This is a genomic window from Allopontixanthobacter confluentis (assembly GCF_009827615.1).
GTDB classification, from domain to species: domain Bacteria; phylum Pseudomonadota; class Alphaproteobacteria; order Sphingomonadales; family Sphingomonadaceae; genus Allopontixanthobacter; species Allopontixanthobacter confluentis.
In genome coordinates, this window is sequence record NZ_WTYU01000001.1 from 202,672 (window position 1) to 260,342 (window position 57,671).

Here is a 57,671-nt window from a genome sequence, read left to right on the forward strand (position 1 = left end):
ATGTCTCGTCCACTTCGACCACGCCGCCGCCTGTCCCGAACATCGTATCGCCACCAGACCGCATCGCCTCGCGAATGCGGTGAGACATGAACCAAGCGGTCTTGAGGGTGACGCCAAGGGTACGGTGAAGCTGGTTGCTCGAAATGCCCTTCTTGCTGCCAGCGATCAGATACATCGCCTGAAGCCAGACACGCATCGGAACCTTGCTGTCCTGAAAGATGGTGCCAATCTTGACGGTGAAGGGCTTGCGGCACTGGTAGCACTTATATGCGCCAACGCGGGTGCTCTTGCCCCGCATCTTGGAAATCCGCTCCACGCCGCCACAGTGCGGGCAGACCGGGCCTTCCGGCCAAATGCGCGCCTCAACGTAAGCGTAGGCTGCTTCTTCGTTGTGGAAATGAGGGGCGGAAAGGTTCGACATTGTAGGCTCCGTTTCGTTGGAACCACCCTAGCCGAACCCTTGGGTACGTCAAGTATAATAACGCCAAAAGAAAAGCCTCAAACCAAAGCGTGCGCTCGGAGAATAGTGCCTTTTGGGATAAACAAATGTCGACCCGACCCCAGAGCTAATTAAGACGCCGCGGAAGGGCTATAATCCCAGCAAAATTATCTGAAACAAATTATCTGAAAAGATGGTGGGCGCGGCACTTGGATCGCCAGAGCCTATGATTCAGATACTGGTCGCAACCGCCGCAAAGCTCTTAAAGACTATCCATCTTTCTCTGGGCACGAGATTTTTGTCCAAGCCAAGCAAGACGCTGAAGCCTTTGCAAAGACGGTCGAGAGCGGCGGTGTTACGACCCGTAAGCTTGATACCGTCCGAGACGCATGCCGAGCCTATGAAGAAACCAAGCAGAACGCTGCGGGAATTCTCAACCTAACCGTCTATTCAGATCCGATAGCGAAGATGAAGTTGGACAAGCTCCGGCGTAATCATCTCGTTAGCTGGCGCCGGCGATTGGAAGATACCCCTGCTTTGCTCACTCGGAACAAAAGGGGCGAAAAGAGAACCAAGCCTCGAGCTCCCTCAACGGTGAACCGCGATATGGTTCCACTCCGCGCGGCGCTTGCCCAATTGCTTTCTCCTGGCAAGCCAAACACAGAAGCCGCGTGGCAAGAAGCACTCAAGCCGCTTAAGGGAGCCGATAAGCGGCGCACGCTTTATCTCGATCGTGAGGAACGAAGGCGTTTGCTCGCCGCCTGTGATGATGAAGCAAAGCCGTTTGTTCACGCGCTTTGCCTCCTGCCTTTGCGGCCGGGGGCAGTAGCGGGGCTGACGGTAAAAGACTTTGAAACAAGGACGCGGTCATTGACTATCGGTAAAGACAAAAACGGCCGCCCACGCCATATAGGACTGCCTCCAGCGGCCGCTGAGTTCCTAGCTGCGCAAGCCAAGGGCAAATCACCTGATGATCCAATATTCAACCGGCTCAATGAAGGCCCGTGGAACAAAGATTCCTGGAAGATAACTGTAAAGCGAGCAGTGCTTGCAGCCGACCTACCAACGACCGCAACCGCATACACTCTCCGGCATTCTGTAATTACCGATTTGATTAGGGCGGGGCTGCCTATCCTTACAGTGGCTCAGCTTTCTGGAACGAGTGTGGTGATGATCGAGAACCATTACGGGCATCTGGTGGGGGATGATTCAGAAAGAGCGTTGGCCACGCTAGCCCTTTAGATATAACCCGCAAACTACGCGGCAGAGCGTACAACGAGAGTTTTCAGTTTTTACTGAAGCCAAATCCTAAAATCGTCGCCTTCAAAGGTAATGTGCTTTCCCACGCCGACCCCTTCAATTCTAGCCAAGCAAATTGGCATGCTCGGCTGGAAACACGCCATGAGACTTCCTGCCCAAGCAACTGACGCTCCCATTGAGTTTCTTGCACTCCAGCGCTCGCGCAACGCAATTCAGCCGACAAATTTCCTGACCCTTGTGTTTTCTCTAAGCGTCCATCCAGCTTATATATCCCAGGCGATAGCATGACCAATTTTCGGGCTAAGTCCCCTGAGCTGCCTTGGTCGACAAATACATCAAGCTGTCCTGATGGAGCGAGCCGGGCGTTCGCATCTCGGCCTTTGGCAAAATCCCAATCCAATGGCGGGAATTGACCAGCATCGACATGGCCTTTCGTTTGCGACGAAGTATGGCGAACCTTTCGATACACTTCAAATGCCTCGGAGAAGCGCTCCTTAGTAACCAGCACGCGAATAAGGTTTGTATCACTCTGCACATCGACGGCTGGAGCCAGCTCGCCTCGCAACTGCATGAAGTTAGCAAGCGCTGGGTCGCTGTCTGGGACATTTCGCCAAAAGGACGTCGCCCAAGGTGGATTACTTCGAAGTGCTTGCGCAAGTGGCAACATCGAGGATGGGTAATTGAGGCTTGTTGTGAATGCCTTGACAATTTCAGCTGCAATTTCAGGTTCTAGCCGCGACATCCGGTCAATGAGTGGGAAAATTCCAGGAAGATCGTCACGTTGAAGGGCATCCTGTAGCAGTACCATGCCTGCGAGCCGGTTACGCTGATCTATGGCCTGTGATGCTTCCAGGACTTTAATGCGGTTCTTTTCGGATTTCAGGCTGAGTAAGAAATGCGCATTGCTGGCAAAAGGTTCGAGCGCATATGCTTTTTGCGCTACCGCAAGCGCTGCTACATCCGGCTGTATCTTCAGCTGTCCCGCAACCACTTTAGGGTGAGCTTGGGAAAGAGCGATGTCGGCCATACGAAAACCATTCCATGCTTCCGCCCATCCAGGTGCCAAGCCACCTGCATTCACTTGCGCCTGAAGGGCAACGATCGGTGCAATTGCAAAAGCGGTGGCTGCCAAGAGGCCGCGCACGATTACGCTAGTTACTGTCACGCAGTTTCGTCTGCAGAATTCTTCTCGCCATAGGAATGACCGTAGCCGTAGCCATAGCCGTAGCCGTAAGACTCGTTCCGCTTGTCAAGTTTGGTCACTACAGCGCCAAAGACCTTGCCGCCGCCAGCTTCCAAGCGGTCGAGGGCTTGGGAAATCATCCTCATTTTGCCCCGATTGGCTTCGATTACCATAACGACGCCGTCCACACCCGAGGCAATAAGCGGTGCGTCCGCTAAACCAAGCACAGGAGGCCCATCAATTATAACGTGATCATAGGCATCACCGAGCTTCTCCAGGAATGCGGCAAAACGGTCCCCGGACAGGAGCTCGGCTGCATTTGGCGGCTGTCGACCAGCTGGAATGACATCAAACTTGAAGGGCGCTGCAACCTGTACCATTGACTGCCAGTCTTCCTCGCCTCTGAGCACATTGCTGAGCCCCTTGCCGCCAGTGACTTCCATATATTTGGATAAGCCAGATTTGCGCATATCTCCATCGAGGAGCAAAACGCGTTTCCCCCGCTCGTGGAGGATTTTCGTCAAAGCAACGCTGGAAAGGCTCTTGCCTTCGGCAGGCCGGGAGCTTCCCAGCATGATATATTTTGGCACGCCATCCTCGGAGAGAAATCCGAGGTTAGTAAACAGATTGAAATAGGCCTCGTAGAGCTCTGAATGGCGGCTATCGAGAGCGTCGTTGACGGTTCCATCGCTGACAAGAGGGATGCTACCAAGTAGAGGAACGCCCAGAAGTTCAGGGACTTCTGCAGGATCGCGCACACTCTGGTCGAGTTTTTCTCGGAGCAGGATAATCCCGCCTGCAGCTGCCACACCGAGCAGTAGCGACAGCAAGAGATTGCGCGGCAAGTTGGGCTCGCTCGGCACGTCTGGCACTTCGGCTGTGTCAACTACCGCGATGTTATTCTCGCCGACGCCCGCGACACCGATTTCACGATAGCGTTGCAGAAGCGCATTGTAGAGCGACTGAGTGGTATCCACTTCACGCTGAAGGATATTATATTGAACGCTGTCTCGACGCTGACCGACAAATTCGGTTCGCAGTTCGTTGACCCTGTTGCGCAGGCCCTGCTCGGTCTCAGCCGCTTGTCGATAGCGTGCGCGGACGGCACTACCAGATCGGCCTTCGGCTCTTGCGATTTCTCGCTCGAGTTGCCCTATCTGATTGGTAAGCGCTTTAACCGTAGGATATTCCTCTCCCGCAGTCGCCCGCAGGCGCGCACGCTCTGCTGAAAGCTCTGCCCTGCGCTCGCGCAACGGCCTAATTGTCGCTTCATCTTCTGCCGAAAGTGCAGTGCTGGCAGCCCCGAGCGCGCTTTGGGCAGCAATTCTCTCAGCAGTTGCTTGCGCGAGCGACGAGTTCAATGCCTGAAGATCGCTGGCAACGAGTGTCTGGGCCGCAGTGGTGTTACTGCTACCTTCCTCAGGCACTTGGATTGTGAACAGATTACGATCCGCTGCATAGGTTATGAGCTCACGCTCCGAATCTTCGAGCTTTTGGCGCAATTGTTCAAGGCGCCCTTCAAGAAATTGCCGTGCTTCTGTCGTCGCGCCAAACCGGCGGCTCAGATTGCTGGCAACATATTCCGTAGCCCAGGCATTTGCCAGGCGAGCGGCAAGCGCGCGATCAGTACTCTTAAATTTGACATCCACTAAGTTGGACATTCCAACAGGCACGATAGTGACGTTCGCAAGCAGCACAGATGCTAGAACCTTGTCTGGATTGGCTGGCAAGACGTCTATCTTATAGGCCTCGAGAAAGGCATCGTCTGATGCCAGATTCTGTTCGCGAACGACCTGCTCGGCAAGCGAGCGGGCCTTTAAAAGTTCATATTGAGTGTCGTAATATTGCGCGTCCAGTACTTGATCCTGCGTCTCAACGCCTTCTACAGCCGTAACGTTATTCTGTACTCGACTAATTTCGATACGAGCAGTTGCCTGATATTTGGGTGTAATAAGCAGCGTAGCGACCAGCCCGATGAGCAGGCTCGATATGACCAGTACCGCGATCAAAATTTTGTTGTTTTTGATCGTCTGCCAAACGCGTTCAGCAACTGGGACGCCTAGTTCACGCGCACCAGCATCTTCATACGCGTAGTCATCAGCCATCTCGTCACGAAAGCCGGTTTTCCTCGAACTTCTCTGCACAGCAACCATTACCTCAACAACCGTTCGAGTAGAATTATGGGGGTGGTAAGGAGCGGCGAAAGGGCCGTTAGCATCTGAATTCGCTTGAGGGTCGGTGAGTTGCCGACCTGGACAATATCGCCTGCAAAAACGACCGGGTCAGCGTAGTTACCGCGCTGGATGGCTCCAAGATTATAGACGCCGATATATCGCTCGCCTTCAGCTTTGCGAAAAATCAGGACATCATCCAATTGTGCCGTGTCGGTTGCGCCGCCGCCAGTTGCAACAACTTCAAGCAGGGTCATGGAACCAGTGACAGGATAGCGACCAGGCCGGCTTACCTCTCCACCGATCGTGATAACGCGGCCCGGCTGCTCCATCAAATCCACTGTAACTTCAGGATTCACTACAAAACGTCCATCAAGCCGCTGCGCTATTTCGCGACTGATGGCGATAGGCGTTCTGCCATCTGCCTGAATCAAACCGATGAGCGGAAACTGGAAAGCGCCGGTAGCATCAACTTTCAGTTCGCGGCTCAAATCGGCGAAGCCCAAAACGCTCACGCGCAAAGTGTCCTGAGACCTCACTATCGCGCCGCCATCCCCTTCAGGCGATGGCAAGGCATCCAGGTCGACCAACTGAATGCCTGGCGCTGTAGCGATAGGTTTTGGCGATGACGCGCAAGCAGCCAAGGAGATGCCAGCGATGGCAAGTATCGCAATTCTGAAGATTTGCATGAAGTAAGCCTGTCTGGATGGTAACGCCGCAAATGGCCTAAACCTTGCCGCAATTCTAATTCTATCGATTAATCCGAGGGTTCCACCAATTCGCTCCTTAGAGTAGGTCGAGCGAAAATTGCAAGACCAATGACTGAAACGGCCATTACCGAAGGCACGTGAAGCGGGTAATCGACTACACTTGCAGCTGCCAATATGATGAGGATACCTAGCCCCAGCCAGCTCTGGTCGATGGGGTTGCCGGGCTGGCTCTTATCTTTTGCGAGCTGAAGAGACCGATAAATCACAAAAGCGATGCCCAAGCCAATGATGACGAAAGCGAATGCGCCACCCTCGATAGGAAACTGCATCCAGTCATTATGCGCTTCATTCACATAGGATGGCGCCAGAAGCTCGGTCGGTTCCCTCATTCTGTATGCATATTCGAAGGTTCCCAGCCCAGATCCAAGCGGCTGAAAATCAGCAGTCAAATCGATCAGAATTGGCGCCATTTTGACGCGTAATTCTCTCAACTCGTCCGTTTCAATAAGCCGCGATAGTGCCGGCACTCTTTCAGCAACGACGAAGACAACGCCGAGCAAGAAGACTGCTGCCATAAGCGCCATCGAAAAAAGGCGCGGGCGCTGCCGTCTCGTTGAAGGGCTGTGCGCCTTAAATCGTTTGATGAGCAAGGCTAGGATAGCAAAGCTGATAGCTAATATGAGGGTGATTAATCCAGCTCGCGAAGCAGTAACAATCACTCCAAGCGCCATCAGAAGTGCAGCGCCGCCAAAATAAAGCGAATTCGGGTTTCTATCAGACGCCGGAGTGCGTTGAACAAGGTAGAGACTGATCATCACACAGCACGCCAAGAATACTCCCTGGTGATTTCGATTTGCGAAGAGCCCAACCGCGCTTCCCGAATTGGTAATGCGATACAGAAAAACACCGCTCTGTGGATCAGCAAATAGCTGAATTATCCCAAGCAAAGCGGAGACGCCACCTATCGCAACAAAAACCAACAGAACTCGGTCGGTTTTTCGAGCAATCGCAAACCAGAGAAGTGCGGCGAGGGGAGCGGTGAGCGAGGCAACCGCATTCATCGTCAGAACAGGAGACAAACTTACCGGACGCCACGCATCAAGCCCGATTAAGGCATCGATCTGCGCGATAGGCTCGCGGCCGGGCAAGCCAGTCCACAAGGCAGGCGGAATAGGAACCAGTTGGAATAATCCCAGAAGAACAAGGCTTAGCAGCAAGAAAAGAGGAATCTTCACCTGCGAAAGGTCACTTTTTGAAAGCAGAAGGATGGCGACGCCAATTGCGCACGCAGATAGAAATCTCAGGAAGGGCAGGCTTGCTATATCGCCTCGTGATCCCCCGCCCATCAGAAATGTCATTACCAGGATCACTGCCAAAATAGATGGAGCATGCCGCCTGCATCGCTGCGCAAAGGTATCAAAATAGGTAATAGTGAATTTTCCTATTGGTTACGACATGGCTCCGCGCATGCGCTGGATCACTCAATCGCAAAAATAATGAAAGCAAGCTTGGGACTGAAGATTGATCTAACAGAAAATCTCTATGCTTCAAATAGCTTACGCAGCCAAGAACGCTTTTGTGTTGGCAGGCTTTGGCCCGATACCTTGAATAGGTAATACCCAAGTTGCACGACCTGATTTTTGTCCAAAACAAATACTGACTGATCGACATCTTCAGGGACATGCGGAGGCGGTTTTCTGACCGATTCCATGCGCAGGATGATCCGATCATGCAAATCGTCAGCCTTTCAACCTACTAGGGCCCCGTACTGACCATCTGGCGCAGATTTAATAATCACCGCTCGAGCTAAGTGCGGATTTACTTCTTGCTTTTCCATTGAACCGTTCATGTCGTCCCCTGCAGAATTTCATTGCCGCATCTCCATGCGATTTGACGCCAAAATGCGAAGCGCACAAATGCGAGGCAGCCAAATTTTAAATTTTAGGCGTTTCAAAGCCAAAGTCATCTTTGAACTAGATAGGCCAGCCAGACGCCCTAAGAGGCACACGCCTGCGAAAATTTTTTCCTTGCTTATTAAATTCTTATTTGCTTAGGGCGCTGATGATTATTTCAGGCCTTGCCTAGGGATTTTCTGTCGAACTTTATAAAAGCGGGTCGCACCCTTTTAAACCTTTACCTTCGAGGCACCAGTGTTTCTGGCATCCGTTCCGCACGTCACAATTGGACGCAGTGTATTCCATACGCTGCGGTTTGAGCTTGTCTTCGTAATGCTCTGCGGCGTCATTTTGCCCGCCAGTTTGGCTGTCGGCGTCGGGCCAGTGAGATTGATTCCGCTACTGGGCCTCGATCAAAATGCTACCGAAAGCGTCACTACATACAACTCTTTTATTTGCGCGGCTCTTAGCGCGCTTGGAACAGCTGTCGTTCTGAGGCGTTTTCGGCTGTATCCAGGCACAGCTGTGGCTGGGTCGATTTTTCCGGTGTTAGCATCTTTTTATGGGGCTGCGTTGGCAATAATTCTTTTCCTTCGAGCTGAATATTCCAACCAGATCCTACTCTTTTGCTTTTTCGCAACACTCGCTGCGCGATATGCAATCGAGACATTGCACATCCGGGTAAGCGGTCTGTTTTACTGGATAGTTCCGGGCGGTAAGGTCGATGTCATTCGCCAGCTTGAACGCACCCCGACTGCAACTTTGAGTTCCACTTCTGTCGAAGATATCCCGGCAGGTGCCATTATTGCCGACTTACATGCCGATCTCGCCCCTGAATGGGAGCGCTTCATAGCGGAAGCTGCAATTTCTGGTCGGGGGATTTACCACTACAAGCAGGCTTGGGAAGCGGAGACCGGAAAGGTCCAGATAAATCATCTCTCGGAAAATGGCTTTGGCTCGCTGGTACCAAGCATCGCCTACCAGAAGATCAAGCGCCTGGTGGATTTGTGCTTTTGCGTGCTGGCATTCCCAATTGCCTTGCCGCTCTTGGCCATTTGCGCTGCGGCTATCAAGGTCGACGGCGGTGGCTCTGTCTTGTTTTTCCAACGACGGATGGGTTTTCGTGGCCAACCGTTCAAAGTTGTAAAGTTTCGCACAATGACCGAAACGCACAATGACGGCGATCGGCAGGAGTCGATCACTCAAAATGATGATGCACGTATTACTAGGGTTGGCAAATTTTTGCGAAAATCGCGTCTCGACGAATTGCCGCAGATCTATAATATACTGCTCGGCCAAATGAGTTGGATCGGCCCGCGTCCCGAAGCTGTGAGCCTTTCATCCTGGTATGAGGCGGAGATCCCCTTCTATCGCTACCGGCATATCGTCCGGCCAGGCATCACGGGATGGGCTCAGGTCAATCAGGGGCACGTCGCCTCTTTGGACGAAGTCACTGAAAAGCTTCAGTTTGATTTTTACTACATCAAGAATTTGTCGTACTGGCTGGACATCGTGATTGCGCTAAGAACGCTGCGCGTTGTCCTGTCCGGATTTGGCGCGAAGTAAGCAAATGGCGTTTACCCACGATCCGTCCATGCCCTTTGCACGTCTTTTGCTGGAGCCCTTCAGGTCGCACTGGAAAAACCATGCATCAATAAGGCGTGCCGCCAAAAATGGCGCCGCCGGACCTCTTTTGCCTGCAATTTGGTGCCGGCCATGAGCATAAAACAGCCGTCTCAGTCACTCACTCAGTGGTTTGCAGCGCAGGTCAAGCCGCGCCAGGAAGAGCTCGCGCTTATGCATTTGCAGCGCCAGGACTATTCGGTGCTGTGCCCGCGAGTGAAACGCTTCAGGCGCTTGAGGGGGCGTACTCTGACCGTGAAAGAGCCGCTTTTTCCAGGTTATGTCTTTGTCGGCATCGATCCTGCGATTCAGGGTTGGCACTCAATCAACGGTACCATCGGTGTGATCCGCTTAGTCACATTTGGCCACCAGCCCGCAGCGCTGCCTGAGGGTTTCATCGAGCAGCTCACGGCGCAAGCTAGCACCGACGAGCGTATTAGGGTCAATGATGGTTTGAAGGAAGGTGCCAACGTCCGGATCATTGGCGGACCCTTTGATGATCTTTGCGGCACCTTGACCGGCATTTCTGCCAATGACCGCGTAACTGTCCTTCTGCGCCTGCTCTCCGGCGAAACCAAGGTATCAATGTCCAGGGCATCGCTTCTTGCCGCGTGACCCAGCGTGAGCGCAGACGATCACGTTTGCGCCGGCAAGCGTTTGACTAGTTGAAACTATTACCCTAGTTGGCCGCCAGTTTCAGAGCGGCCAATTGGCGGTTTTGCTATTGGGTCTAATGGTCTTTCAAACTAACTGCGCGCGAACTTGGGTTTCGCACGTAGTGCGGTAGCTATCTGGCACAAATTTGTCGCCTTATCCGCATTACCCCGCGCCAATCGGGCTGGCTGCCAAGGATCGTAAGTGGAGGGCAGGGGCAAGAACCACTGACACCTTGATTTAGAGCATTTTAGTTTTGGCTTTTTAATAGCGGATATAAAGGCGACATCGCCGCATGAATCGTGGTTCATCGTATCGCGCTACCACTTCGCTACTTGAGCGACAGTCGCCGTTATCGCGCAAGGACGTCTACGCACACTTCGCTTGCAAGTCTGATCTTCCAATGAACATGACCACACACCTTGAGCGTCAGGCCGTGCAGGCCGGTGGGACCGCCGAGAGCACGCATATTCTCGTCACCGTCAACCAGGCGTGGAATATCTGGAACTTTCGCCGCGCAGTGATCCAGGCGCTGCTGGAAGACGGCCACCGCGTGACCGTCCTCGCGCCGCCCGATGCGACCGTTCCTAACCTTGAACGCATGGGCTGCGCCTTCATTCCGCTGGCGATGGACAGCAAGGGGCTCAACCCCTTGCGCGATCTCGCCCTGCTGCGCCGCATGCGCGCTATGTTTTCGGCTCACCGGCCCGACGTCATTTTGAGCTACACCATCAAGAACAACATCTATGGCGCGCTTGCAGCGCGGTCGTTGCGGATCCCCTTCCTGCCCAATGTGAGCGGGCTGGGCACGGCCTTCCTGTCGCAAGGATTGCTGCGGCGGGTGGCCGAAGGTCTCTACCGCGCCGCCTTTGCCTCGGTTCCGGCGGTGTTCTTCCAGAACGGCGAGGACCGCGCGCTGTTCATCGAGCGGCGCCTGGTGCGCGAAGACCAGGCGCGGCTGCTGCCAGGCTCGGGCATCGATCTGGAGCGCTTCGCTCCGGCCGATTACCCGCTCGCTGACGCGCCGCCGGTGTTCCTGCTGATTGCCCGCCTGCTGCGTGACAAGGGCGTCCATGAATTCGTCGAGGCGGCGGGCCTGGTGAAGCAAATACATCCCGGGGCCCGTTTTCAGCTGCTCGGCGCAGTCGACGCGCAGAACCGGACCGCGATCGACCGCGTAACCGTGACAGCCTGGGAGCAGTCAGGGGCGGTTGAATATCTCGGCACCTGCGATGACGTGCGCGAGCACATCGCGCCCGCGAATTGCGTTGTTCTGCCGTCCTACCGCGAAGGCGCGCCCCGGACGCTGATCGAGGCGGCCGCCATGGCTCGCCCGCTGATTGCCACCGATGTCCCCGGCTGCCGCTCGGTGGTCGAGGACGGGGTGAACGGTTTCCTGTGCGAGGTGCGCAGCGGCAAGAGCCTGGCGCAGGCATGCCTGCGCTTCCTGGCCCTGCCGCGCGAACAGCAGGCGGCGCTGGGCCGGGCGGGCCGCACCAAGATGGAGCGTGAATTTGGCGAAGCGCGGGTCATTGCCGCCTACCGCCAGCCGATCGCCGAAAGTCTCGGCCGTACTCGGTCACAACTCAAAGGAGCATTCGCGTGAAGCGCGTTCTTGTTACCGGCAGCGCCGGCTTTATCGGTTTTCATTTGTCGCAATTGCTGCTCGACGAGGGCTTCGAGGTGCACGGCTTTGACGGCATTACGGATTATTACGACATCAATCTCAAACGCCGCCGCCACCAGATGCTGCTTCAGAATGCTCGCTTCTCAGCTACCGAGGGCATGCTCGAGGATGAAGAAGCATTCTGGAACATGGCCGAGGCCTTCCAGCCGGAGATCATCGTCCACCTCGCCGCTCAGGCGGGGGTGCGCTACAGCCTCGAAAACCCGCGGGCCTATGTCGACAGCAACCTGATCGGCACGTTCAACGTGATGGAGGCCGCGCGCAAGCTCAAGGTCGAGCATCTGCTGATGGCTTCGACTTCCTCGGTCTACGGCGCTAACGAGGACATGCCCTTCAGCGAGACCGAGAAAGCCGACACCCAGCTGACCTTTTACGCAGCGACCAAGAAGGCCAACGAGAGCATGGGCCATTCCTATGCGCATTTGTGGGACCTGCCGGTCACCATGTTCCGCTTCTTCACCGTCTATGGGCCCTTTGGCCGGCCCGATCTGGCCTTGTACAAATTCGTCGACGCGATGCTCGCTGGCCGCCCGATCGACATCTACAACCACGGCGACATGTACCGCGACTTCACCTATGTCGCCGATCTGGTCCGCGCAATCCGCCTGCTGATCGACGCTGTGCCGGTGCGGCCAGCGAGCGCCAAGGAGATCGAGCCGGGCGACAGCCTCTCTCCCGCGGCGCCTTACCGCATCGTCAATATTGGCAATTCAGAGAAGGTGCGGTTGCTCGATTTCATCGAGGCGATCGAGACCGAGCTGGGGATCGAGGCGAAGCGCAATTACATGCCGATGCAGCTTGGCGATGTTCCCGCGACCTGGGCCGACGCCGACCTGCTCAAACGCCTTACCGGCTACCGGCCAGAGACGGACTACCGTGAGGGCATCGCGAAGTTCGTTGCCTGGTTCCGCGACTATTACGACAAATAGAGCGCACGGATCATCACGGAACATGTCATGGCAATAACCTTTGAAATCGTATCCTTCGGGACTGAGATTAAAGCCGCCTATGCCAATCTCTTTGGCGGCGAAAAATCGCCCGAAATGCTCAAGTGGCGCTTTGAGGACAACCCTCACGGCCGGGGTAAATTCGCGATCGCGCGCGAGGGCGATAATATAATTGGAATGATCGCGCTGATCTCCACCCGTTTCTCATTCGGCGGACGAACTTATACCGGCATCCAGGCAGTTGATACGATCGTTGCCCCCGAAGCGCGCGGCAAGGCGCTGTTTGTGCGAATGGGGAAGGCGATTTACGAGCATGCGGATGAGTTGAATGCGGATTTGCTTTGGGGTTTTCCAAATGCGCAAGCGGCTCGCGGGTGGTTTGGGCGGCTCGGCTGGACGCGGTTTGGGATGGTGCCATTCGTCGTTCGCCCCTTGCGTACGGGGTATGTTCTTCGCCGTGTTGCGCCAATACTTGCTAAAATTGATCTGCCGCTCGCCAAGAGCAAACCGAAAAATGAAGACAGCATTCGTGAAGTAATCCGCTTCGGGGGTGACAGTCTTGAAATGTGCGAGCGCTTCAATGCCGAAACGGCATGTGCGTTAGACTACAGCCCCGAGTTTCTGAATTGGCGGTTTATTGATTGCCCGCAGACAAATTATCGCTCGGTGGGAGAATATGGGCCTGATGGCAAAATGCGGGCGATGGTTTCCGGTATAATTCTCGAAAAGCATAACGCGCGCATCTTCTACTTGATGGAGGCAATGAGCAGCCGCGCACATGCACCCCAGTTGCGCAAGCTCGTGAAGCACGAGCTGTCATTCGCAGTCGGCAAAGGGGCGGAAATCGCATTGGCCTGGAACAGCAGGACTTCCCCGAATGGCAAGGCTCTAAAACACAACGGGTTTCTACCATTGCCGGAGCGCCTTCGCCCGGTTGAGATCCATTTCGGCGCAAAGCCCTTAAGGGAAAATGTGCCAGAAGAATTGTTGAACGGCGATAACTGGAATCTCAGCTACGCCACTTCGGACACGGTTTAGGCAATGACGGCTCGTTTTATTCTTAGTCTCGATTGTGAAGGTAAGTGGGGGGTCGCCGATCACCTGGGTGCGGACCTTCATCGGTCGCTCAACGATGCCGGCCTTCGTCTCGCATACCGCCAAATCATCGAATTGCTTGACGAGTATTCTCTACCCGCGACGTTCGCATTCGTGGGATGCTTTGCAGAGGAGACGCAATCGCTGCATCGGTTAATGCCTGAGCTTGCGCACCTTGGCAGCAAGGCGGCGGATTATCTCGGCCCTGCCATTCACGACATGACTGAAGGGTCGCGTGAGGGTTGGCACGGCGCCTGGGCAGTCGAGCAAGTGGCTCAAGCGCCCACGCTGCATGAAATAGCGTTGCACGGTGTCACTCACGTTCCGTGGACAGATTTAGACAGGAAAGGCGCTTACAGGGAAATGGCGCTTCTGGCGCAGATGGAAACCCCAGTTCGCCATGCGCGGACGTTTATCTATCCTCGCAATAAGATTGCTCACCAAGACGTGCTTGAGGCGTCTGGCATACTTGGTTACCGGTTAAGTCCGCCAGATCGGTCCCGGCTTTCATCGTTGACCTCGGAGTTTGATATATGGTCCAGGCCCGACGCAGACTCCCCAGCGAGTGATGTCATCGTCCCCATCCCGGCCGGGTTCTTCGTCAATTGGCAGTCGGGCCTCCGCAGATTGGTACCCAATAATATCAGTCTGTTGCGGGCACGGCGCCTTCTTGATGCTGCAGAACGAACCGGCGGGGTCGTTCACTATTGGTTGCATCCTGAGAACATCGCTACCGCCCCAGCAACGCTCGGTTTGCTTCGTAGCATACTGGAAGTGGTTGCGGAGCGACGCGATAAAGGTCGCTGTGATGTACTGACTCAACAGAGATACGTCGAACACCACACGGGCCATCAGAGTCTGACCCTAAAGATGGGGCGTAGTTGACCCTGCAACTTCAGGAGGCAGAACGATGTTTCGCGGCGCCTCCCCCTGGCGCCTAATCACTTTTTATTGCTCAGTTTGCGAACTTGCCGGAATTTTTCTGTAATAACTGGAGCAGACTTTAACGTCGGCAGCACGGTGATTTTCATTCGCTCCCTTGGTAATCCTTGTTTCGAAAAGAAATTTGGATCCAGACTTGAATTCCTTTGCCTGGAGCACTCGCCGCGGTAGATTTTTTGAAGGTATAATAATTGAACAAGTCTGACACGATTGCGGTTATAGGGTTGGGATATGTTGGTCTTCCGCTCGCTGTAGAGTTTGGCAAACTGCGACCAGTAGTTGGCTTCGACATCAACGAAGCGCGAGTGGATGCATTGCGCCATGGGCATGACAGGACGCTGGAAGTGCCGGAGGATGAACTGCGCAGCGCCGCTCATCTCTCCTTCACGACCGATCCTGCAGATTTATCGGCGGCAACAATTTACATCGTCACGGTCCCGACGCCGATCGATAATGCCAAGCGACCGGATCTGACTCCGCTTCTCAAGGCCTCCGAAACCCTGGGTAAGGTTCTGAAGCGTGGCGATATCGTGATCTACGAATCCACCGTCTACCCGGGCGCTACCGAAGAAGACTGTGTGCCGGTGCTGGAACGCATCTCGGGATTGACCTTCAACCAGGATTTCTTCGCCGGTTACTCTCCGGAACGAATCAACCCCGGCGACAAGACCCACCGTCTTCCCGATATCCGAAAGGTCACTTCCGGCTCGACCCCGGAAGTTGCCGAGAGGGTTGATCAGCTTTACGCCAGCATCATCACCGCCGGCACCTACAAGGCAGAAAGCATCCGGGTGGCGGAGGCGGCCAAGGTGATCGAAAACACCCAGCGCGATCTGAATATTGCGCTCATCAACGAATTGGCGATCATCTTCAACAAGATGGGCATTGACACCGACGCGGTCCTCAAGGCGGCCGGCACCAAATGGAACTTCCTACCCTTCCGCCCTGGCTTGGTCGGCGGCCACTGCATTGGTGTCGATCCTTACTATCTCACCTACAAGGCCGAAGCGATCGGCTATCATCCGCAGGTGATCCTTGCGGGCCGGCGGATCAACGATGGTATGAGTGCGTTCGTAGCAAGCCAACTTATTAAAGCTATGCTCAAGAGCCGTATACAAGTGGAAGGCGCGAGGGTTCTGATTCTGGGTCTTGCTTTTAAAGAAAACTGTCCTGATTTACGTAATACGAGAGTTATTGACCTGATAAAGGAAATCAAGGAGTACGGCGTCACTGTAGACGTTCACGATCCTTGGGTGGATGGCCAGGAGGCACAATCAGAGTATGGCTTGCAGCTCACGTCCTCACCCGATGAGGAAGTTTATGATGGAATCATTTTAGCCGTGGCCCACGATCAATATTGTAGTGACAGCATAGAAATTATTAGGGGATATGGCCGTCACCCTCATGTCTTTTTCGATTTAAAAAGCGTTTTTAAAAAAGAAGAAAGCGACATCAGACTTTAAGGAAAGAGGCAATACCGGCTCCGTCTGCAGAGGGTCTAAAAATTGAAATTGAATCGAATACTATCTTTCCTAAAGGGAGAGTTTTTTGTTCTCGTCGCACTGACAATTGTCGGAGGGCTAGCAAATCTCGGGACTCAGGCCGCCCTAGCTTTGTTCTTGACTCCAGAGCAACTCGGGCGGTTGGCAAGCATTCTGAGCATGGCATACATCTTTGTACCAATTGCGTCTTTTGGGATCTATGGTGTGTGGGTGCGTCTCTTTGCAGAGAATGATAGCGCCCTTGCTGATTTTGTTGGGGCCGGACTAAAGTGGTTATTCATTGCAAGTACGCTTTGTTATATCATATTTGCTATAATCGGATTTTTTCGTGAGGCTGCCTCGATATATGCCTTACTTGGATTGACTATAGTGGCCCGAGCTTTGCAGGAGGCCGCAGGGGGAGCGCATCAGGCAGAGCAGAACTATCGTTCATTTGCCCTCTTGCAGTGCTGGCCTTACATCCTGCGGATTTGCGTCGTCTTTTCAATTGGTCCCGCGCTACAGATCTTAGGAATGAGCCCTTTCTTTGCATTCTCCATTGGACAAGGAATATTCGCCGCCATTCTAATTTCCCTGTGCGTTATTGATCTTCGGCGTTTTAATAAGAGGTACAAGAGCCAAAGGATTGGACTCACAAGATTTGGGGACATATTTAGAAGATCTAACCCATTTATACTGAGTTCATTACTTTTTGTCGCCTACACGAACGCAGGAGTTATTATTACCTCACATTTCGCAGGCTTCGCTGATGCCGGACGTTACGCCTTGGCCTCAAGTGTTGCTATGGGCGGCTTCATGCTGTCGAGCGTAATTTATCAGCGCTACCTTCAGCCTCGCATGTTTCGCTGGAGGGTTGAGGATCGATTAAGATTCGTAAATACAGTAAAGAAAGGCACTCTCTTTAATATAATACTTTCCGGATCATTATTAATATTTTTCTTTCTTATTTCTAAATATCTAATTTATATCTTCTCCGATGAATACGCCGAAGCTGCGAATATAATAGCGGCATTTGGTGTGGTCGTGGCACTTCGATGTATCGCGAGCCATTTTTCGGTCGCGCTCGTCCGCCACGAAGACTTGAAATATCGATCCCGATTTCAACTCTATGGTTTTGCGTTTGTGATACCGGCTATGATCTTGGGGGCAGCTTCTATCGGCGCGCTCGGCGTAGTCTACGCTTCAATATTTTACGAGGGCTTCATGCTAATTTCGTACTCTATAAGGGCTTGGGCTCTTGTTTCAGTTATGGCTGAAGGCAGGGATACATGAAAGTTGGCTTTACCGGATACTACGGTATGTCAAACTTCGGCGACGATTTGTTCGGCCATGTCTGTTTGCAAGAAGTACATAGGTGGAGAGGGGTTGACTGCGCGAAGCTTATAGCCCCGCCTTTTGCTCCGGATGTTGCTGCCTTTATTCCTTCAAGGTTTGGTTTCATTTATTCCTCAGGGGGAATCCTGGGACAGTCCTTACGTCTTAGCGCGCAGGTGGCAGCACGGGCGAAATTTGACCTGTTGTTCGATGGAGGCGGCTCGGTCTTCAAAGACATTCGGGGGGTGTCAAAGCTGGCAGACAACTTAGTGGGGTCAGAAAAAGTTGCGCGCGCCGCGATCGGTGTCTCTATAGGTCCTTTTGTGAACGGAGCTGCTGAATGCCGTGTGCGGGAGCACCTAAAGCATTATGAATACATAAGCGTTAGAGATGAGCCCTCGCGACAATGGATGGAGAGTCAGAGCTTTTCGCTTCCTTGGCACAGCGCGGGAGATCTCGTGGGGGCGATGCCAATGCCCAAAGGGATCGGCCGCAGAGGTATCGGGCTAGCTCCAGTGAATTTTCGGGATGCCATCCCTGAAGATGGATCCCCGGTTGCTAATCTGTATAACGAGATTTTGTCTGCTATAATCGAAGCGGCGGGAGAAACAGGGGAACAGATTAAGATTTTTGCCCTTCAGGGAAGAATCGACGATATTTGGACCCACTGGTTTGAAAGTCGGCTCTCGGCAAGAGGCTTAAAGACCGAAGTATATAGTAGGGCTGCTATATCCTCCAGATCCCTCCTCCGAGAACTCGTCCGATGTCGGGCGGTTATTTCTGGACGTTTGCACGGCGCAATTATCGCTTACCTCTCTCAAGTTCCTTTTACATTAATTGAGTACGAAGAAAAGTGCACTGCATTTTTAGCTGACGTTGGCCAAGCAGATTCATTAAGGTTAGGTCGCGGCTTTGAAGATACTCAGCCAATTTTCCAGATTATAAATCGATTGCTCGAAAACCCACCGAGTCCAACCGTCAAAACGGAAGCGTATTCAAAGCGGTCGCAAGAGCATTTTGGTTCCGCCCCTTGGGCCCAAGGACCAGCTATATGACTTCCAATTCAAAGACGCATATTGCCGAGCGTGGCGGGCCAAAGATTGTTCCGGTCAGCGCAGTAATGCCTGTTTGGCGTGGTGGATTGCTGATGGAAGACGCCATTGCAAGTGTCTTTACCCAAACGTTTCGTCCACAAGAATTAATTGTTGTAGACGATGCTAGTGAAGATGATACTGTTTCTCGCATCCGCAAATTGCAGAAGGTGTACTCTCCAGGTTGGCTCAAATTGAAAGAACAGCAGTCAAATATGGGGCCGGCTAGCGCTAGGAACAGGGGGTGGAACTCGGCCAAAGGTGATTTTATTGCATTCATTGACGCTGACGACATCTGGCACCACAGGAAAATCGAATTCCAGTACTCGCGTTTTTTACGCGACCCAAAAATTCAGCTGCATGGAATGGGCTTCGATTATTACTCAACTGTGACGTCACAGAGGGATTATTCTGTGAATTCCTTTGAAACCCGAGCAATTCGACTGCGCGATCAGTTGGTGCGAAATCGCTTCGCGACGTCGGGCGTGATGTTGGATCATCGACTTAAAGAACGGTTCGAGGATGGGCGGTCGTTTTCGGAGGATGCGCTGTTGTGGACCATGATCGTCGCAAATGGGCACAGCGCCGAAGTTTGCGATCTGCCAATGGTGTTATATCGCAAAGCTTCTTTCGGCGAAGGCGGTTTGAGCTCAAACATGTTTGAGATGTATCGCGGGCAAATAGAAAATAACGTTTATCTTTATAAAAATGGTGTGATTTCACCGTGGCAGAAGTTGATGCTCGATTTCTGGTCTTTCGTAAAATATATAATCCGAAGGATTCGGGTTTTAATGCGTTAGATTCGGGGCTTTTAATTATAAATTTATTTGGGTTGCAAAATGCGTACTCGTAGTCACCACACTGCAAATGCCTTCGACAATTTAGAACGTGGGCTTCTGACCTTCGCAATCGCGACATTTCCGTTATATATTTTCCCGTCTGGCGGCCTGCAGCCTTCGCACTTTTTCTTTCTACTAGTCGCGGGTATTTCGATCTATCGACATGGACCTTTAAGACAAATTTGGGTTGAATTGATGGCCATATTGGCCGTTTACATCCTAATAGTAGAACTTGCATCTGGGGCATATCCGAACGAACTCCAGCATTTGGCTAACCCAGCTTTTTTCTTATTTAACTTCCTTTTAATGACAGGATCTTATCGGGTAATATCAAGGTATGGCGCATCAACTCTAAATACAGGAGTTGCGGTTGCAATATCCATTGCATTGGGGGGTGCCATACTGGGAGGATTCAGCCTTCAGGGAGGCGGTCAAATTGATCGTGGGGTAGGATTTTTTAACAATCCAAATCAGCTTGGTTATTTCTCTGTCTGTATAACGTCACTTTCGACCCTTATATATATTAACAATTCTGTTTCATTTTTCAGATTAATGATACTCCTCTCTTTATCTTTATTTTTGTCGGTAATTTCGCTTTCAAAGGCTGCTATGCTGGCGAACTTCCTTACGATTTTCTTTGCCGCTCGGCCTTTGGGTAGGTGGGGCACCAAGCAAACCATCTGGGCTGCGTCTCCGGCTTTGCTTCTGGGCTTGGGGCTATGGATATCTCAATCAGGGGCTTTCGATCATTACCATTTCGTAGAACGACTTGCTAACATGGGTAGTGAAAACGACAGTTCTGCCGCAGAACGGGGTTATTTTGCATTCCTTCAGGGCGGTATTATCAGTCAGATATTCGGTCTTGGCAGCGTAGAAACCTATAAGATTGTCGGACATGAAGTTCATTCGACGTTGGCTGTAATTTGGAACACTTACGGTCTAGTAGGTTTTTTGATTTTCGTTCCGATCTTGGTCATATGGGGACGAACTTCTTACAAGAGTTTTGGTCCAATCGCGACATTAGCATTGGTAGGCCCCCCACTATTGTACGGTTTGACTCACAACGGCACTCGTTTTTCTATATTATGGTTTTTGGTTTCTGCAACGATGGCTCTCGCCCATCGTGAGGCCCGGAGGCGCAAATCTAAAATGCCTGCGTTAGCTGTCGATGTTGAAAACGCACCTAATCGGCGTAGGATTTATCGGCGAAAGAGGTCGCCTATATAGTTACGCGAATGGCCGCGGATTTCACGCTCTGCCAACCCCGATCATGTTGGCAAACCCAGCCGGTGAAACCAGCCCACCGGATCCGGGAAAGGCGGAAAACTCCAGGCCTGCATGATCCAAGGTGGGTAGCAGTGCAACGGGCTGGAGGTGTCGGAGCCCTGGCGGCTGAAGGAGCTGGACAACCGCAACAACCATGGTTTCGGCGGGCATGATTGGCCGGATTGCCGCGATAGGCGCGAGAGTTACGCTTGAGCGACACCGATTGGCCGCTCTGCGGCGTTTTTCATCGGCATTTCGGTCTGTTCGGTGGATTTCAGGCGTACCTATCCGGTGGCTGCGCACCGTTCGTGGAAGATCAGGCGATCAAGGTTATAGGCCAAGTTGGCCAGCGTGAGTTTGGCCTGCGCGCGGGCTAGGCCGATGGTGCGGATGAACAGCCCGTAGCGGTTCTTCTGATATGCAAAGACATGTTCAACCCTGGCGCGGATTGCTGACTTTGCGGCATTGGCGCGCGCGATGTGCTCAGGCATCGGCTTGCCCTTGGGCTTCCGGCGATGGACGCGGCTTGTGAGCATGTTGCGCGATAGCTAGGCCTCGTTCTTCTGGCTGCGATAGGCACTAACGGCCCAGACATCGTCAGCAGTGTTGCTTGTGTCGATCACGCGGCGGCAGCTTACGCCCATCGCTGTCGGCCGCCGAGGTGACGCTGGCTTTGCGGATGAACCCATAGCGCCGATCGATGCTAATATGCGACTTGTATCCGAACACCACCGGCGTAGCGATCTGCGGCAGCGGTGTCCCATCGGGCCGATAGCGGACCTTGCCGCCGACCTTCAGCGTCCAGCGCGCACCAACATCCTTCTGGTGCGCTTTGTTCGGCCTGCCGCGCCAGATCTGCTTTGCCGACTTGCCCGCTTTGACGGCGGCCTTTTCTTCCTCGGTATTGCGTTGCTTGGGGGCAGGAACGAGCGTAGCATCGACGATCTGACCGCCCATGGCCAAGTATCCTGCCTCCCGCAGTTGCTGTTCGAAGGCCTGCATCAGCGCCTCGAGTGTGCCGCTCTCGGTGAGCCGGTTGCGGTAGTGGCGGATGGTGTTCTCATCGGGCATCGAACCGCCCAGATCGAAGCCAAAGAAGCGCATCCAGCTCAGGCAGTCGCGGATCATGAACTCCATGCGCGCATCGGACAGATTATGCTGCGTCTGGACCACGAGCACCTTGAACATCGCGACCGGATCGGAGGGCGGTCGGCCGCCCTTTGCGCCGTCGCTGTAGTCAAGCCCGCGGGTCAAAAGCGGCCGGAAGTATTCGAACTCTACCGTGCCCGCCAAAACCTCCAGTGGATCGCCGTCCTTGCTCAACCGGTCCAGGTGCTCCGCCAGCGAAAACAGACTGCGTGGGTGCATCGCAACTCTCCATCCAATGCACCAAATGAATCACAATCAGGCGGTCAAAGCGAGGGGTTTTTGCGGGTGTCCAGCTCGGCAGCGAGAACGCGAAGCTCAAGCGCTTGCTGGCCGATGCGATGCCGGACCAGTGACGTGACACCATTTGTAACATCGAGTGACTGGCGAGACATCGCCGTTACACGATTATAGCCTTTCACGAAGAGCTTCATAGGGTGTCTTCCCTTTGAAGGCGCCGTGCGGTCTATGGAAGTTATAGAAGTGCTCCCATTGATCGAGTTTGGCTTCCAGATCGAGGTCGCCTTTATAGCTGAGCAGCCGATAAAATTCCTGGCCGTCGGAGCGGTGTGATCGTTCCACTTTTCCGTTGAGTTGGGGCGTGCCACGTTTGATATCAGCATGACGGATGCCGAGGTCTTCGACGTGCCAATTGAACGTGGCTTGGAACTCATGACCGTTATCAGTGCGGATCTCGCGGATACGGAATGGGAACTTGTCGATGATGTGATCGACAAAGTCGATCGCGTTAGTCTGGGTATGCTTTTGGTAGACCTTGTGTGCACGCACGCGGGTAGCGTCATCGATCGCCGTGTATTGGAAACGGCGTATCTTCTCGCCTTTCTTTCCGAAGAAAGTCAGAAACTTGACGTCCATCTGGATATGATGGCTAGGGACCTGTTTGTTGTAGCACTTGGTGTGAATTTTGCGCAGACGCGTTCCGCGCGGGAGCCGGTTCAAGCCATTGCGTTTGAGTATCCCGTAGATGGTTGCGTCGGATAATTTGATGCTGCGATAGCGCGCCAGATACCACATGATCCGTTCTGCCTCGGCCTGGTTCCACGCCAGTTCTCCTCTGGTGGTAAAGAACGACTTGGCCGTACTTCTAAGGCTGGGCAAGCTGATCTCCGCAGACTGCTCATCATTGGCGCGATGTCACGTCTGAAATGGATGGCCGTAAATCAACACCAGAGGACTCGTGGCTGGCACCGATCTCATCCCGGAAGCCGCGAATGCTTGTAGCTATTGCTTTGGCCAACAAGATGGCGCGGACGATCTGGGCGCTAATAATTACAAATGAGGATTATCGAGTTCCGGCACAGGTGGTGGCAACATGAGCAACATGCCGCAAAATCTGCCTGACGTCGGATAAGGGAGGTGTGAGAAGGCGACGACCAGAATGGGCAAAATGATCGAAAAGATCTGGGTCAGAAAAACCAGTTAGGGACTCTGAGCATAGAAGCTCGCTAGCGAGATTTGGATCTGACCCGCAGATCACCATACCGGTCAGCGGCTTCTAATAGTGCCGCATTCATAGGCCTTACAGAAGACTGCACTCGATCACCAATCCATAGGATCAAAAACTTCTTGCACCATGGGCGGCAACCACAGAAGTCCCTACATGTCTACAGCCCCTCTATGCATCCGGCACCGACGCTCGCGCGATACTGCTGACGCCTGGCATTCCGGACCGGCCCAGGTCCTCGCGCCAGATTCCAGAATTGCCCAGCCGCTTGAGGCCGTCCCAGCGGCGCTCGTGCATAAGCCCGGCCGAGGCGTTTTCCACATATCGCGACAGCACCGCATGGCTTTTCCATCCCCCGGCGTGCATGATTCCGATGATGTCTGCTCCGGCAACCATCATGTCCTGCGCCGCCCCCACGCGCATCGAATGGCCCGATAGCGAGCGAACCATCGCTGGTTCGACCTGAGCCCTATGTGCGGAGGCCTTGATCAGCCGGCGAATGGATGACGTGTTCAGGTGCCGGGCCGACAGTTTCCGTGTGTGCAAGCCGCGAAAAAGTGGCCCCTCGTGAAGATCTGCCGCGCTCAGCCAGGCGCTAAGGCGCGTGGCCGTGACGGGGGACAGATAGGCGATCCGCCCATCGCCGAAGGGATCAGACTTGGCTATCGGGATCCGGATCCTCGAACAATCCTTATTTAGATGCTCAACCTGCATCGCGGCCAGTTCATAACTTCTGCCCAGCGTATCGTAGCCGACGCTCAGCAGCGCCGCGTCCCGCAGCCCGCTCAGGGTGCCGGGGCAAGCGGCGGCAATCTTTCCTAGAAGTCCCGCTGTCAGCCCGGTCGATTGTTTTGGCCGGCTGTGCCGCGCGCGCCGGGCACGCCGCAGGGACAGATAGACCGCGCTGTTGTCGGTGGGCGAGGGCAGATCCGCCAACCGGTGGGCAAACTTGATCGCGTCGACGCGGTGCTTGATGGTCGAGATGGCCTTGGTTTCCAGCTGCGCATCGACAAATTCGGCGATCGTTTACGGTGCGGCCGGAAGCCATCCCAGGTCGCGACGGGCGCACCAGGCCTGGAAGTGTTTCAGATCATTGCGATAGCCACGCAGCGTGTTATCTGAGTACGCGCCAGCGCAGCGGGCAAACATGCGGTCCATTTGAGATTGATCAGAGAAACTCATGTGTACTAATTTAGTACTTAAAGAGCGAGAGTCAATGATTTCTTCCCGTCAAATACGCGGCGCGCGAGGCCTCCTAAAAATTACCGCAAGCGAGCTTGCCGAGTTGGCGGGAGTGACATGGAAGACGGTGCAGCGTTTCGAAGCGGCCTCGGATATTCCGCCCTCCCGAAGCGGAACACTTGAGCGCGTAAAAGCCGCGCTCGAAGACGCCGGTATCGAGTTCATCGGCGATCCGGTAACCTCGCCCGGTGTCCGCCTGCGCCGCTAGGAAGATTTCCCACCATGATCGCCGCTCTCTCCGCTGCACCGTCTAGCGAGGCTGCTCTTCTGGAGCGCAGCCGCTTTTGCGCTGGTCATGGCCAGCCTGCAAAATCCGATCGAGCTACCCGGCGAACCCAGTGACAAGGTTCAGCACATGATCGCTTTCGCAGTTCTGGCACTGCTCGGAGCGCAAGCCTATCCAAGGCGCCTCATGGCGCTTCTCATCGGGCTCAGCGCCTTCGGGGCGCTGATCGAACTCGTCCACCTGATCCCCTCTTTGAAGCGCACAGCCGATTGGACCGACCTTGCAGCCGAGATCATCACTACGGCCGCCGTCCTCGGCGTCATATTCATGGTCCGGCGGCTGCGTGCCCGCCCCAAGCGATTTACGAGAGAAGCGCTTATTCGCTAGGCTGGCCAATGATGGGATTCATCGCCAGCACCTGATCGATGTGGGCCACAGCCTCATTATATCGTTTCGCCTCGAGGTTACCAAACCTATCCGAAAACGAAGCCTCGGAGAGGCCTTCCAAGGCCGTGAGCAACGATTTCGGAAGAAGGTCCTCTTCTCGGGCTAAGCTGAGTGCCCGCAGTGCCAGGGCCGAGGTTTTCGGATCTTGCGAGAGGAGTGCCGCCTGCATCCCGGCCCTGTCTGCGGCAAGGTCGACGAAAGAAAACCCCGAACCATTGGGCAAGCTGTCGCCAAGTTCCTTCCACTCCCCCAGGTTGGCAGCAACCTTCGCGCCCAGAACAGAGGTCAATGCCGCCGAAAAAACCCAGTGCTTCGCCAGATCTGTGCGCCCTTGAAGCATGATGGGCTGGGAAGATGACGGGCAGTCCTTCCTTAGTGCCGCCGCCCCTGGAGAAAGTACATCAGCCTTCTCCTCAACCACCAGTATGGCGAGGGCAACAAACGCCGCCCGATTAAAATCGGCTGCATCAGTGGAAGGCGCTGCGGCGAAAAGCCTGTTCACGAGCACAGGCAGGAGATCTGTTGGATCTTGCCGCTGATCAGCAGCAGCCTGACAGTACAGATCTCTGACAAGTTTGGGATCGATGCTATCTGCTCCAACCATCCGTACATGGCCGGTGCCACTGACATCTCTCGGCAGGGCAATCTCAGCTATAACCTGATCATCTTCAACTGATACACGTCTCACCAGCTCATCCAGTGACGGATTTCGCGCGCCGCTTGAGGAGAAACTCCAACGAACGGCATCGCCCAACCACCTCGAGACGGTGGGAGGAAAGCTGATCCAGCCAACCTTGAGACGATAGGCGGGAAATCCGGCGTGCTCTCCCGCCACCGTAGTTTCGGTGTTCAGCCATAGGCCAAGCGGAAGAGCAATGCTGGCGCTGACGGATAAGATGCCGTTCTTCAGCCGCGTCTCAACGCGCTGGATACCGGTCACATCGCTGAGCAGGCTGGCCAATCCTTCAATGGTCTCAGGGCTGAACTGAACCTGTGTGGCAGCGCCGGTACCTTGCGCTACCTTTAGCTGGTCCCAGACCTCCCTGGCAGCCCCGACATCTTGCGCCGAAGGCCGCTCCGCTGGCCTAACCGCCGCGCCTACATCGATGAACATGACGGCTAATATGGTCACCAGAAACATTACAAGCGCCGCGCCATTGCGGAGCCGGGTTTTAGAAGGCCGTGTGGACATCGGATTGACCTAAACCAACATCCCTGCGCCATCCACCCACAAACACCAGGAAGCTTCAGACGCTCACGCAGGCAGGACCCGGAGCCGGATCATCGGCACGAACGAGGCCAAGGCAATGTAATCCGGCAGCGGCCGATCCGAGACTGGCGGTGCGGGATCAAGTTGACCGCTTCCGCTCAATTCTTCATCGACTGGCGCTGATGCCGAGGAGGATATCAGTGCCCGACATTCTTTTTCACCAATATGACAGTTCGCCATTTTCAGAGAAGGTGCGCGTCTGCCTTGGTATCAAGGCTCTGGCATGGGCGGCTGTCAATCAACCCGTCATCATGCCCAAACCTGACCTTGTGGCGCTGACGGGTGGTTATCGCCGTATACCGGTCATGCAGATCGGTGCGGACATTTACTGCGACAGCCAGTTGATCGTCCGGGAACTTGAACGACGATTTCCCGAACCAACGCTGTTCCCGCAGGGCGACCATGGCCTGGCATATGCCAACGCGATGTGGACGGACCGCGCGGTGTTCCAGGCCGCGGTCGCGATAATTTTCGGGGGGCTAGGCGAGAAAGTCCCGGCCGCCTTTGTCAAAGATCGCATAGCGCTTTCCGGGCGTTCGTTCGACCCGGCCGCCATGCAGGCGGCTGTTCCCCATATGGAAGCGCAAATCCGGGCACATATCGCGCTCTTATCCGATCAGCTTGCTGACGGGCGCCGGTTCCTGTCCGGGGACAGCGCCGGACTGGTTGATGCCAATGGCTATTACAATTTGTGGTTCATCCGGTCGGCCTTTCCGCCAGCAGCAAGCCTGTTCGAGAGCATGCCTCACCTGCCTGAATGGCTGGAGAGGGTGAAGGCGATCGGTCATGGCGAGCGAACGGAGGTAAGCCGCGAGGCTGCGCTTGACCTGGCGCGGACCAGCGAACCGATAGAAAGCACGGTTGCGTCCCGGGACGCCGAACTTGAAGGCAAGCAGGTAACTACTGCCGCCGATGATTATGGGCGCGACGCGGTTGCAGGATTGCTTGTGGGCTCGTCCGAGCATCATGTGTCGATCCGCCGCAATGATCCGCGCGTAGGTGAGGTCGTTGTTCATTTCCCGCGCATAGGATTTTCCGTTCTGAGCTGACGCAAACTGTTCCGTTCCCGGTAAAACCCCGGGCTTGCGCGCGTTCAGTTTGCCTTGGGACGCGCCCAAATCTTGCGCAGCACCATGCATTGGCGCGCTGCTTGATAGAAACCGGATACATGGCCCCCGTGTTTCAGGGGCGGCCGGTATCACTTGGCCCTTTTGCCGCCAGGCGGTTGCCGTCGCGCGGCTTTTCTGTGCGGCCGCTTTGCCGGCTGTCGAGGTTTCACTTCGCTGTCACTTGGAGATGTCGATGCCGCACTGGGCCCGGGCGGGGTCCGTATCGGCTGCTGGTGTACAGGAGGGCTGACCGCACTTTCCAACAGCGCGGCCAGCCGTTGCTCCTCAAGTGATGCCTTTAAAATAGCCAACAATGCAAGATCCTCTTCGCTCACCTTGATTTCAGGCGGCGGCTCCGCGTTTTGGCGCATCACGGAAAACACCGCGAGCTTGTCCATCGCCTCCAGGATCGCGAGGATCTCCTTCGGCTTCGCCCCCTTGGCGGAGTGCACCAGTTGTTGAACAATGGCCTGGTAGGCCGAGACCATTGTCTCCTTGCCGTCCGCGCCGGTAACAGCGGTCTTCGCGGCCATCGCGTCGGCGATCTCCTCGGCCAGGTGCTTGGGGATTGTCTTCACCTTGCGCGGCCGCCCTTTCGGATTCCCGCTGAACCCGGGCCGGAAGCGACCCGCCTCATCGCGAGGTTTCGCCCGCGTGGGGCGCCGGGGAGTTTTTCTATTAATATTAAGCGGCATGACCATTGTACCTCCAAAGCGAACTTCCAAACCCTGCCGCCCTTGCGGGGGCACGATCTGACACTTCCCTCCTTGGTAGCCACTTAAGGCTGGTCAGACGGCGCCCCAATTGGAGCGCCTGGATCCCAATGGATCAGAGACCTGTCCGGTTTCCAAGCAAAATCTTCTCCGCTGGACAAAATGCCCCGCCCGCAGCGCCTGCACAGCGCTTGGCGCCGCAATTGTGCGCAGTCTGGACAGCTCTGTGTCCGGTTTGGCCTGCGCCAGGACAGGCCTGGACAGGAAAACTCGTCCCCAGGACAAGTTTTGCGCCCTGCTGGGGCCCGATAGTGCGCCTGTTCGGCGCCTGATCCGGGCCTGTTATTTGCCTGTTATTGCCGCTGTTCGGCGCCTGCTTTGCCCCTGCTGTAATCCTGCAAGAAATGGCAGATTTCTGCGGCATGAGGCCGGTGCGAGTTTCCATGGGGCAAGCGCATTATGTCCCGCAATAACAGGCAAACAGGGGGAAGGGCGGCGGCACCCCCTCGCGCGATAACACCACCTGTCGAGCAAAATCATAAGGGCAGCTACATTAGAATGTGGATACTTGTTAGCGGAACGATTTCTTACTGTAATCATTAGATAATACATCAGGTCAGGTTAAAGCGCTAAATTAACAAGCTGGCAAAGATTTTCCAAAGGGGACCCTACATGCGATACACAGTACTTGCGCTCGCTTGCGCAGCTTCGCTCATTTCTGCTTGCACAAACAGCCTAGTGGTTGATGCGACAGGGGCTGAAATTCCCTCAGAACAGGTATATGCCAGCAGCATTGGTGGGGCTGACGGAATTGTATCTCCCGGTGAAGAATTGGACGGCCGTGTCCTTCGCGTGTCAACCGGCACCACGGTCAATCGTTTCGCTTTTCTTGCTAACAACGTTTTCAGGATCGAAGATAGTTCCGGTGATCTGATGGTGCAGGGCACCTACCGGACCCAAGGCTCCGATGTCTGTGTCGATTGGGCGCCGCGTGGTCAGGAATGCTGGCCAGGGATGATGAGTGCATCTGGCACTGAAACAACCATTACCAGCAACAGAGGCCAGGAAATAAAGATATTGCTTATAGACAGTTAAGCCTTATGCTGCTATAAAATCCATGAAATTCAAAATGTAAGTTTCGCAGAGTCGGTAATCGTTAACGGATTTAGCCGGCATTAAATCGGTCAAGGGTAATATCTTGAAGAACTCAAAAATTTTGACTCCGGCTATTGCATTGTCGCTCGTTATAGCTAGCTTTGCTGCGCTTGCTCCTACTTCTGTGAGCGCTCAGGTGCGGAGTCAGAATCGTCCTGAGATATTTCTGATTGTCGGCGGTGTAGCAGCGGCGGCACTTCTGGTGCTGCTGGTGGCTGGCGGTGGAAGCAAAGGTAACAATCGCCCAACTCCTGTTAGCCCATAATCTGGGTTGAGGTGATTGAGAAAAGTGAAAATGTTTAGCTCTGCTAGGCATTTTTTGCCTCCATCTGTTATCTTGCTGAAGCGCCAGGTAATATTGATTGTTTGGTCAGATTGCATTGTGCTGGCGAATTTTCTGGCCGCATTCACGATGACGTCCTAGCCGAAGCTATGAGTATCATTGCGGCGTTAATAAGAGCGAAGATCGGACCTTAATATTAGGCTCAGTTTTCATCGATTCATCCAGAAGATGACTGTCGATGTGATGCAGATGGCGGGCATGAATGTGTGAGCGCAGCGGTGATAGCGGCTGTGGATGCGTCGCCAGTCCTTGATTTTGCAGAACATATTTTCGACCTTGTGCCGTTGGCGATAGAGTTTGCGGTCGTGCGGTATCGGGACCTTACCATTCGATTTTGACGGGATTCACGGGGTGATGCTGCGCTCGATTAGGGCACTGCGGAACCAGTCGGCGTCATCCTCCGGTCCCCGAGCTAAACCTTGGCCTTTGACAAAGCATGGACCATCGGGGCCGCCCCCTTGTAATCTCTCATCTGACCTTCGCTGAGCAGCATGTTTAACGGCCTGCCCTGACCATCGCACATGGCGTGCAGCTTGGAGTTCAGTCCGCCTTTTGTGCGGCCGAGACGTCTGGGAAGAGTCCCTTTTTTAAGAGGCTAGCAGCCGTGCAGTGTGTCTTGAGGTGGGTGGCATCGATCATCAACTGATCCGGCTCACCTGCCTTTGCCGCCAGGCCAGCGAACATCTTATTAAACACACCCATACGGCTCCAGCGGATAAACCGGTTATAGATTGTCTTGGGTGGGCCATACTCGGCAGTTGCATCGCGCCAACGCAGGCCGTTGCGGATTACGAAAATGATGCCGCTAACAATCCGCAAGTCATCGACCCTTGGAACCGCATGCGACAACGAAAAATAGGGCTCAATCCAGCGCATCTGCGCCTCCGACAAGCAGATCAGATCACTCATGGCAACACCTCCTAGGCACTGCCATTGAATCAGATAATCGTAGCGAAGAGAATCTTTTTTAATAGGCCTGAGCCTAGCTTTAAGAAACAACTTTTTGCCAAGAATTAGTCTTCCGCTATACGGTTTACCCCAGCGCAGATTGTTGCTTAAATTGCAGATATCCAGTTCGTCTAAACTCGGCAGCCGGTGCCTTATTAACAGCACGCCTTATGCCAGCGAAGCTGTGCATCCGACAATCTGCTCGGATCGATCATAGCACCTCTCCTTCGCTGTGGCGTGATAGGAGTTATCGTGATCGAAGAGCAGCGTTCTTGCGCTTTAAGCGTGATGCGATATTCGTGTCGATATAATTGATCAGCTGTTACACAGTGCTCGCACACGTAAAGCAGACAGAAATTTTGAGGATATTGGCAGATTGAGCTAGCTTGCCTGTCACGCAATTACCACACGCAGATATACCCTCCGTCACTGCGTCATCACGACCTTGTCAGGGCCGTAGTTCCAGTACTGGCTTTTGCGTAGCTGTCTGGAACGAGTGCGGCCATGATTGAAAATCATTATTGGCACTGAGTCCGCGATGATGATGCTAAAAAAGCGCTGGCGAGCTTGGCACTGGATTGGATCCATTATTGTACGACAGGTTTCGCTAACAACACTGACATTCCTAGGGTACTCCTTCGTACCTGAGGCCTGCCGTACATTCAGGTTTAGTGTCCCACGTAAATAGAAAACTCCTCGACTTCACTTGGGTGCTGGCTTCAGCTTTCGACGCGACCACTAGCCATCATCGTCGCGAAAATGAGACCGGCTAAAAAGCGTGGAGTCTCTCTTTCTCGAGGATATTGGCTTGGGAGCATTCGACCGGCAGTCAAACAAAATTCCATCGTCGCTATAATGTCGTTTTCTCGCCCAAGTCCCACTACAAATGCCGCACAGCGAAGTGCGCACCAGAGTGCGCGATATCATCCGGCAGGTCTGCTGCGAGATGGGCGTGACCATCATCAACGGAGTACTGTCCCGCGATCACGTCCACCTGCTCTCATTCATCGCTGTCACATCTTAGAGCCTTCCCGATAGATGAGGTAAAAATTGACCGAAGCTTCGTGTCATCAATTTGCACAAGCCATCAAGATCGCCTTATTGTTCAAGCGCTCATATCTATAGCGTTGAATCTTAATATCGGCGTCATTGCTGTAGGTATCGAGACCATCGAACAGCAAAAATTGCTTCTGCAAATAGGCTTTCTTCAAGGGTAAGGATTTTTGTATGGTGCAACCCAAAATGGGTGCCGGACAAAAATACTACGTCTTGGTAATCGATCGTCTGGTTTGGAGGCCGAACAAGCAGCTTAAGGGCAGCATTGTCGAATCATGACGAAACCAATGCAGAAATCTTGAACTACCCGGCTTGAACCACTGGCAAGAATTTGAGTATATTTTCGAGCATGCCTTGGAAAAAAGTCGGATTGTGAACGATCTAACGATAAAATGAAGTTTTGAAATGCCACCAAAAGTAAAAAAGTTTGGCAAGCCAATGTGCTAAATTCTTCTGCTTTGATTGGTCTAATAGAGCCGCAAGGACGGGCAATCCATGCCAGGCCACATTTTCAATCGTGAAGCTTGGATTTAAAGGATCCATGGCAGCGCGGTTGACGAGAAACTCGCCGATGTGGCGGCTCAAACTTTCAAGGCCATCGTCTTGCCACTATATGATTTGAGCAAAGGACAATAATCCGCATCCAATGACTTCAACGCTAATTTCTAGAGGTGAGACACTTCGGTTCTGAACATCGCATTCGCGTTGGTCACTGAGCCCCCATTGCGCCTTCTGTACAATCGTGCAGCGCAAAAAGCGTTCGATGCTCTCAATGGTGACAGGCGATGGATTACTGTCCCGCATTGGTGGCGAGGCAGCATTGTGGCTGGCTGAGTGGTGATAGATGATGATTGGGTTGGACTGTTACAATCGCGCTTCAAAACCTTTGCCAGAGACGCTTTTGAGAAGCTCACTCCTGTGATCTGCAGCGAGGGTAAGCCAGCGTAATGAAAAGCAGCTCTTCCACATCGAAAACTGGATCGCTTGAGTAATTCGCACTCGACTGGCGCCATTTTAACAACGCTGAGTTTTGAACATTGCAACCAGCCCAAGCGAGGTTGTTTGCCAAGCATCTCTTCTTTGGCTGCAAAATTTTGAAAGCCTATAATGGCCAAGCGCTTGTTACAGAATCAGGGCCTGCAATCGGGCTGTCGCCGAGCGCCAAAATTCGTCTCTGTTCGCCAACGTCTTTTATGCGTTTTCCATGGACTTCCATGGACGCACTGCCTGACCAAGCTAAGTCTTTGGAATCATGGTGGGCGCGGCAAGGATTGAACTTGCGACCCCACCCGTGTGAAGGGTGTGCTCTACCACTGAGCTACGCGCCCGCCGGTGACAGGCGCATCATGCGGGCCTGCGGCAGGGGCGCGCCTTTATCGCGCCCGTTTTGCAAAAACAAGCGGTCTGATGGCTTAGCGAAGGACCAGAACGGCGATTTGTGCAAGCCAGCCTTGCGAGCCCAAATCGCCAGTGGACGCCGCCGCCTGAGCGCGGGGCGGGGCGGGGCATTCGAGGCAATAGACCTGCATCCCGCGCGTTCCCAGCAAACGCTTTAGATCGCCTGCAAGCTGGCCGGTAAGGGCCTGTTCGCGCCCTGCCACCATGCCGAACAGATCGCGGCCAGAGGTGGCCTGTTCCTGATCGCCCAGCATGATCGAACGGATCAGCGTGTCATATGGGTCTTCTTCGGCACCGAGATATTCGACGTGATAATCGCCTGCATCCAGCTTGGCCTTGGCGGCTGCCCAGACAATGGCATCTTCAATACCGCCATACTGGTCAACCAGGCCAATCTGGCGCGCAGTGCCGCCGTCCCAGACCCGGCCCTGGCCGACATTATCGACCTGTGCGGTGGTCATGTTGCGTGACGCAGCAACGCGATTGAGGAACTGGCGGTAGCCATCCTCGATCGTGTTTTGCAAAATGGCATCCACTTCCGGAGTGAAGCCCGCGATAAGGTCGGGCTGGCCGGACAGGGCCGTGGTGCGCACGCCATCGGCATTGATGCCCCATTCTGCCGCTGCCTTTTCAAAGGTGGGCACGACGGCAAAGATGCCGATGGAACCGGTGATGGTTTCAGGTTCGGCAAAAATCCGGTCAGCCGGGGTGGACACCCAATAACCGCCGCTGGCCGCGACATTGGCCATGGAAACCACGATGGGGATTTTCTTCGCCTTGTGACGCAAAATCGCCAGACGGATTTCTTCCGATGCCATGACCGAACCACCGGGAGAATCGACGCGCACGACCAGCGCAGCCAGATCATCTTCCAGCGCATCGTCCAGCAGCCCGGCAATACGTTCGCCACCTGCGGTGCCGGGGCCAGCATCGCCGTCCACAATCTCGCCAGCGATGGTCACCACGCCAATCGCCTTGCCCGGTGTTTCGGGCGCGCTTTCGGCCAGCCACGTATCAAATTCGGTGTGGGCAAAGCTGCCGGGCGCATCGTCCAGCTTGTCTTCGCCGGAAAGTTTCGCAACCCGCTGGCCAAATTCCACGCGCGTGCCCAGCTTGTCCACCAGGCCAGCGGCAAGGGCTGCCTGTGACAAATTGCCGTTGCTGGCACTGACCCATTCTGCCGGAGTTTTGGTGACCAGATCCATCTTCAGTTCGGGCCGCGCCTTTTTGACATTGGCCTGCCATTCTTCCCACAGCGCACCATAGAGGGCTTCGTAATTTTCCCGCGCTTCGGGTGACATGTCGCTGCGGAAATAGGGCTCGACTGCGGATTTATACGTGCCCACCTTGTAGACGCGCGCATTCACATTCAGATTATCGATCAATTCGCCATAATACAGCCGCGTGCCGCCGGGCCCGGCAATCATCGCGCCGCCCAGCGGGTCCAGCCACACTTCGCTGGCGTGGGATGCCAGCATCATGCCGTCGTCACTGTAGCCCACAGCGTAGGTTAGCACAGGTTTTTCGGCAGCGCGGACACGGTCCAGCGCTTCGCCGATGGCTGACAGGTGAACCTGCCCACCGCCCATGAAAGTGGTCAGATCGAGCACGACGGTCTTGATCCGGTCATCACGCGCGGCAGCTTCCAGCGCCTGCACTACATCACGCGCCTGGTATTCGCCGACGGGTGCCTGCTGCGAGAGCAGCGCGGCAAGCGGGTCGATTGCCGATTTTTCCTCAACAACCACGCCGTCCAGCTTCAACAGCAGGGCACCGTCATGCACTTGTGCCGGGCTGGGCCGTGCAGTCAGCACCATATACAGCAGGCTGAAAAACAGCAGGAGGAACACCAGGCTGAGACCGTCCTTGACGGCGACCACCAGGTGCCAGACCTTGCGTGCAAATGACATATGCTAGAAAAATCCCAAAATTACTGTGTGGCGGCTGATTAAAGACAGGTCCGGCCTAGAGACAAGTTCGGGCTACTGCCAGCCGAAACCACTTGAGCGGTATACTCCACTCGACTAAGGGCTTGGCTTTAATGACATCGGCGCAAAAAAGCTCGTATGCCGGCCGCTATCCAGAAGGTAGCCAGGCGTTCCCTCACCGTGACCTGCTGGGCATTGGCCAGCTGGAACGGCACGAGATCCTGTATCTGATTGATGAAGCGGAACAATGGGTTGCGCTGAACAGACAATCCGCCAAACATACAGATGCGCTGGCGGGCCTGACCATCATCAATGCGTTTTTCGAAAATTCCACCCGCACGCTGCTCAGTTTCGAAATTGCGGGCAAGCGTCTGGGCGCTGACGTGGTGAATATGCACGCCGCGCAGTCCAGCGTGAAAAAGGGCGAAACGCTGATCGATACGGCGATCACCCTGAATGCGATGCACCCCGACGCCATCGTCATCCGCCACGGCAGTTCCGGCGCGGTGGCGCTGATTGCCGGCAAGGTGGATTGCCCGGTGCTGAATGCGGGCGATGGCAGCCATGAACATCCCACGCAGGCGTTGCTGGATGCGCTGGCCCTGCGCCATGCGCTGCGCGACCGCGGTGAAAAAGCCGATGATTTCACAGGTCTGACTGTCACCATTTGCGGCGATATACTGCACAGCCGCGTGGCGCGGTCCAACGTGCTGTGCCTCACGGCATTGGGCGCCAATGTGCGTTTATGCGCGCCGCCTGCGCTGATGCCGGCAGGTATCGAGCGGATGGGCGTGCAGACATTCCATAATTTTGACGAGGCGCTGGCAGGCACCGATGTTGCCATGATGCTGCGCCTCCAGACCGAACGGATGGAAGGCCAGTTCATTCCGTCACCCCGCGAATATCATCATCTGTATGGCCTGACGCGCAAACGGCTGGCCAATGCTGCGCCCGATGCGCTGGTGATGCACCCCGGGCCGATGAACCGCGGCGTGGAAATCGACAGTGATGTGGCCGACATGCTCGACCGGTCGATTATCACGCGGCAGGTGGAAATGGGTGTCGCCATTCGCATGGCGGCGCTCGACATTCTGACGCGCAAGGCCAGAGGCGTGGCCGGCTGGGCAGAGCAACAGGGGCAATGGGTATGAAACAGACACAGCCCCTTACCATCACGGGCGGCAGGCTGGTGCTGCCAGACACCATCACCAATGGCGCAGTGCGAATTGCCGACGGATTGATTGCCGCTGTGGGCGATATTGCCCCGCAGGACGGGGATGAGGTGCTGGATGCCAGGGGCCAGCTGATTGCGCCGGGGCTGGTGGATTTCGGCGTTTTTGCAGTGGACAAGCCCGCGTTTCATTTTGGCGGCATTACCCGCGCCGCCTTGATGCCGGACCAGTCACCGCCGCTGGATGTGCCATCCCGCGTGCGGTTTGTGGCGCAAAGCGGGAAGCCGGATTTCTGGGTTCATCCGCTGGCTGCTGCCACACGGTCGCTGGGCGGCACGGAACTGGCTGAACTTGGTCTGATGCGTGATGCAGGCGCACGCGGGGTTGCCACCGGCCGCCAGTGGATCAGCGATAGCGGCGTCATGCTTCGGTTGCTGCAATATGCGGCCATGCTGGATATGGTGGTGGTGTGCCACGCAGAGGATGCGGGGCTGGCAGGCACAGCGGCTGCCACCGCTGGCGAAATGGCGACCCGTCTGGGCCTGCCCAGCGCGCCTGCCGAAGCAGAAACGCTGGCAATTGCGCGTGACATCGCGCTGGCCCGGATGGCCGGCGCACGGGTGCATTTTCGCCAGGTAACAACGCAGGCTTCGCTGGACCTCATCAGGATCGCAAAATCGCACGGGGCCCAAGTAACAGCGGGCGTCACGCCGGCCCATTTCATGCTGTCTGACCTTGCCACTGCGGATTTTCGTACCTTTGCCCGCCTGTCCCCGCCACTGCGCCCTGAAAGTGACCGCCAGGCCGTGCGTGATGCAATTGAAGATGGCACGATTGATGTGATTTCATCGGGGCATGATCCGCGCGGACCGGAAGACAAGCGGCTGCCCTTTGCTGACGCACTACCGGGCATGGCAGGGGCAGAAACCCTGCTGGCCATGGTGCTGACGCTGGTGCGTGACGAAGTGATCGACATGGCGCGCGCATTTGATCTGGTTGCAGGCGCCCCCGCGCGGTTGCTGGGCGCGGCAGCAGGCGCGCTGTGCGTGGGTCACGAGGCGGATATTGCGCTGATCAATCCTGAGAAACCGTGGATCATCGACAGCCGCAAAATGGAAGCCACGGCAGGCAATACGCCGTTTGACGGGCAGCCCACGCAGGGCCGGGTCACCATGCTGTGGAAAGGTGGCGTGCGCGTCTGAAGGCGCTCCGTACCCTTCATGCAACACAAAGCCCCCCTTCCCGATATGGAAAGGGGGCTTTGCAATAGCTGCGGTCAGGCTGTTAGCGCGAGGCCATCCGGATACCGGCATCGACCGTGCCGGGCAGCGGCGATGATGCGGCATAGGCAATGCAGCCAAAGCCGCGTGCTTTGACGGTTGAACACATGCTGCGGGCATCAGTGCTGGCCATGTTGCCAGCAGCCACGCGCCAGTATGTTTTGCCGTTCACGCGAGCTTCGGTGATCACCATGTCATACTGGTCAAGACTGGCGTGGCGTTTGGTATAGATGCCCCATGCCTTTTGCGCTGCGTCCTTGCTGGTGAAAGACCCCAGCTGAACTGCATGATTGCCGCCTTTCTTGGCGGCAGCACGCATGGTTTGCGGCGCTGTGGCCGGTGTTTTTGACCGCGTTTGCGTGGCCGCAGCCGTTCGGGCTGCGGAGCGTGCAGGAACGGTCTGGATCACCGGACTGCTGAAGAAATTGACCGCATTGCGCGCAACCTGCGCCAGCGTGGCGGTGGTTGACGCAGCAACAGCGAAGGCTGCATCGAAACTGTCCGATGCGGCGGGCGCCGCCGGCATGCCGACAGCTTCGGCCATCACAACAGGTGCAGGCTGGCTGACAGGAATTGCAACGGGCGCCGCGCGTGTTTCGGCGCGCGCCAGTGCGGGGGTTTCCATTGCCGCTGCATCAAGTGCGGGCAGTTCGCCCTTTTCGGGCATGGCAAAGACATATTCCTGCGCATCGTTTTGCGCGGGCACCAGCGTTGCGGCTTCTGCGGCCATCTGCTGGTTGCTCGGGTGATTGGCCAATGCGAGTGCGGCAGGCTGGCCAACGTCACCGACCAGCGGAACTTCCAGCAGCGCGGCGACGCGCTGATGCGACATTTCTGGCGCTGCATAACGCGCCCATTCGCCAATCCGGTCACCAACCTTGTCAGCCGGCACATCTTCGGCGGCCATCACGCGGGCAGCGCGCCAATCGCCTTTCAGCGCGTAGGCATAGGCCAGATTCTGCCGAACCTTGGCTGAATTCTGGCCGTTACGCAGCGCATTGGTCAGCACATGAACACCCTGATTGGCATCCCCTGTCAGCGCCAGCGCCAGGCCCAGATCAGCCGGATCAAGATCATCACGCCAGTCAGTCAGCAAGGCATGGGCAGACCGGCTGTCACCAGCGGCAACCAGCGCCAGCGCCAGGCTGAGGGCAGTGCGCGGGCTTTCATCGCCCAGGGTCATGGCATCGCCAAAACTGGTCGCGGCAGACTGGAACCGGCCTGCCTCCATATAGGTCGCGCCCAGCATTGCGCGGTAGGCAGCATTGCGCGGGTCGGCCAGAACAGCCGCTTCGGCGTGGGACAAGGCGGTGTCAGCATCGCCGCGGGCAAGGGCGGTTTGGGCCTTGCCGGCGGACAGGTCAGCCTGCGGTGCGGCCTTTGTGGTGCAGCCGCCCAGTGCCGTAGTGGCAAGAGCGGTGGTCAAGGCGAGCGCCACCATCCGGTTGCTCCGCCCAGTGGAAAATTTCGTTTCGTGGGTCATAGTCTGTCCCCCCTCTTGTTCAACGCCGCTTGACCTGTGCGGCGAGCGATTCGAGTTCGGGCATGTCGCCCATCAATGCATCGAGTGCATCGGTCACGATTTGCTGCGCGCTGCGCCCACGAATGGTGCAGGCGAGGCGCAATTTCAGATGACGTTCGGCATCCAGACGCAGAGTGAATGCGGCCCGTTTGCCCCGGTCAATCGCCGAACGGCGCGAACGCACTGGCGCGGGTTTTTTGGCAGTTGCCACTGGCGCTGGTGGGGCTGGTTCTTCGGCAGGTGTGTCGGCAACATCGATGGCTGACAGGTCCAGCCGCTCGACCAGCGATTTCTGCTGGTCCAGCACGGTTGATTTGGCCCGTGCAGCAGCAGCCAGACGCGCCTGCGAAACTTCGTCAAGTTCGCGCGCTTCGGCCGCTGTTTCTTCATTGGCAGGTTCAGGCGTCAGGCGGACAATATCCGCGTCACGCTGCGTTTCCGGTTCGTCACCCATGTCGTTCCAACCCAGATCATCCAGACCATCAAGGTCATGATCATGGTGGCCGTGATGATGGGGATCATGACTATTGGCTGCATCGGCAGACATGGCAGCGCCAGCCAGCATGCCGCCGTGCTGGGGGCGCATGGCAGGGCGCGCCCCGCCTTTGCGGGCCAGCAGCGTAGGGCTGAGAGAGGCGAATGATGGTTCGTTCATGGTATGCCCTACCTACGCTTACTGTGCGACGCGGCGGCCGAAACCACCACCTGGGCGGCTTGCTCCCGGCGATTGTGCCGCCATGTTGGGGGCAGCAAAGACGGTGCGGCGGAAATTCTTTTCCAGCCGGTCGGCAATATAATTCCACAGCGCGGCAACTTCGGCAGAAGAACGGCTGTTGGGGTCCACTTCCATCACGGTGCGGCCATCAATCATGGAGGCGGCAAAGTCGGTGCGATGGTGCAGGGTAATAGGGGCCACGGTGCCATGCTGCGACAAGGCGACAGCGGCTTCCGAAGTGATTCGCGCCTTGGGTGTTGCGCCATTGACGACAAATACCAGCGGTTTGCCCGCACGTTCGCACAGGTCAACCGTGGCGCCCACGGCGCGCAGATCGTGCGGACTGGGGCGGGTTGGCACCACAATCAGTTCGGCCACGCCAATGACAGACTGGATGGCCATGGTGATGGCAGGCGGCGTATCAATCACCGCCAGTTTGAAACCCTGCTGGCGCAAGGTCTGCAGATCGGATGCAAGCCGGGCCACTGTGGTCTGCGCAAATGCGGGATATTCCGCTTCGCGTTCATTCCACCAGTCGGCGGTTGATCCTTGTGGATCGATATCGATCAGAACCACCGGGCCAGCACCGGCGCGCTGCGCCTGCACTGCAAGATGTCCTGAAAGTGTGGTCTTGCCCGAGCCACCCTTCTGCGAAGCTAATGCCAGTACACGCAAGGCGTGATCCCCCTGATATCCATCGATCTTCACCGCAACAGTGCGGGTCGAATGATGAAATCGCAGGATACCCCTAATTTTGGGTTAACATTCGCATATTGGATCATGAACGGGGTACGCCGCATTTTGGCCATGCGGCAGTATTTTGACATCAGAAACACTTTGCTAACCGGTCCTTCACTATGATGGCGCCCACTGTTCGGTTCGCCACAAGGCCTGTTTGAAGATGATTGCACGTTTCCCAATATTGGGCGCCGCCAGCGCCATCTGCCTTGCCTGGGCAAGCCCTGTGCTGGCCGATGTCAAGGCAGGCGTGGATGCGTGGACTTCGGGTGAATATGCCGCCGCAATCGCGCAATGGCGCGGCCCTGCGGTAAGCGGGGATGCTGACGCGCAGTTCAATCTTGCGCAGGCATACCGGCTGGGGCGCGGGGTCGATGCAGACCTGCGCGCAGCAGAAACGCTATATGCACAGGCGGCAGCGCAAGGGCATATGAAAGCGGCAGACAACTATGGATTGATGCTGTTTCAGGATGGCCGGCGCCAGGCCGCCATGCCCTATATTCTCGCAGCATCGCAGCGCGGTGATCCGCGGGCGCAATATTTGCTGTCCATTGCCCATTTCAATGGCGATCTGGCAGCGCAGGACTGGCAGCGTGCCTATGCGCTCATCACGCTTGCCCATGCATCTGGCCTGCCGCAGGCAGCAACAGTGATGCAGCAGATGGATGCCCACATCCCGCACGAACAGCGCGAACAGGCGCAACAACTGGCACAGGTTCTGAAACGCAATTCTGATGCCATGCGCGCCGTGCAACTGGCGGCGGCAGATCTTGGCGCGGTGGTTGATGATGGCGCGGATTACGGCACAATCGAAAAGGTTGCTGTCCCCCGTCCGGCAAAGATCCCGCCAGCACTGGCCACATCCGCTGCGAAAACAGCGCCTGCGATAAATCCAAAATCTGGCCCGTGGAAAGTCCAGCTGGGCGCGTTTGCGGTGGGCGGGAATGCCCAGAAATTATGGCAGAAACTGTCCGCCCGCGCTGAACTGGCTGGCAGCCAGCGCTTGCTGGTCCCCTCAGGCAAGGTGACTTTGTTGCTGGCAGGCGGCTTTCCATCGCGCAGCGCCGCGACTGCAGCATGTTCCAGCCTTAAAAAATCCGGTCAGGACTGCCTCGTCATCCGCTGACAGGCACCAAGCGGTCTGGCCGTGATTGTCCATCGGCGGGCCAGATGATGCATTGGTAGAAGCCGCATTGCCGCAACATCCGGCAGTGCTATGCCCTGAACTTCGTGTTGGAGGGGGCGGGCGATGGATAATTTCGAGCTGTATAAGGCTGATGTAGCAGCCACACCGGATGAGCCGGACCAGCAGGAAAATGCGCTGCAGCCTGCGGCCGAGCGGCTGACAAGCCTCGATTTTATTCGCGGTATTGCCGTGCTCGGCATCTTGTGGGCCAATATCGTCGCCTTTGGTCAGCCGATGACTGCCTATATGTGGCCCGGCGCGTTTACCGTGCCGCACGGCCAGCTGTCCGAATGGATGTGGGGCATCCAGTTCCTGATTGTCGATGGCAAAATGCGCGGCCTGTTCACCTTGCTGTTTGGCGCCGGGATGATGCTGTTCATGCACAAAGCGTGGGCGCGGGGGGCAGGCAAATGGCTCCAGGCGCGGCGTTTGTCATGGCTGATGGTGTTTGGCGCCATCCATTTCTACCTCATCTGGCGCGGCGATATTCTGATGATGTATGCCTTTGCCGGACTGCTCGGCCTGATGTGCGTGGGGTGGAAGCCGCGCACGCAACTGATTGCGGGCATCGCTGGGTTTGTAGTGGGCAGCCTGGTATTTCTGGTGATGGTGGGGCCGCTGCATTTTATCGCGGACACAGATTTCGGCACTGCGCCTGCTTACGCGGATATGCGCGGTAATATGATCGAGGGCAGGGAAGCGGATATTGCAGATGGTGTGCAGGAAACGGCCATCATCATTGCCGGCAATTATCCCGCCTTTGTCCGGCACAATTTTTCCAGCCACCTGTCTGACCCCCTTTCATCCTTCACGCTGTCGCTGATGGAAACCATGCCGCTCATGCTGATTGGTATGGGCCTGTATGGTCTGGGGTTCTTCAGCGGCGGCATTGACCCTGCCAAAATGCGCCGTTGGGGCTGGGCAGGGGTGATTGCAGGGTCACTTGCCACCATTCCGATTGTCCTGTGGGCATATTCCACAGGATTGAGTTATTTTGCGACGCTTGGCGCCTTCGTCGGTTTTTCCGCGCTCCCGCGCCTGCCGGTCATCATCGGGATTGCGGCCTTGCTGACGCTGCTTGCGCCGTCAGCCAAGGGTTGGCTGGGCGTGCGTCTGGTGGCAGCGGGGCGGATGGCTTTTTCCAATTATCTGGGCACGTCCATCCTGATGATGCTGGTTTTCCATGGCTGGGCAGGGGGGCTGTTTGGCCAGCTCGGCCGGCCTGAATTGATGGGCGTGGTTATCGCTGCGTGGGCGCTGATGCTGGCGTGGTCAAAGCCCTGGCTTGAACATTTCCGCTACGGCCCGCTGGAATGGCTGTGGCGCTGCCTAACATACGGCAGGATTTTCCCGATCAAGCGCTGAACCGGGCGCGTGATGACCGGCTTTCGAACGGTTTTTACGCCAAAATGACGCTGGGAATCATCGTTTGCGCTGCCGCTGACAGCGTGCCCTTATTCTATTTGCAGTTACTTTTGCCAATTTCCAATTCATTCAATACTATAGAGTACCCTGTTTGACTCTTTAACCATGTCGGTGAATGTTAAAGCTTGGGAAGTTTCCTTGTAATTGGGTCGTGAGACCTCCCTGAATAGCAATGAATTAACTCAAGACATTGATACAGGGGAATTTTATGAAAAATATACTGTTTAGAACAGGTCTGGCGGCTTTTGCAGCGGCCGCGTTGCTGGCATCTGTGCCTGCAGCGGCAGAAGTGACTGTCTGGAAAGACTATACGCCATCAGATCAGGTCATTGAAATGACACTGATCAATGTTGAACCCGGCATGGGGGATGTCTATTTTGATTCCCTGCGCACCACCTGGGTCAAGGCCAATGACGTGGCCAAATCGCTCGGCCATATCGAAGATTACGGGATTTACGCGGTTCCTTACGGACCTGCCGATGGCTTTAATCTGGTGCTGACGATCCGCATGAAGAACACCAGCGATATCGGGCCCGACAAGGCGCGTTACGATCAATTCATGAAAGCCTGGGGCGACGCCAATATTGCGTCCAGCAACAAGACGGTGCGCGATGTGTATAACAAGATCCGCGAGATCAAGGGCGTATATCTGCTGCGTCCGATTGACCTTCCGGCACCCAAGTAAACGCCGCTATCGTCAGGTTCTGAATTAAGGACTGTCGAGCCCGAAGGGGGGACGGGAAGATTTTCCGTCCCTTCTTTTTGGCCCTTCTTTTTGGCCCTTCTTTTGCGCCTTATTTTATCACGCTTCGCTGTCTGGATTGTCGCTCTGGCTGCTGGCGGTTTGCTGGTGCTGCCGTAATATCTTGCGGGACAGCTTGCGCCGGTCCCTGGCGGAACTTGTGGCAATCCGCGTTTCGAGGACGAAAAACAGCAGCCCGACAAACAGCAGTGCCATCGTGACAATCCAGCATATGGCAACAAAGGTGCCAATCTGCGGCTTGATAAAGGCGCTTATGAACAGTGCCGAGACAATCAGGCAAATGGTCAGTGCCGATGCGGTGCATAGATTGACCGCGTTCTGGGCGTAATCCTGCCGTCTGCGCAAGGCCGGCATTTGTTCTGCATCAATGCCGGCAGTGCCATTGTGCATCGCGTTTTCCAGCAGGTCGATCCCATCCACAATCCACATCAGCCGGGCGTTCATCACATTCAGCACCGCGCCGATTGCGGCCAGCAGAAACACCGGCGCCAGCGATAGCTGGACGATGCCCTGCACCCGCAGCGAACTCGAGGTCCGCTCGATCAGTTCAGTGGCAAGACTGGGCTCTGTCGCCAGAAGGTCGAACATCTGCGTCCTCCTCAGATATGGGCCAAATATCGGGCGCGAATGTCAGGCGCCCATATGACTTTGGGCCTATTTTTTGGGGTCGAAGGGGTTTTTCGCGCTTTTCAGGGTCACTCGCACAGGCACAGCGTCAAACCCCAGTTCGCGGCGAATACCGTTCACCAGATAGCGTTCATAGCTGGTTGGCAGCATATCCAGCCTGGTGCCGAACACCACGAAACGCGGGGGGCGCGTGCCAGCCTGGGTAATATAGCGCAGCTTGATCCGCTTGCCCTTGGGGGCTGGCGGCGGGTTGGCGTCCAGCGCATGATCAAACCAGCGGTTCAATGCCGATGTCGGCACCCGCTTCGACCAGCTGGCACGGATTTCAAACGCGGATGACAGCATGGAGTCCAACCCCTTGCCGGTCCGCGCACTCACGGCAAACAGGGGCACACCCTTCACTTGCGCCAGACCTTCGTCCAGCGCGTGGCGAATGCCATTGAACAGGCCGCTGGCATCTTCTGCCACGTCCCATTTGTTGATCGCGATAATCAGCGCGCGGCCTTCTTCGAGCACTTGCGATGCGATTTTGAGATCCTGATGTTCAAGTCCCAGCGTCGCATCCAGCAACAGCACGACCACTTCGGCAAAGTCGATGGCCAGCTTGGCATCGGTGACAGCCATTTTTTCCAGCTTGTCGACCACGCGGGCGCGCTTGCGCATGCCGGCGGTATCAATCAGGCGGATATCTCGCATTTCGCCGGTCTTGGGGTCTTCCCATTTCCAGTCCACAGCGATGGAATCACGCGTAATGCCCGCTTCCGGCCCGGTCAGCAGCCGGTCTTCGCCCAGCAGGCGGTTGATCAGCGTGCTCTTGCCCGCATTGGGGCGGCCCACGATGGCCAGTTTCAGCGGGCCGCTGACTTCTTCCTCAACATATTCCTCGCCCAGATCTTCAGCTGCATCCTTGGCATGCTGACGGGCGATTTTCTTTTCTTCTGCGGCAACGGCTTCTTCTTCCAGCCGCACTTTTTCGCCTTCGCCCAGCAGCGGCCACAGCGCGCTGAACAGGTCAGCCACGCCTTCGCCATGTTCAGCTGATATCGGCACCGGATCGCCAAAGCCCAGGGCATAGCTTTCGTAAATGCCCGGCTCGGCAGACTTGCCTTCAGCCTTGTTGGCCACCATCACGACCGGCACTTTCTGGTTGCGCAGCCACAAGGCAATTTCTTCATCCAGCGTGGTGATACCGGCACGGGCATCAATCACCATCAGCGCCACATCGGCGCCTACCAAACTGATTTCGGTCTGCTTGCGCATCCTGCCGGGCAGGGTCTCGGGATCGTCATCTTCCCAGCCTGCGGTGTCGACGATCTGGAATTTCAATCCGGCAATCTCGGCATCGCCCATACGGCGGTCACGGGTTACGCCGGGCTGGTCATCGACCAGCGCGAGTTTCTTGCCAACGAGCCGGTTGAACAGCGTCGATTTGCCCACATTGGGGCGGCCGATTATGATGACTTGCGGTAACATTTCGCGCGCCAAGTGGGCCTTTGCGCGGCAATTAGCAAGCCGCACAGTGAATCTGCTTCAATCCGCCGAGACTTCAACCGGCCCCTGAATCAGCCTATTCGGCCGCCCTGGTGATGGCCCGATGATGGCCCGGTGATGGCCCGGTCTGCCCTGCCGGGCGGGAAAGTCATCAAGCAAATATTTACCTTGATGTTGCACAAGACAGGGCATGAAAACGCCATTCATCTTGCTCGCAATCGCATTCACCAGCGCTGGTGCAGCCTTCCTGCCCGCCACGGCCTTGGCCAGCAGCGCGGTCGAATTTGACGCAGGAAACGCGACTTCGGCAGCGGAACTGCAACCCTATCTGCAATGCGTTCCCTATGCCCGCCAACTGTCCGGAATTCAGATATATGGCGATGCACACAGCTGGTGGGATCAGGCCGCAGGCCGTTATCAGCGCGGCCAGCAACCCCGCGTCGGCGCGGTCATGGCGTTCCAGCCTTATCAGGGCATGGTGCTGGGCCATGTCGCCGCCGTCAGCAAGATTATCGACAGCCGCACCGTGCTGCTCAGCCATTCCAACTGGTCGCCCATCAATGGCCGGCGGGGCCAGATTGAAAACAATGTCCAGGCGGTGGACGTATCGCCGGGCAATGACTGGAGCCAGGTGCGCGTCTGGTATGCGCCAATGCAGGCGCTGGGCACAACGGCATGGCCGGTGCACGGTTTCATTTACGCTGAACGGGGCAAGGGCGTTGCACCAGCCATGCTGGCACCGGTGCGAATCGCCAAGGCGGAAAATCCGGCGCCAATCCTGCGTAAATCGTCACGCGCTTTCCTGAGCGCATTCGCGGATCTGGATGCGGAAGTTGGGCCGAAACGAGCCAAATCCCGCTCCCGGTCCACCATGCAGGCAGCGGCTGCTAGCCAGCGATCCGCCGCCAAACGTGCGGCTGCCGAGCCGGTTGGCGCCAAAACCATACGCGCAGACCGCGTCCGTGCGGCAATCGCCCTTTACGAAGGGTGATTCCCGGCAGCAGCGGTAAAAATCGGGCTGATCAGGCTTTGGCGACCGGGGGATTATCGCCCAGATCTTCAAACCATGCTTCGACAGGACCGTTCAGCTTGATGGTCAGCGGATTGCCCTTGCGGTCCCGCGTCTTGCCAGCCTGCACCTTCACCCAACCTTCGGAAATGCAATATTCCTCGATATTGTTGCGCTCTGTGCCTTTGAACCGGATACCCACGCCGCGGCGCAGTTTTTCTTCATCAAACAATGGATTGCCCGGGTTGACCGACAGGCGATCGGGCGGAACATCATTGGCAGCAGGTGCGGCCACACCGTTTTCGGGTGCGGTGTCCGTGGTTTCGGTGGTGTTTTCTTCGGTCATAGGCGCCCCCTAATACCGGCAGGGCTGATCGGCAAGATGGCTTGCGCTTTATCAACCTGCATGCCGCATTGTCCCTTTGCGCGCTTGCCCTTTTGCGCGCGGCCTTTTAAGGGCGCTGGCTTGTCCGCGAAGTTCCGGCCCAAAAGCCTGGCTCGCGCGGCGTCGTTCGGGTTGCGGGCGTGGCGGAATTGGTAGACGCGCTGGTTTTAGGTACCAGTATCGTAAGATGTGGGGGTTCGAGTCCCTTCGCCCGCACCATGCCGCCGAGCGCAAGGCACGGATCGAACATTCGACATGAAGAGATTTTGAAAAGGCTAAGTTGCACCTCATGCAGATCAAAGAAACCACCAACGACGGGCTGAAGCGCGCCTACCAGGTCACCCTTCCGGCGTCGGACATCGAGGCGCGAATCGACGCCGAGGTGAAGAAGATCGCCCCGCAGATCAAAATGCCGGGCTTCCGCCCAGGCAAGGTGCCTGCCAACCTCGTCAAGAAGATGCATGGCGAACAGCTCCATGCCCAGGTCGTGAATGACGTGATCCGCGAATCGGTTGATTCGCTGATGCAGGAAAAGAAACTGCGTCCTGCCATGCAGCCCAAGATTGAACTGGCTGACGGCTACGAACAGGGCCAGGATGCCAAGCTGGATGTGTCGCTGGAAATTCTGCCTGACGTAACGGCGCCTGATCTGGCCGATCTGAAGCTGGAACGCCTGATGGTCCCTGTCAGCGATGCGCAGGTTGACGAAGCAATCCAGAACATTGCCGACCAGCAGAAGACCTACAAGGATGCGCCCAAAACGAAGAAAGCCGCTGACGGCGACCAGCTGATCATCGATTTCGTCGGCAGTGTGGACGGTGTCGAATTTGAAGGCGGCAAGGCCGAAGGCGCGCCGCTGGTCATTGGTTCGGGCCAGTTCATTCCCGGCTTTGAAGAACAGCTGACCGGTGTGAAGACGGGCGAAAAAAAGACCATCACGGTTACTTTCCCTGAAGATTATCCCGCTGAAAACCTCAAGGGCAAGGATGCGCAATTCGCCATCACGGTCCAGCAGGTCAAGGTCGAAGCCGAAACCAAGGCTGACGATGAATTTGCAACGTCGCTGGGCCTTGAAAGCCTCGACAAGCTGAAGGAATTGCTGCGCGGCCAGCTGGAACAGGAAACAAATGGCCTGACCCGTACGCAGATGAAGCGGCAATTGCTGGACAAGCTGGCAGCGGGCCACGATTTCGCTGTGCCTGCTGGCATGGTGGATGCCGAATTCGACCAGATCTGGGCCCAGCTGGAACAGGAAGCGGCCAAGGATGAAAATCCTGAAAACGCCCTGAAGGAAATCGAAGCCGAGAAGGATGATTACCGCGACATCGCCGAGCGCCGCGTGCGCCTTGGTCTGCTGCTTTCGGAAATCGGCCAGAAAAACGGCATCGAAGTCACGCAGCAGGAAATGGCCATGCTGACACAGCAGGCTGCCCAGCAGTACCGGGCAGAAGACCGCGAGCGGTTCCTGCAATTCGTCCAGAGTGAACCGATGGCTGCAGCCCAGCTTCGTGCGCCTTTGTATGAAGACAAGGTTGTCGATTTCCTGTTCGACAAGGCTGAAGTTACCGAGCGTGAAGTGACACGCGAGGAACTGGAAGCAGCAATCGAAGCAGACGAAGCTGCCGAAGAAGCCAAGGCTTCGAAGAAAGCGCCTGCCAAGAAGGCTGCTGCCAAGAAGCCTGCCGCCAAGAAGGACGACGCCAAGAAAGCGGACGCCAAGAAAGCGGACGCCAAGAAGGACGACGCCAAGAAGGACGACGGCAAGAAGGACGACGCCAAGAAGGCTCCGGCCAAAAAGCCGGCTGCGAAGGCTGCTGCTGCTGACGAAGCTGCTCCGGCCAAGGAAGCTCAGGCCAAGGAAGCACCAGCTAAAAAGCCAGCGGCCAAAAAGCCAGCAGCCAAAAAGCCAGCTGCCAAGAAGTAATCGGTTACGAGATAATCGGATTAAAGGCCCGCTGACAGCGCAAGGCCCGCTGACACGCGCATTGCGCTGTCAGCGGGCCTTTTCATTTTAACGGCGTGGTTTTCCGGCAGGTGCGCTTTTTCTAGAGGCGCGCGTCTTCGCTGCTCTTGCTCGGCTTACGCACCGGGGCCAGGCTGGCCATGTGCGGTTCCTCGCCCTCATGCACATGGGCATTGCGCCGTTCGGCCAGCCGCATGATCGGGGCTGCGGTTATCCCGTGCACCACAATCGATGCCAGAATGACGAAGCATACCGTTGACCACAACAGGTCCAACTGTTCGAATTCCCCGTGGTTCTGGCCATAGGCCAGATAATAGATCGAACCCATTCCCCGGATACCAAGGAACGCGACAGCCAATTTGCCGGTCCATGGCAATTTGCAATTGAGTTCCGCCAAAAGGCCGCTGAACGGGCGAATGACCAGGATCAGGAAAGCGGCAAAACCGGCTGCGGACCAGGTCAGCGAATCCAGCACGCCGCTGGCCAGCATTCCGCCAAACCCCAGCAACATGGCCACCAGCACTATTTTCTCGATCTGGTCGATGAAATGATGGCTGATCTTGTGATAGCGGCTGGCATTTTCGCGCTGCCGTGCAGTTACCGCGCCTACAAACACGGCCAGGAAACCATAGCCATGGACCAGTTCAGCCGCGCCATAGGCCAGCAGCAGTGACCCCAGCACGACCAGCCCTTCGCTGGTGGAATATTTGCCATCATGCGCGGCAGCTTCTTCGGTGGTGCCATCGGTTTCCCGCTCGAACACATACCATGCAGCCAGCCGGCCCACGCAATAGCCCATCGCTGTGCCGGCAAAAATACGCCACACAAAGTCCAGCGCAAACCAGTGCAGGGTCCAGCCGCCCAGCGCGGTCATGCCAATAGCCGCAATCGCCAGATGGGTGAAAGGAAATGCCAGCCCGTCATTCAGCCCGGCTTCCACGGTCAGGCTGAAGCGGATATCGTGGCGTTTGGCTTCACCAGGCGGCCCGACCTGCACGCTGCGGGCCAACACCGGGTCAGTGGGGGCCAATGCCGCCCCCAGCAGCAGCGCCCCTGCCGGTGCCAGCCCCAGCATCCACCATCCCATGAATGCGACACAGATGATGGTCAACGGCATGGCAATCAGCAACAAGGGCCAGATCTGCCGCCAGTTGCCCCAGGAAACGGGACGGTCAATCGCTATGCCAGCGCCCATAAGCGATGCGATGACGATAAATTCGGTCAGATATTCGAGGCCGATCGCGTCGAACCCGTCTTCTGCCGGGTTCAGATGGGGCAAGTCCAGCGGCAGGGAAAATACCCCGTACCCCACTGCGACATAGACAATCGGCAGGGACAGCCACCGGCGCGCAAGCCGTTCTTCAAGGCCAACGGCCAGCACAAGCCCCAGACCAAACAGGACGAACAGAATAATGCGTGGGTCCATGCCCGCTTATTGCGCCATGATCGGTTCGCTGTCTGCGGCCGGCATGATGCCTGCTGCAGGTTTCCAGCGTTCGAATGATGGGGTGGCGAGCGGGGTTGTCCGCGCTTTTTCATAGGCTGCGCCTGCTTTGAGCACATCGTGATCGCGCCATTTGCCGCTCATGAAGGACAGACCCACTGGCAATCCTTCCACCGCGCCCATCGGCACGGTCAGATGCGGATAGCCCGAAATGGCGGCCATACTGCCAGCGCCAATGCCGCCGGTATAATGATCGCCATGTACCAGATCGCTGGTCCAGGCAGGGCCGGTCGTAGGGGCGACGAGGAACGCGATGTTGTTGGCTGCCAGCAAACGGTCGATGCCTTCCGGTCCTGCCAGGCGAAAGGCGTTTGCCCGCGCCGTTTCATAGGCGGCGCGGTCTGTCGTGCCATCTGCCTGTTCGAAAATGGACTGGCCGAACCAGCGCATTTCGAGGCCGGCGTGGGATTTGTTATAGGCGATGAGATCCGCCAGATTGCGCGGCATATCGGGGCCCGGCAGGCTGGCGAGATAGGTTTGCATATCATCCCGCAATTCAAACAGCAGGGTGGTGAATTCGTCGCGGTACATGGCGCTGTCAGGCGTGAACTCCACATCGACCAGCACTGCGCCTGCCCGCCTCAGGTCAGCCAGCGCCGCATCGAACAGGCCGCGCACATCGGCGCGCGGGCCGATCTGGTTTTTGAGCACCCCGATGCGCACCCCTTGCAGCGATGCATCGGCCAGCCCTTGCGTGAAATCGCCCTTGTAAAGATCGGCATCAGCGGTTGCGCTGTCGGCAGGGTCGGTTCCTGCCAGCGCGGTCAGCAGCATGGCCGCATCAGCCACGCTGTTGGCCATCGGGCCTGCGGTATCCTGTGAATGGCTGATGGGGACCACATGGGTCCGGCTGACCATGCCCACCGTGGGTTTGAAGCCGACCACCCCGTTGACGCTGGCGGGACAGGTGATCGACCCGTCAGTTTCCGTGCCGATTGCCGCCCAGGCAAAGCCGGCAGCCACCGCCGCGCCGCTGCCCGCAGATGAACCGCAGGTGTTGCGATCTGTCGCATGGGGGTTTCTGGTCAACCCGCCCACCGCGCTCCACCCGCTGGTCGAATTTTCATCGCGGATATTGGCCCATTCGCTCAGATTGGTCTTGCCCAGCACCACGCCGCCAGACTTCCGCAAAGCGGCAATCATCGGCGCATCACGGCCGGTCATATTGTCCTTCAACGCCAGGCTGCCTGCGGTGGTGGGCCATTCTGCCGTTTCGATATTGTCCTTCACCAGCACGGTGCGCCCGCCAAGATAGGTGGTTTCCGCCACCTTCTGGGCCTGCTGGGCGGCAAGCGGGTCATAGATGATGACCGAATTGATCTGCGGGCCAGCATCATCCAGCTGACGGATGCGTTCGACATTATTGTCCGCTTCGCTTTGCGCGTCAAAGGGCGGTGGTGTCGCAGCAACCGCTACAGCGCCGACGAGGGGGGACATGACGGGCAGGGCGAGCGACAGGATAATCCGTTTCATGACCCTCACTGTGCCACCAATATCAGGCTTGGCAAGCTGGCTTAGAAATTGCCCGAGACATTGATGTTGAAAGTCGGCCCGATCCGCAGGTTGCGGCGTTCGGCAAACAGCACGGACGAAGTGTTTCGTGGGCCCGCAAAAACGGTGCGGTCATATTGGCTGCGGCCACCCAGAAGATTGCCAATACGGCCCGTCACCGTCAGCCCGGCAACATCCTTGTGTTCTGCAAATATGCTGAGGAAACTTGGCCCGTCTGTTTCGCGGCTGATTTCGGAAATGCGGAACACCGGCGTTTGGCGGCCATATTCCAGCGACGAGCCATATGCCCATTGCGAACCGGGCACATCGTGGCGGAATTTCAAATCCAGTCCGCGGTCACGGCGGCCGGGGAAGGCGCGGGTCTCACCCGTCAGCGGATCGCGCAGGGAACTCTCGTTAATTTCAGCGCGCACTTCCAGCCGCGCGCCGGCAACGCCCAGCGGATCAAGATTGAACGTGGAATTCCATTCCACCATCAGCCGCCGTGCGCTGGCGATATTTCCCCTGGCTTCCCCGCCGCCGAGCAAAGGCACCAGATCGATGAAATCCTCGATCCAGCGCTGTTCTGCGCTCAGGGTGGATGATCCCCAAATCCCGAAGCTCTTGTTGATTTCGAGGCTGGAAATCCACGCTTGGGAAGGGACCAGCTCATTATTGGCGCCATTGGCGTTGCCATCATCCAGAAAGACGCGGGCGAGAAAATCTCCGAATGAAAGCTGGCCGACCTCGCGGCGCATTGCCAGCGTAACATCCAGCCCCGCTTCGGGTTTCCATGCCAGCGACAAAGACCCCTTGGGCCGCTGGAACGTGCGGGCATTGGCGGCAGACCCTGTCTGGCTGATTTTCGAATATTCCGCGCCCAATGTGGTTTGCAGCGCCAGTTTTGAGGTCAGCACCCTGCTGAAACTGATCGTGCTTTCATACCGGTCTTCCGACACTCCGCCGGAGCCTGCGGGAAAGGGTATTTCCTGAAATACTCCGGCGCTATCGAGCCGGTAGAGAAGCGCTGTATTGTCCAGCCGGTTGAACGCAGCTTCGGCCGAAACCTGCCAGTCACCGCCCCACATCGCCCAGCCATATTCGGCTCTGACAATGCGTTCGCCCTCGTCGCCGATCTGGTCGAACCGGTCGCCAGAGCTGGCTATGGCCCCTTGATCGAGAAAATCGCGTACGACGCTCTCGGTGTAATCATTGCGGTCAAAACTCTCGAGCGCGATCAGCTTCAGTGTGCCTGCACCAAGCGGAAACTCCAGATCGCCGCCAATTTCATATTCATAGCCGCGGCTGCGCCGCCGGACGGTGTTGTTCTGCACTGCAATGTCAGACAGGAAGATCAGTTCTTCGGCATTGCGGCGGAAATTGGGGCGGGTGTAGGATGCGTTGATCCGCGCAGTAACATTGCGGGCCAGATCATATTTCAGATTGGTGCTGAGTTTGGGATTATCGAACCGGCCATCTATCTGCCTGTCCTGCCGTTCAAGCAGAATGCCATTGCGGTCAGTGATGAAGGACGGGCCATCCGCGCCGAACCGGCTGTTTTCATTGGCCAGCGCAAAGGTGTAATCCAGCTGGCCGATGCCGCCAGACACCGACGCTTCGCCGCCGTAAAATTGCGGCTTTGCATTATAGGGACGGTATCCGCCGCGCCAGGTGAACTGGCCCGACAGGCCGCCGCGCTGCACCACGATATTGGCAACCTGTCCTGACAGGCCAGGAATTTCCAGCGTGGTCCCGTCGACAATCTCGATGCGCACGACATTGGCCGCAGTAATGCGGGAAAGCTGGTCGCGCGTGGAATCCGATTTGCTGGATAGGCGCGAACCGTTGATCAGCACGTTTTCATTGGCCTGCCCAAGCCCGCGCGCGCCATTGCCGCCGCCGCCCTGAATGGTAAAACCTGGCACATTGTCCAGCATATCCAGCGCGTTACGCGGTGCGTAGCGCGCAAAATCTGCGATGGTGTAAACCTGCCCCCGACCGGCTGCATCACCAGCGGCTGCCGTGCTGGTGGTGGCCATTTCGCCCACGACAGGCACGGCATTACTGTTGGCATCAGGTTGGGGTGTGCCCGTTACCGGACCGGCCACAGGCTCTGCCCCTACTGGCGCGGTGACTGGCACAGTGACTGGCGCAGTGGCTGGCGCGGTGGCTATCCCGCCTGGCATCTCCGCTTCATTCGCGCAGGCGGCCGCGCTCCACATCAGCGCGCAACCAATCAGGACCGGGCCATAGGCGGCAGACGGCGCAATGGGGCGCAAATTGAGGCGGTTATGCGGCAAGGTGGGGGTTCCTGTTTCAGGCGCAATGCCGTCTTCCAGCTGGATGCGTCAACCGGCTTCGACCGGTGGCAGACCGAGTTCGACGAACTGCATCGGCAACGCAAACGCACGATGGTGCGTCCGGTTCTGACGCCGCATAAACATGGCCAGCTGTATCAATTGGCTGACCTTTTCCACCTACTTGGGTTAACGCACTTGAACATCGTGCAACAGATGGCGACATAGGCGACCGAAGAATTCGTGTCGTTTGACCGACACCATACCCACCCGCATCCGAGACGAGAGGCAATTTCATGATCGACCTGTTTGGCAAATCTGGCGAAACCTACGGAACCCAGGGCCAGTTTACCCAAGACCCGATGACAGGCGCACTTGTGCCGATGGTGGTGGAACAGACCAGCCGCGGCGAACGCAGCTTCGACATTTTCAGCCGCCTGCTGCGTGAACGCATCGTTTTCGTCACCGGACAGGTGGAAGACGGCATGGCCTCGCTGATCACAGCGCAGCTGCTGTTTCTTGAAAGCGAAAACCCGTCGAAGCCGATTTCGATGTATATCAACTCGCCCGGCGGCGTGGTGACTGCCGGCATGGCAATCCACGACACCATGCAATATATCAAACCGCGCGTTTCCACTGTCTGCATGGGGCAGGCTGCGTCCATGGGCAGTTTCCTTCTGGCTGCCGGCGAGCCCGGTATGCGGGTGGCATTGCCCAATGCGCGCATCATGGTCCACCAGCCTTCGGGCGGCGCACGCGGCATGGCTTCGGATATCGAAATCCAGGCGCGTGAAATACTCCGCATCAAGGCGCGGATGAATGCGCTTTATGTCAAATATACCGGCCGCACGCTGGAAGAGATCGAAAAAGCGATGGACCGCGACACTTTCCTCGAAGCCGACGAAGCCATGAAATTCGGGCTTGTCGACAAGGTTTTCGAAACCCGTCCGGAAAATGAAGAATCCGACGACGAGAAAGGCACTGGCGGCGCGCCGGAATAAGACAGACACTGATCCGGGGCGATAATGCCCCGGATAGTGCTGCCCCGCACGCTACGGCATGGCGCTTCTGACAGGGCTAAAGCGGCCGGGGCGCGCCAAGTGTAGTATTTTGGCAACCTTGCCGCTTCAGCTTGCCGTAAGGCGCGGCGTGGTAGCCCTAGATGTTGATTATCGACCATCCGGCTATAGAGTCGGCCAATCCCCGTTTTGGTGTTACAAGGCGGGATTCGGGAACACGGGATATGACCAAATTGAGCGGTACTGACTCCAAGAGCACACTTTACTGCAGCTTCTGCGGCAAATCGCAGCATGAAGTTCGCAAACTGATCGCCGGGCCCACCGTATTCATCTGTGATGAATGCGTGGAACTGTGCAACGATATCATTCGTGAAGAAACCAAGGCGGGCATTGCTGGCCGCAAGGAAGGCGATGTTCCCACGCCGCTAGATATCTTCACCACCTTGAATGATTATGTGATCGGCCAGGACCGCGCCAAGCGCGTGCTGTCTGTCGCTGTACACAATCATTACAAGCGGCTGAAGCATGGCGGCAAGGCTGGCGATGTGGAACTGGCCAAATCAAACATCCTGCTGGTTGGCCCGACCGGCTGCGGCAAGACGCTGCTGGCCCAGACGCTGGCACGCACCTTCGATGTGCCGTTCACCATGGCCGATGCCACCACGCTGACCGAAGCAGGCTATGTCGGGGAAGATGTCGAAAACATCATCCTCAAGCTGTTGCAGGCGAGCGATTACAACGTCGACAAGGCGCAGCACGGCATCGTCTATATCGACGAAATCGACAAGATTACCCGCAAGTCGGAAAATCCGTCCATCACCCGTGATGTGTCGGGCGAGGGCGTGCAGCAGGCTCTGCTGAAGCTGATGGAAGGCACCACGGCGTCTGTTCCGCCGCAGGGCGGGCGCAAGCATCCGCAGCAGGAATTCCTGCAAGTGGACACGACCAACATCCTGTTCATCTGCGGCGGCGCGTTTGCCGGGCTGGACAAGATTATTGCCGACCGTTTGCAGAAACGCTCGATCGGGTTTGGCGCGCATGTTGCCGACCCGGACAAGCGCCGCGTGGGCGAATTGCTGGAAAAGGCAGAGCCGGAAGATTTGCTGAAATTCGGTCTGATTCCGGAATTCGTCGGGCGTCTGCCAGTGATTGCCACTTTGCGTGATCTGGATGTGGAAGCACTGGTGCAGATCCTCAGCGAACCCAAGAACGCCTTGGTGAAACAATATGCCAAGCTGTTCGAACTGGAAGATGTCGATCTGACATTTACCCAGGATGCGCTGGAAACCATCGCCGAAAAGGCCATTCTGCGGAAAACCGGCGCGCGCGGGCTTCGTTCGATTGTCGAAGGGCTTTTGCTCGATACAATGTTCGATCTTCCCGATATGGAAGGCGTCAGCGAAATCGTAATCGACAAGGACGTGGTGGAGGGCCGGAAAGACCCTGTCCGCGTTGTCGATGGCAAGAAAAAGAAGGAAGAGGCAGCGTAATTTGCCGCCCTTCCAGCTTTCCAGGGTCGCGCGGGTAGAATTCTACCGGCGCGACCCAAGCATTGCAGACCAGATCTGCTGCGACATTTTTCTCCCCACCGAAACCATCTTTGCGCATGACGACATGCCGCATTGGGATGAACTCATCCGCAAGCTGGAATTTCTCGGCGGGTTTGATGTGGAATGGTTCAGCCAGCTATCGAAGCCGGCAGACGGCGCAAGCCGCTACATCGCGTTTGAAAGATAACCGGCGCTCGATAGACGATCACCGTCATGGCTCGCCCATAAAATAAAACCCCGCCCGGCCCATAATTGGCACCGGACGGGGCTTGCCTGAACGTCGCAGAAGGGGAAACGCTGCGCCCAGGCCATGCAGTTGATCAGGCTGGCAGGAAAACACCGTCCGTGACGTGAATGACGCCGTTGGATTGCATGACATCGGCCTGCGTCACCGTGGCCATGCCGCCCTTGGCATCCATGATCATCACTTTTCCGCCCATCACATGTGCCTTGAGCGTGCCGCCCTGAAC

General features: G+C 56.4%; 52 protein-coding genes, 2 tRNA genes and 4 pseudogenes (2 of these 58 only partly in view). 32 read left to right on the plus strand and 26 right to left on the minus strand.

The window, feature by feature from the left end:
* Positions 1-421: the beginning of an IS1595 family transposase gene (locus GRI44_RS00900; protein ID WP_160599426.1), read on the minus strand. 503 nt of this gene lie to the left of the window's left edge; the window shows 421 of its 924 coding nt (coding positions 1-421); its start codon is at positions 419-421; the stop codon falls past the left edge of the window.
* 624 nt (positions 422-1,045) lie between these two features.
* Between GRI44_RS00900 and GRI44_RS13925 the strand changes: the two genes are divergently transcribed.
* Positions 1,046-1,681, plus strand: a complete 636-nt coding sequence (locus GRI44_RS13925; protein ID WP_232842938.1) for a tyrosine-type recombinase/integrase — start codon at positions 1,046-1,048, stop codon at positions 1,679-1,681.
* A gap of 43 nt (positions 1,682-1,724) precedes the next feature.
* Here GRI44_RS13925 and GRI44_RS00910 read toward each other — a convergent pair whose 3' ends face one another.
* The 4 genes from GRI44_RS00910 to GRI44_RS00925 all read right to left on the minus strand — a co-directional run bounded on the left by GRI44_RS00910 (position 1,725) and on the right by GRI44_RS00925 (position 7,121).
* Positions 1,725-2,864 carry a hypothetical protein gene (locus tag GRI44_RS00910; RefSeq protein WP_160599427.1) on the minus strand — a complete coding sequence of 380 codons (1,140 nt, stop codon included), beginning with the start codon at positions 2,862-2,864 and terminating at the stop codon, positions 1,725-1,727.
* The gene (locus tag GRI44_RS00915; RefSeq protein WP_160599428.1) at positions 2,861-4,987 is read right to left on the minus strand and encodes a GumC family protein; all 2,127 of its coding nucleotides are present in this window, start codon (positions 4,985-4,987) and stop codon (positions 2,861-2,863) included. The genes GRI44_RS00910 and GRI44_RS00915 overlap by 4 nt, the downstream gene beginning before the upstream one ends.
* A 47-nt stretch (positions 4,988-5,034) precedes the next feature.
* The gene (locus GRI44_RS00920; protein WP_160599429.1) at positions 5,035-5,742 is read right to left on the minus strand and encodes a polysaccharide biosynthesis/export family protein; all 708 of its coding nucleotides are present in this window, start codon (positions 5,740-5,742) and stop codon (positions 5,035-5,037) included.
* 68 nt (positions 5,743-5,810) lie between these two features.
* Complete coding sequence (locus GRI44_RS00925; protein WP_160599430.1) at positions 5,811-7,121, minus strand: O-antigen ligase family protein; 1,311 nt, start codon at positions 7,119-7,121, stop codon at positions 5,811-5,813.
* A 792-nt stretch (positions 7,122-7,913) separates the two neighbouring features.
* Between GRI44_RS00925 and GRI44_RS00930 the strand changes: the two genes are divergently transcribed.
* From GRI44_RS00930 to GRI44_RS00980, 11 genes are all read left to right on the plus strand, one after another.
* A complete protein-coding gene (locus GRI44_RS00930) occupies positions 7,914-9,224 on the plus strand; it encodes a sugar transferase (protein WP_160599431.1) in 1,311 nt (436 codons plus the stop codon).
* Positions 9,225-9,374: 150 nt separating this feature from the next.
* Positions 9,375-9,896 (plus strand): transcription termination/antitermination protein NusG, encoded by a 522-nt coding sequence (nusG, locus tag GRI44_RS00935; protein ID WP_160599432.1) that lies wholly within the window; start codon positions 9,375-9,377, stop codon positions 9,894-9,896.
* 442 nt (positions 9,897-10,338) lie between these two features.
* Positions 10,339-11,541 (plus strand): glycosyltransferase family 4 protein, encoded by a 1,203-nt coding sequence (locus tag GRI44_RS00940; protein ID WP_232842939.1) that lies wholly within the window; start codon positions 10,339-10,341, stop codon positions 11,539-11,541.
* Positions 11,538-12,551: an NAD-dependent epimerase/dehydratase family protein gene (locus GRI44_RS00945; protein WP_160599433.1), complete on the plus strand. Its 1,014-nt coding sequence runs from the start codon at positions 11,538-11,540 to the stop codon at positions 12,549-12,551. The genes GRI44_RS00940 and GRI44_RS00945 overlap by 4 nt, the downstream gene beginning before the upstream one ends.
* A 27-nt stretch (positions 12,552-12,578) precedes the next feature.
* Positions 12,579-13,607: a GNAT family N-acetyltransferase gene (locus tag GRI44_RS00950; RefSeq protein WP_160599434.1), complete on the plus strand. Its 1,029-nt coding sequence runs from the start codon at positions 12,579-12,581 to the stop codon at positions 13,605-13,607.
* 3 nt (positions 13,608-13,610) lie between these two features.
* Complete coding sequence (locus GRI44_RS00955) at positions 13,611-14,549, plus strand: polysaccharide deacetylase family protein (RefSeq protein WP_160599435.1); 939 nt, start codon at positions 13,611-13,613, stop codon at positions 14,547-14,549.
* A gap of 248 nt (positions 14,550-14,797) precedes the next feature.
* Positions 14,798-16,069 (plus strand): Vi polysaccharide biosynthesis UDP-N-acetylglucosamine C-6 dehydrogenase TviB, encoded by a 1,272-nt coding sequence (tviB, locus tag GRI44_RS00960; protein ID WP_160599436.1) that lies wholly within the window; start codon positions 14,798-14,800, stop codon positions 16,067-16,069.
* 48 nt (positions 16,070-16,117) lie between these two features.
* Positions 16,118-17,380 (plus strand): lipopolysaccharide biosynthesis protein, encoded by a 1,263-nt coding sequence (locus GRI44_RS00965; RefSeq protein WP_232843021.1) that lies wholly within the window; start codon positions 16,118-16,120, stop codon positions 17,378-17,380.
* Complete coding sequence (locus GRI44_RS00970) at positions 17,377-18,477, plus strand: polysaccharide pyruvyl transferase family protein (protein ID WP_160599438.1); 1,101 nt, start codon at positions 17,377-17,379, stop codon at positions 18,475-18,477. Before GRI44_RS00965 ends, GRI44_RS00970 begins: the two co-directional genes overlap by 4 nt.
* On the plus strand, positions 18,474-19,313 hold the full coding sequence (locus GRI44_RS00975; RefSeq protein WP_160599439.1) for a glycosyltransferase family 2 protein: 840 nt from the start codon (positions 18,474-18,476) through the stop codon (positions 19,311-19,313). Before GRI44_RS00970 ends, GRI44_RS00975 begins: the two co-directional genes overlap by 4 nt.
* 39 nt (positions 19,314-19,352) lie before the next feature.
* A complete protein-coding gene (locus GRI44_RS00980; RefSeq protein WP_160599440.1) occupies positions 19,353-20,579 on the plus strand; it encodes a hypothetical protein in 1,227 nt (408 codons plus the stop codon).
* Positions 20,580-20,902: 323 nt separating this feature from the next.
* On the opposite strand, the pseudogene GRI44_RS00985 reads toward GRI44_RS00980, so the two are convergent.
* From GRI44_RS00985 to GRI44_RS00995, 3 genes and pseudogenes are all read right to left on the minus strand, one after another.
* Positions 20,903-21,986 (minus strand): annotated as a pseudogene (locus GRI44_RS00985) (IS5 family transposase).
* 44 nt (positions 21,987-22,030) lie between these two features.
* A complete protein-coding gene (locus GRI44_RS00990) occupies positions 22,031-22,198 on the minus strand; it encodes a hypothetical protein (protein ID WP_160599441.1) in 168 nt (55 codons plus the stop codon).
* Positions 22,173-22,805 (minus strand): annotated as a pseudogene (locus tag GRI44_RS00995) (integrase core domain-containing protein); the annotation flags it as partial. The gene GRI44_RS00990 and the pseudogene GRI44_RS00995, both read right to left, overlap by 26 nt.
* 6 nt (positions 22,806-22,811) lie before the next feature.
* On the opposite strand from GRI44_RS00995, the pseudogene GRI44_RS01000 reads away from it, so the two are divergent.
* A pseudogene (locus GRI44_RS01000) lies at positions 22,812-23,101 on the plus strand (transposase); the annotation flags it as partial.
* Positions 23,102-23,400: 299 nt separating this feature from the next.
* Here the strand turns inward: GRI44_RS01000 and GRI44_RS01005 are convergent.
* Positions 23,401-24,165, minus strand: a complete 765-nt coding sequence (locus tag GRI44_RS01005) for a tyrosine-type recombinase/integrase (RefSeq protein WP_160599442.1) — start codon at positions 24,163-24,165, stop codon at positions 23,401-23,403.
* A gap of 3 nt (positions 24,166-24,168) precedes the next feature.
* Between GRI44_RS01005 and GRI44_RS01010 the strand changes: the two genes are divergently transcribed.
* From GRI44_RS01010 to GRI44_RS01020, 3 genes are all read left to right on the plus strand, one after another.
* Positions 24,169-24,351, plus strand: coding sequence for a hypothetical protein (locus tag GRI44_RS01010; RefSeq protein ID WP_160599443.1), 183 nt, complete (start codon positions 24,169-24,171; stop codon positions 24,349-24,351).
* 94 nt (positions 24,352-24,445) lie between these two features.
* The gene (locus tag GRI44_RS01015; RefSeq protein ID WP_160599444.1) at positions 24,446-24,679 is read left to right on the plus strand and encodes a helix-turn-helix domain-containing protein; all 234 of its coding nucleotides are present in this window, start codon (positions 24,446-24,448) and stop codon (positions 24,677-24,679) included.
* Positions 24,680-24,766: 87 nt separating this feature from the next.
* The gene (locus GRI44_RS01020; protein ID WP_202386112.1) at positions 24,767-25,084 is read left to right on the plus strand and encodes a VanZ family protein; all 318 of its coding nucleotides are present in this window, start codon (positions 24,767-24,769) and stop codon (positions 25,082-25,084) included.
* On the opposite strand, the gene GRI44_RS01025 is transcribed toward GRI44_RS01020, so the two are convergent.
* Positions 25,074-26,285, minus strand: a complete 1,212-nt coding sequence (locus GRI44_RS01025; protein WP_160599445.1) for a hypothetical protein — start codon at positions 26,283-26,285, stop codon at positions 25,074-25,076. The genes GRI44_RS01020 and GRI44_RS01025 overlap by 11 nt on opposite strands.
* A 269-nt stretch (positions 26,286-26,554) precedes the next feature.
* Here GRI44_RS01025 and GRI44_RS01030 point away from each other — a divergent pair, with 269 nt between their 5' ends.
* Entirely contained in the window at positions 26,555-27,463 is a 909-nt protein-coding gene (locus GRI44_RS01030; protein WP_202386113.1) for a glutathione S-transferase family protein, read from the plus strand.
* A gap of 149 nt (positions 27,464-27,612) precedes the next feature.
* On the opposite strand, the gene GRI44_RS01035 is transcribed toward GRI44_RS01030, so the two are convergent.
* Complete coding sequence (locus GRI44_RS01035; protein WP_160599447.1) at positions 27,613-28,224, minus strand: DUF5681 domain-containing protein; 612 nt, start codon at positions 28,222-28,224, stop codon at positions 27,613-27,615.
* Between the two features lie 750 nt (positions 28,225-28,974).
* Between GRI44_RS01035 and GRI44_RS01040 the strand changes: the two genes are divergently transcribed.
* Together GRI44_RS01040 and GRI44_RS01045 are read left to right on the plus strand one after the other, a co-directional pair.
* Positions 28,975-29,331 carry a hypothetical protein gene (locus GRI44_RS01040; protein WP_160599448.1) on the plus strand — a complete coding sequence of 119 codons (357 nt, stop codon included), beginning with the start codon at positions 28,975-28,977 and terminating at the stop codon, positions 29,329-29,331.
* Positions 29,332-29,434: 103 nt separating this feature from the next.
* Positions 29,435-29,656: a hypothetical protein gene (locus tag GRI44_RS01045; protein WP_160599449.1), complete on the plus strand. Its 222-nt coding sequence runs from the start codon at positions 29,435-29,437 to the stop codon at positions 29,654-29,656.
* 227 nt (positions 29,657-29,883) lie between these two features.
* On the opposite strand, the pseudogene GRI44_RS01050 reads toward GRI44_RS01045, so the two are convergent.
* A pseudogene (locus GRI44_RS01050) lies at positions 29,884-30,643 on the minus strand (IS5 family transposase).
* A 925-nt stretch (positions 30,644-31,568) separates the two neighbouring features.
* On the opposite strand from GRI44_RS01050, the gene GRI44_RS01055 reads away from it, so the two are divergent.
* Positions 31,569-31,706 (plus strand): transposase, encoded by a 138-nt coding sequence (locus GRI44_RS01055; protein WP_160599450.1) that lies wholly within the window; start codon positions 31,569-31,571, stop codon positions 31,704-31,706.
* Between the two features lie 25 nt (positions 31,707-31,731).
* Positions 31,732-31,899 (plus strand): EAL domain-containing protein, encoded by a 168-nt coding sequence (locus GRI44_RS14165; RefSeq protein WP_408609193.1) that lies wholly within the window; start codon positions 31,732-31,734, stop codon positions 31,897-31,899.
* 220 nt (positions 31,900-32,119) lie between these two features.
* Here GRI44_RS14165 and GRI44_RS01065 read toward each other — a convergent pair whose 3' ends face one another.
* The 3 genes from GRI44_RS01065 to sppA form a co-directional block, all read right to left on the minus strand.
* Positions 32,120-32,323: a hypothetical protein gene (locus GRI44_RS01065; RefSeq protein ID WP_160599451.1), complete on the minus strand. Its 204-nt coding sequence runs from the start codon at positions 32,321-32,323 to the stop codon at positions 32,120-32,122.
* Between the two features lie 668 nt (positions 32,324-32,991).
* Positions 32,992-33,066 (minus strand) — tRNA-Val (locus GRI44_RS01070).
* 84 nt (positions 33,067-33,150) lie between these two features.
* Complete coding sequence (gene sppA / locus GRI44_RS01075; RefSeq protein WP_160599452.1) at positions 33,151-35,046, minus strand: signal peptide peptidase SppA; 1,896 nt, start codon at positions 35,044-35,046, stop codon at positions 33,151-33,153.
* Between the two features lie 131 nt (positions 35,047-35,177).
* Between sppA and GRI44_RS01080 the strand changes: the two genes are divergently transcribed.
* Entirely contained in the window at positions 35,178-36,215 is a 1,038-nt protein-coding gene (locus GRI44_RS01080; protein ID WP_160599453.1) for an aspartate carbamoyltransferase catalytic subunit, read from the plus strand.
* Positions 36,212-37,438, plus strand: coding sequence for a dihydroorotase (locus tag GRI44_RS01085; RefSeq protein WP_160599454.1), 1,227 nt, complete (start codon positions 36,212-36,214; stop codon positions 37,436-37,438). Before GRI44_RS01080 ends, GRI44_RS01085 begins: the two co-directional genes overlap by 4 nt.
* 82 nt (positions 37,439-37,520) lie before the next feature.
* Here the strand turns inward: GRI44_RS01085 and GRI44_RS01090 are convergent, their stop codons facing one another.
* From GRI44_RS01090 to GRI44_RS01100, 3 genes are read right to left on the minus strand one after another with little or no spacing between them, the layout of a single operon-like run.
* Positions 37,521-38,999, minus strand: a complete 1,479-nt coding sequence (locus tag GRI44_RS01090; RefSeq protein ID WP_160599455.1) for an SPOR domain-containing protein — start codon at positions 38,997-38,999, stop codon at positions 37,521-37,523.
* Positions 39,000-39,018: 19 nt separating this feature from the next.
* Positions 39,019-39,693, minus strand: a complete 675-nt coding sequence (locus GRI44_RS01095; protein WP_160599456.1) for a hypothetical protein — start codon at positions 39,691-39,693, stop codon at positions 39,019-39,021.
* 18 nt (positions 39,694-39,711) lie between these two features.
* Complete coding sequence (locus GRI44_RS01100; protein ID WP_160601148.1) at positions 39,712-40,428, minus strand: ParA family protein; 717 nt, start codon at positions 40,426-40,428, stop codon at positions 39,712-39,714.
* Between the two features lie 226 nt (positions 40,429-40,654).
* Here GRI44_RS01100 and GRI44_RS01105 point away from each other — a divergent pair, with 226 nt between their 5' ends.
* From GRI44_RS01105 to GRI44_RS01115, 3 genes are all read left to right on the plus strand, one after another.
* Positions 40,655-41,617 (plus strand): SPOR domain-containing protein, encoded by a 963-nt coding sequence (locus GRI44_RS01105; protein ID WP_160599457.1) that lies wholly within the window; start codon positions 40,655-40,657, stop codon positions 41,615-41,617.
* A gap of 123 nt (positions 41,618-41,740) precedes the next feature.
* Positions 41,741-43,042, plus strand: coding sequence for a DUF418 domain-containing protein (locus GRI44_RS01110; protein WP_160599458.1), 1,302 nt, complete (start codon positions 41,741-41,743; stop codon positions 43,040-43,042).
* A gap of 268 nt (positions 43,043-43,310) precedes the next feature.
* Entirely contained in the window at positions 43,311-43,787 is a 477-nt protein-coding gene (locus tag GRI44_RS01115; protein WP_160599467.1) for a hypothetical protein, read from the plus strand.
* A 117-nt stretch (positions 43,788-43,904) separates the two neighbouring features.
* On the opposite strand, the gene GRI44_RS01120 is transcribed toward GRI44_RS01115, so the two are convergent.
* Entirely contained in the window at positions 43,905-44,453 is a 549-nt protein-coding gene (locus GRI44_RS01120; protein WP_160599469.1) for a DUF2721 domain-containing protein, read from the minus strand.
* Between the two features lie 66 nt (positions 44,454-44,519).
* Positions 44,520-45,965, minus strand: a complete 1,446-nt coding sequence (gene der, locus GRI44_RS01125; protein ID WP_160601149.1) for a ribosome biogenesis GTPase Der — start codon at positions 45,963-45,965, stop codon at positions 44,520-44,522.
* A gap of 208 nt (positions 45,966-46,173) precedes the next feature.
* Here der and GRI44_RS01130 point away from each other — a divergent pair, with 208 nt between their 5' ends.
* A complete protein-coding gene (locus GRI44_RS01130; protein WP_160599471.1) occupies positions 46,174-46,974 on the plus strand; it encodes a CHAP domain-containing protein in 801 nt (266 codons plus the stop codon).
* Positions 46,975-47,005: 31 nt separating this feature from the next.
* On the opposite strand, the gene GRI44_RS01135 is transcribed toward GRI44_RS01130, so the two are convergent.
* Positions 47,006-47,338, minus strand: a complete 333-nt coding sequence (locus GRI44_RS01135; RefSeq protein ID WP_160599473.1) for a DUF3297 family protein — start codon at positions 47,336-47,338, stop codon at positions 47,006-47,008.
* A gap of 173 nt (positions 47,339-47,511) precedes the next feature.
* On the opposite strand from GRI44_RS01135, the gene GRI44_RS01140 reads away from it, so the two are divergent.
* Together GRI44_RS01140 and tig are read left to right on the plus strand one after the other, a co-directional pair.
* Positions 47,512-47,596: transfer RNA gene (locus tag GRI44_RS01140), tRNA-Leu, on the plus strand.
* Positions 47,597-47,666: 70 nt separating this feature from the next.
* Positions 47,667-49,301, plus strand: coding sequence for a trigger factor (tig, locus tag GRI44_RS01145; RefSeq protein WP_160599475.1), 1,635 nt, complete (start codon positions 47,667-47,669; stop codon positions 49,299-49,301).
* Between the two features lie 121 nt (positions 49,302-49,422).
* Here the strand turns inward: tig and GRI44_RS01150 are convergent, their stop codons facing one another.
* The 4 genes from GRI44_RS01150 to GRI44_RS14035 are packed head-to-tail and all read right to left on the minus strand — an operon-like array spanning position 49,423 to position 54,812.
* On the minus strand, positions 49,423-50,766 hold the full coding sequence (locus GRI44_RS01150) for a cation:proton antiporter (protein WP_160599477.1): 1,344 nt from the start codon (positions 50,764-50,766) through the stop codon (positions 49,423-49,425).
* Positions 50,767-50,772: 6 nt separating this feature from the next.
* On the minus strand, positions 50,773-52,317 hold the full coding sequence (locus GRI44_RS01155; RefSeq protein WP_160599479.1) for an amidase: 1,545 nt from the start codon (positions 52,315-52,317) through the stop codon (positions 50,773-50,775).
* A 41-nt stretch (positions 52,318-52,358) separates the two neighbouring features.
* Positions 52,359-54,635 carry a TonB-dependent receptor plug domain-containing protein gene (locus GRI44_RS01160; RefSeq protein ID WP_160599481.1) on the minus strand — a complete coding sequence of 759 codons (2,277 nt, stop codon included), beginning with the start codon at positions 54,633-54,635 and terminating at the stop codon, positions 52,359-52,361.
* Between the two features lie 48 nt (positions 54,636-54,683).
* Positions 54,684-54,812 carry a hypothetical protein gene (locus GRI44_RS14035; RefSeq protein WP_269800962.1) on the minus strand — a complete coding sequence of 43 codons (129 nt, stop codon included), beginning with the start codon at positions 54,810-54,812 and terminating at the stop codon, positions 54,684-54,686.
* Positions 54,813-54,928: 116 nt separating this feature from the next.
* On the opposite strand from GRI44_RS14035, the gene GRI44_RS01165 reads away from it, so the two are divergent.
* The 3 genes from GRI44_RS01165 to GRI44_RS01175 all read left to right on the plus strand — a co-directional run bounded on the left by GRI44_RS01165 (position 54,929) and on the right by GRI44_RS01175 (position 57,388).
* Complete coding sequence (locus GRI44_RS01165) at positions 54,929-55,633, plus strand: ATP-dependent Clp protease proteolytic subunit (protein ID WP_160599483.1); 705 nt, start codon at positions 54,929-54,931, stop codon at positions 55,631-55,633.
* Positions 55,634-55,875: 242 nt separating this feature from the next.
* Positions 55,876-57,141 (plus strand): ATP-dependent Clp protease ATP-binding subunit ClpX, encoded by a 1,266-nt coding sequence (gene clpX, locus GRI44_RS01170; RefSeq protein WP_160599485.1) that lies wholly within the window; start codon positions 55,876-55,878, stop codon positions 57,139-57,141.
* Between the two features lies 1 nt (position 57,142).
* Positions 57,143-57,388, plus strand: coding sequence for a hypothetical protein (locus GRI44_RS01175; RefSeq protein ID WP_160599487.1), 246 nt, complete (start codon positions 57,143-57,145; stop codon positions 57,386-57,388).
* Between the two features lie 133 nt (positions 57,389-57,521).
* On the opposite strand, the gene GRI44_RS01180 is transcribed toward GRI44_RS01175, so the two are convergent.
* Positions 57,522-57,671, minus strand: the 3' end of a protein-coding gene (locus tag GRI44_RS01180) for a fasciclin domain-containing protein (RefSeq protein ID WP_232842940.1). It continues 441 nt past the right edge of the window; only the last 150 of its 591 coding nucleotides appear in the window; its start codon lies beyond the right edge, outside the window; it ends in the stop codon at positions 57,522-57,524.

Bases quoted from the DNA above. Each gene is read 5' to 3' on its own strand.
- GRI44_RS01085 (WP_160599454.1), top strand. From the start codon at position 36,212: ATGAAACAGACACAGCCCCTTACCATCACGGGCGGCAGGCTGGTGCTG.
- GRI44_RS00920 (WP_160599429.1), bottom strand. From the start codon at position 5,742: ATGCAAATCTTCAGAATTGCGATACTTGCCATCGCTGGCATCTCCTTG.
- GRI44_RS13925 (WP_232842938.1), top strand. From the start codon at position 1,046: ATGGTTCCACTCCGCGCGGCGCTTGCCCAATTGCTTTCTCCTGGCAAG.
- GRI44_RS00925 (WP_160599430.1), bottom strand. From the start codon at position 7,121: ATGACATTTCTGATGGGCGGGGGATCACGAGGCGATATAGCAAGCCTG.
- clpX (WP_160599485.1), top strand. From the start codon at position 55,876: ATGACCAAATTGAGCGGTACTGACTCCAAGAGCACACTTTACTGCAGC.
- GRI44_RS00970 (WP_160599438.1), top strand. From the start codon at position 17,377: ATGAAAGTTGGCTTTACCGGATACTACGGTATGTCAAACTTCGGCGAC.
- GRI44_RS01135 (WP_160599473.1), bottom strand. From the start codon at position 47,338: ATGACCGAAGAAAACACCACCGAAACCACGGACACCGCACCCGAAAAC.
- sppA (WP_160599452.1), bottom strand. From the start codon at position 35,046: ATGTCATTTGCACGCAAGGTCTGGCACCTGGTGGTCGCCGTCAAGGAC.
- GRI44_RS00950 (WP_160599434.1), top strand. From the start codon at position 12,579: ATGGCAATAACCTTTGAAATCGTATCCTTCGGGACTGAGATTAAAGCC.
- GRI44_RS01020 (WP_202386112.1), top strand. From the start codon at position 24,767: ATGGCCAGCCTGCAAAATCCGATCGAGCTACCCGGCGAACCCAGTGAC.
- GRI44_RS01110 (WP_160599458.1), top strand. From the start codon at position 41,741: ATGGATAATTTCGAGCTGTATAAGGCTGATGTAGCAGCCACACCGGAT.
- der (WP_160601149.1), bottom strand. From the start codon at position 45,965: ATGTTACCGCAAGTCATCATAATCGGCCGCCCCAATGTGGGCAAATCG.
- nusG (WP_160599432.1), top strand. From the start codon at position 9,375: ATGAGCATAAAACAGCCGTCTCAGTCACTCACTCAGTGGTTTGCAGCG.
- GRI44_RS00990 (WP_160599441.1), bottom strand. From the start codon at position 22,198: ATGAAGCTCTTCGTGAAAGGCTATAATCGTGTAACGGCGATGTCTCGC.
- GRI44_RS01055 (WP_160599450.1), top strand. From the start codon at position 31,569: ATGCCGCACAGCGAAGTGCGCACCAGAGTGCGCGATATCATCCGGCAG.
- GRI44_RS01080 (WP_160599453.1), top strand. From the start codon at position 35,178: ATGACATCGGCGCAAAAAAGCTCGTATGCCGGCCGCTATCCAGAAGGT.
- tig (WP_160599475.1), top strand. From the start codon at position 47,667: ATGCAGATCAAAGAAACCACCAACGACGGGCTGAAGCGCGCCTACCAG.
- GRI44_RS01155 (WP_160599479.1), bottom strand. From the start codon at position 52,317: ATGAAACGGATTATCCTGTCGCTCGCCCTGCCCGTCATGTCCCCCCTC.
- GRI44_RS01090 (WP_160599455.1), bottom strand. From the start codon at position 38,999: ATGACCCACGAAACGAAATTTTCCACTGGGCGGAGCAACCGGATGGTG.
- GRI44_RS01150 (WP_160599477.1), bottom strand. From the start codon at position 50,766: ATGGACCCACGCATTATTCTGTTCGTCCTGTTTGGTCTGGGGCTTGTG.
- GRI44_RS00955 (WP_160599435.1), top strand. From the start codon at position 13,611: ATGACGGCTCGTTTTATTCTTAGTCTCGATTGTGAAGGTAAGTGGGGG.
- GRI44_RS00940 (WP_232842939.1), top strand. From the start codon at position 10,339: ATGAACATGACCACACACCTTGAGCGTCAGGCCGTGCAGGCCGGTGGG.
- GRI44_RS00980 (WP_160599440.1), top strand. From the start codon at position 19,353: ATGCGTACTCGTAGTCACCACACTGCAAATGCCTTCGACAATTTAGAA.
- GRI44_RS00975 (WP_160599439.1), top strand. From the start codon at position 18,474: ATGACTTCCAATTCAAAGACGCATATTGCCGAGCGTGGCGGGCCAAAG.
- GRI44_RS01015 (WP_160599444.1), top strand. From the start codon at position 24,446: ATGATTTCTTCCCGTCAAATACGCGGCGCGCGAGGCCTCCTAAAAATT.
- GRI44_RS01115 (WP_160599467.1), top strand. From the start codon at position 43,311: ATGAAAAATATACTGTTTAGAACAGGTCTGGCGGCTTTTGCAGCGGCC.
- GRI44_RS01105 (WP_160599457.1), top strand. From the start codon at position 40,655: ATGATTGCACGTTTCCCAATATTGGGCGCCGCCAGCGCCATCTGCCTT.
- GRI44_RS01025 (WP_160599445.1), bottom strand. From the start codon at position 26,285: ATGTTTCTGGTGACCATATTAGCCGTCATGTTCATCGATGTAGGCGCG.
- GRI44_RS01095 (WP_160599456.1), bottom strand. From the start codon at position 39,693: ATGAACGAACCATCATTCGCCTCTCTCAGCCCTACGCTGCTGGCCCGC.
- GRI44_RS01120 (WP_160599469.1), bottom strand. From the start codon at position 44,453: ATGTTCGACCTTCTGGCGACAGAGCCCAGTCTTGCCACTGAACTGATC.
- GRI44_RS00915 (WP_160599428.1), bottom strand. From the start codon at position 4,987: ATGGCTGATGACTACGCGTATGAAGATGCTGGTGCGCGTGAACTAGGC.
- GRI44_RS01035 (WP_160599447.1), bottom strand. From the start codon at position 28,224: ATGGTCATGCCGCTTAATATTAATAGAAAAACTCCCCGGCGCCCCACG.
- GRI44_RS01165 (WP_160599483.1), top strand. From the start codon at position 54,929: ATGATCGACCTGTTTGGCAAATCTGGCGAAACCTACGGAACCCAGGGC.
- GRI44_RS01130 (WP_160599471.1), top strand. From the start codon at position 46,174: ATGAAAACGCCATTCATCTTGCTCGCAATCGCATTCACCAGCGCTGGT.